Below are 55,426 nucleotides of genomic sequence, written 5' to 3' on the forward strand. Positions count from 1 at the left end.
GTGTAGGCGTACATGCTGGGCGTCCAGGTGGAGACGACGCCGGGGGAGGCGCCGTGCAGGATCATCGGTTCGGTGAAGAGCTGGAGCGAGCTCCTCGACCACGTCCAGCCGCTCGATCATCCGCTGGGTCTGCCGGGCCTTGGAGGCCTGCTTCTCGGTGGACTCGGCGCGCTGCGCCTTTCCGATCTTGTCGTTGTCGGAGGACTTGCGGCGGGCGTTGCGCACGCCGTGCTCCATCCAGCCGCGCTGCATCCGGGCCCGGGCCTCCAGCCCGGCCTTGGTGTCGGCGTACTCGTCGTACTCCTCGCGGGCGTGCCGGCGGGCCACCGCGCGCTCCTCCAGGTACGCCTCGTAGCCGCCGCCGTACAGGTTGACCTGCTGCTGGTGCAGGTCCAGCTCCAGCACCTTGGTGACGGTGCGGGCCAGGAACTCGCGGTCGTGGCTGATCAGCACGGTGCCCGCGCGCAGGCCCTTGACGAAGGCCTCCAGCCGCTCCAGGCCGTCGAGGTCGAGGTCGTTGGTGGGCTCGTCGAGCAGGAAGACGTCGTAGCGGGAGAGCAGCAGCGAGGCGAGGCCGGCCCGGGCGGCCTGGCCGCCGGACAGCGCCGTCATCGGCAGGTCGAGCGAGACCTTCAGACCGAGCGAGTCGGCGACCTCCTCGGCGCGCTCCTCCAGGTCGGCGCCGCCCAGCTCCAGCCAGCGGTCCAGGCTCGCCGCGTACGCGTCGTCGGCGCCCGGGCGGCCCTCGACCAGGCCCTCGGTGGCCTCGTCCAGCGCGGTCTGCGCGGCCGCCACGCCGGTGCGGCGGGCCAGGAAGTCGCGCACCGACTCGCCCTCGCGCCGCTCCGGCTCCTGTGGCAGGTGGCCGATGTTGGCGGTCGCCGGGCTGAGCCGCAGCGAACCGCCCTCGGGGGTGTCCAGCCCGGCCAGCAGCCGCAGCAGCGTCGACTTGCCGGCGCCGTTCACGCCGACCAGGCCGATCACGTCACCGGGGGCGACGACCAGGTCCAGGCCGGAGAAGAGGGTGCGTTCGCCGTGACCGGCGGCGAGGTCCTTGACTACGAGTGTGGCGCTCATGATGAGCCCGATTGTAGGAGGAGCGGGCCGGGTGGCGGAAAAGCCCGGGGCCGCGGCGCGGCTGCCGCGGCCCCGGGGACCGGCCACGCGGGCCGGTCAGGACCTACCGGACCCGGGAGGCCACCCGGACCTCGGCGGTGCTCCGGGCCTCGGTGGTGCCCCTGGCCTCGGTGGTCACTTCGACTTCTTCGAGAAGTAGTCGAACATCCGGGCCGCCACGTCGTCCAGGTACGGGCCGGCCTCCCAGGTGCTGGCGCCGTTGCCGATCGAGGTGTCGCTGACCAGGGCCGGCTTGCCGTCCTTGGTCGCGACCCAGCCGCCGCCGCTGCTGCCGCCGGTCATGTTGCAGCCGATCATCAGCATCGCCGGGCGGCTCGGGTCGCCGGTCTTCTTCGCCGGCTTCCCGCTGTCGCAGTGGTCCAGCTCGACGCCGTCGAACGGCTTGCCGGCCGGGTAGCCGTAGGCGCTGACGCTGTTGAACTGCTCACGCGGGGCGTTGAACCAGATTGGCACGGAGCCGCCGACGGTCTCCTCCAGCGACTTGCCGTTGCCGCCCGGGTTGGCGACCTTGATGATCCCGAAGTCGTACTGGCTCCACGGGCCGCCGTGCTCCGGGTCGGCCTCGGCCGACCACTGCGGCGAGACCATGCCGGCGGTCGCGCCCCACTCGCCGTACGGCTCGGCGTCGGTCTCGTTGGCCTGCTTGCCGCCGCTCAGCAGGCCGTTGCTGTTGTAGGCCGGGGCGAAGGAGATGTTGGTGTAGTACTGGCCGCCCTTGCCGCCGTTCAGGCAGTGGCTGGCGGTCCAGACCAGGTTGCTCTTGCCGGGGTTGGCCGGGTCGGAGACGACGGTGCCGGAGCACACGTAGTCCTCGTTCCCGTCCTTGAAGAAGAGCTTGCCGTTGACGTGCAGGTTCTTCGCGAACGGGTGCTGGGTCGGCTTGGCCTCGATGACGGTGGGCAGCGCGTCGCCGGTGCTCGGGGGCTGGGCGGTGGTGGGCTGCGCCGGGGCCGGGGTGGCCGGCTTCGAGGTCGGCTGGGCCGGGGCCGCGCCGGTCGGCTGGGCCGGCGGCTGCGTCGGGTCGGGCTGCGGCTGCGGCATCGGCTTGGGCTTGGCGTTCAGGATCCGCTGCAGGGTCCAGTAGCCCTTGACCGCCGGAGCGATCACGTTCTGCTGGGCCCACTTGTCCCAGTCCTCGAACTTCCAGGTCTTCAGCTCTTCGGCGGTCGGCAGCTTGATCGGTGCTGCGCCCGGCTTGCCGGTGGCGCCGGCCGCGACCGTCGGAGCCGTGGTCCGGGCCACGACCGGGTCGCTGTTGTCCGGGCCGCACGCGGTCGCGGCCAGCACGGTCAGCGCGGCGACGGAGGCGCCCAGGACGGCACGGCTCGGCCGGTACATCGGTGACATGAGTTCAAATCCCCCTGTGAATAACCGCCATGCGACCCCTTCCTCGGGTACGGCTCCGGGGAGCCGCAGGCATGGCAGGGGAGGAGTCTGCCATGCGGATAAAGGCCTCCTTACGCACACCCCCGGACTGGGGAGGGGCCGTCACCGGATGGGCACCGGACCGGCACCCGCCCTCCTCCGGGCGCCCGGAATCCGGTCGGGCGGCCGCTTCCCGGTGCGTGTCCAGGGTGCTTCCCGGTGCGCCGAAATTCGGTTGCCCGCGTCCGGCGCCGTGCGTAGCGTGGACGGAGTCACCAGCCAGACAAGGAGAAGGCCGTTGCTCTACTGAGGTCCTGAGACACCGCCCCCGCCGCGCAGGCCCTTCGCCGCGCGGTGTGCGAGTGTGCGACCTCAGTCACGGCCCCGTGGCGAGCCCGATCCGGCTGATCCGGATCCGCCCCGCCCTCCCCCCGGCCGTACCGGTCCGTACCCGCGGTGTCTCCCCGTGTTGCTCATCGTTCCCTTCGGCAACCACCCGGGAGGCCCTCCATGGCACAACCCACCACCGCCGTCCTCTGCACCGATCTCACCTTCGAGTGGCCCGACGGCAAGCCCGTCCTGGACGGCTTCCACCTCGCCGTCGGCCCCGGCCGCACCGGCCTGATCGGGCTCAACGGCGCCGGCAAGTCCACCCTGCTGCGGCTGATCGCCGGCGAGCTGACCCCGACCGGCGGCACCGTCCGGGTCGACGGCGAACTCGGCTACCTGCCCCAGGGGTCGACGCTGGACACCACCGTGCGGGTGGACGAGGCGCTCGGCATCCGGGCCACCCGCGAGGCTCTGCACGCCATCGAGTCGGGGGACTCCGACCAGCGCCACTTCGACGCCGTCGGCGACGACTGGGACGTCGAGGAGCGCGCCCGCGCCACCCTCGACCGGCTCGGCCTGCACCGCCTCGGCCTCGACCGCACCACCGGGGAGCTCTCCGGCGGCGAGGCCGTCCTGCTGCGCCTCGCCGCCCTGCTGCTGCGCCGCCCCGACGTCCTGCTGCTCGACGAGCCCACCAACAACCTGGACCGGACGGCCCGGGAGCGGCTCTACGAGACGGTCGCCGGCTGGCACGGCGTCATGCTGATCGTCAGCCACGACCGCGAACTGCTCCAGCACGTCGACCAGATCGCCGACCTGCGGGACGGCGTGGTCACCTGGTACGGCGGCAACTTCGCCGAGTACGAGCGCACCCTCGCCGCCCAGCAGGAGACCGCCGAGCGGCTGCTGCGCAACGCCGAGGCCGACGTCGAGCGCCAGAAACGGGACTTGACCGAGGCCCGCACCCGGCTGGACCGCAGCGCCAGCTACGGCAAGAAGCGCGCGGTCACCCGCAACGACCCGCACATCTTCGCGGGCAAGCTCAAACGCCAGGGCCAGGAGACGGCCGGGCGGCTCCAGGGCATGCACACCGAGCGGCTGGAGGAGGCCCGGCAGCGGCTCACCGCCGCCGAGGAGGCGGTGCGCGACGACGCCGAGATCCGGATCGACCTGCCGCGCACGGCCGTCCCGGTCGGGCGCACCGTGCTCACCCTGCAGAAGGTCCGGCTGCCCTACGGCACCACCGCCGACCTCGACCTGCGCGGCCCTGAGCGGATCGCCCTGGTCGGCCGCAACGGCTCCGGCAAGACCACCCTGCTGCGCACCATCGCGGGCGAACTCGCCCCGCTGGAGGGCGAGGTCAGTACCCCGGTGCCGTTGCGCCACCTGCCGCAGCGGCTCGACCTGCTGGACGACAAGCTGACCGTGGCGGAGAACGTCAAGCTGTTCGCCCCCGCCGCCGGGGACAACGCGATCCGTGCCCGGCTGGCCCGCTTCCTGTTCCGCGGCGGCCGGGCCGACCAGCCCGCCGCGACCCTCTCCGGCGGCGAGCGGTTCCGGGCCACCCTGGCCGCGCTGCTGCTGGCCGACCCGCCGCCGCAGCTGCTGCTGCTCGACGAGCCGACCAACAATCTGGACCTCGCCAGCGTCCGCCAGCTCACCCAGGCGCTCGCCGCCTACCAGGGCGCGCTGATCGTGGCCAGCCACGACGTGCCGTTCCTGCGCGGCCTGGGCCTCACCCGGTGGCTGGAGCTGGACGGCGAACTGCGGGGGGTGGATCCGATGTAGCCGGCACGGCACGGCGCGGGCGGCCGCCGCCGGGGTGGCCGGTACGGCGCGGGCTGCCTCGCCCGCGATGCGGCCGCTACTGCTCGCCGAGGACGCGGCGGGCCGTGCTCAGGGCGGAGTCCTTGAGCCCGGCCGGCTCGTCATCGGTGAACACCGGCGTGCGGATGTCCGGCGGGATGCCGGGGCCGTCGAAGGTGCTGCCGTCGGGCGTGAGGTACTTCTCGTTCGGCAGCACCACCATGAAGTCCGGCGAGAGGGTCTTGATCAGCACGTCGGAGAAGACGCCCTGGGTGTTCTCGCCGATCCGGACGACGTGCGGGGAACGGCCCATCAGGGTCTGGGTGAAGGTCTCGGCGGCGCTGATCGACAGCGAGGAGGTGAGCAGGGCGACGGGGCCGGTGAAGTGCTCGGTGTGCGCGGGCCGCACCACGACCGGCTGCGGCCGGGTGAACTTCGTGGGGTCGGCCGGGTCGTCGCGGGCCACCTTGCGGTAGGCGACGTACGGGCGGTCGGTGAGCCGGGCGGCGATCTGCTGCCCGAGCGCGTCCGAGCCGCCGCCGTTCAGCCGGACGTCGATCACCAGGCCGTTGAGCCGGTCGGGGTCGGCGAGCAGGGCGTCCAGCGCCCGGTCGAGCTCCTTGGCCTGGGCGGCGAACCCGCCGGTCGCGTAGCCGTCGAAGCCGCTCACCCGCAGGTAGCCGACGCCGCCCGGGAGCCGGCCCACGCCCAGCCGGCTCACCCCCTGCTCGTTGACGGCGAACTCCTGTTCAGGGCCGGTCAGTTGTGCGTCGACGGCCTTGCGGGCCGCGTCCCGTAGGGCGGGCGTCGACTTCAACGAGCCGTCGCGCCGGCCGGAGTAGACGCCGGTCGGGCCGGTACTGGTCACCCGGGCCAGACCGGTGTGCGCGTCCTTGAGCGGGGTCAGCAGGTCGATGAAGATCTGCTGGAGCTGGTCGGTGGTGGTCGCCGGAGTGATCTTCGCGCGCTGCTCGTCGCGGGCCGCGTGCCAGTCGATCCCCTTGGCGGCGAAGAAGGGGTAGTTCTCCTCGAAGGTCTCCCAGAACCGGTCGAAGACCGCGAGCGGGTCGTTGGGGGCGGGCCGGGTGCACAGCGCCGGCAGCGCGTCCAGGCGGCGCAGCGTCTTGCTGCCCGTCCCGCCCTCCTCGACGTCGATCGCCCGGCGCCCGCCCGGCTGCGGGGTGAGGGTGAGGGCGTTGTCGCCCAGGACGTACCGGACGGTGCCGTCCCGGCCGGGGGCGCCGTCCTGCGTCCCGGTGACCCACCCCGGCACGCAGCTGTGCGTCGTCACGTCGTAGGTGACCAGGCTGCTCCCGGAGACCACGGCCACCAGGCCGTACCCGTCCATCTGCCAGACCCCCTGGAGGGACCTGCCCCGCCTGTCCTGGCCGTCGGCCTGCGTCGCGGCCACCCCCGGCGCCGCCACCGCGACCGTCGTCGCGAGCGCCACCGCCGTGGCCGCCACCGTCCTGCCCACTGCCGCTCTGCCCATTGCCGCCCCGCTCGCCGCAGTCCTGCTCGCCGCGGCCCTGCCCACTGCCCTGCGCGTCATCTCCGGCCTCCGCCGAACCGCCCGGCCTCCCCCGCGGAACCGTTCCGCCGCCTTGCCTCCGACGCTACGGCGGCCCCCACCGACCCGGCGTCATCCCGCGCGCCCGACCCCCGCCCGACTTGGGGGCTACCCGCGGCTGCGCCGAAACCACTCCGCGGGGGTATCGACAGCAAACCCTTTTGACGGCGGGTGAAAATCCTCCGTTGATGGTCCCAACTCCGGTGCGCTCCAGTACCATCGGCGCCATGCCTGCGCTCAACATCGAGTACACGGAGCACGAGCTCGCCGCGATCCGCGAGGCCGCCGCCGCGGACGGTAAGAGCATCAAGGCGTACATCCACGACCTGAGCGTGCGGGAGCAGCAGCGGCGGGTGTTCGTGGACCACGCGGTGGCGTTCTGGAAGTCGCACCGGGCGGAGTTCGACGCCGCGTTCCCGGAGGACGCGCCGGCGGCGTGAACGGCGCGGCGGGGGTGCGGGGATGATGCTGTTCCACGTCGACCTGCGCTGGCTGCTCGACGTGCAGGAGCTGGCCTCGCCGGAGGACCTCAGCGTGCGGGACTACTCCGCGCTCCAGGCCGCCGTCGCCCGGCACCGGGTGAACACCGCGCAACTCGGCCACGACGCCGACGCCGCCTGGTGCGCGGCCACCCTGATGCACACCATCGTGCTGCTGCGCCCCTTGCCGGTGCGCAACAACCTGTACGCCTGCATGACGACGGCCGCGTACATGCACGCGGCCAAGGAGGGCGCAGACCCGCCGTACGGGGCGCTGGTCGAGCTGGCCCGCGACATCGCGGCGGGCGGGGCGGACGTGTTCGCGGCGGCCGACCGGATCCGCTCCTGGCGGATCTGAGGCCGGCCGCCGCGCGGACGGTCACCCGGGAAAGGGCGTCCCCGGAAAGCGCCTCTGTGAAAGGGCGCCCTGGGGAAGAGGCGCCCCCGGGGAGGCCGTCATCCGTGCCCGGGCATTCAGGACTTGGCGGACCTCAGCTTGCCCGCGACCAGCGTTCCCAGCCGGTCCAGCCCGACCACGGCGGCGGCCAGCACCACGAACTCGACCGTCAGCAGGGCTATCTGGCCCCAGACGTAGCCGTAGCCCTTGGTGGTGGGGTCGAAGAAGAAGTAGGGGTAGGGCGTCGGGTAGTCGTCGAACAGCGCGTTCCGGGCGAGCACGATCGCCGCGTAGCCGAGCGGGAAGGCCAGCCAGAGCGGGATGTCCTTCCAGGCCGCCGCGTTGCGCGGCTTCAGCACCAGCCAGTCGGCGATCACCATCACCGGCGTCACGTAGTGCAGGAAGAACGACGACCAGTGCGCGAGCTTGTCCGGCCCGCTGACCAGCCCGGGCAGCGGGTTGGCGCCGTGCTGGAGCAGGACGTGCGAGACCAGACCGGTGATCAGGATGTACAGGGTGGCGGCGCCGCGCAGCCGGGGTGCGGGCGCGTCCACGGTGTCGCGCTTGAGCATCCAGTACACGGCGCCGATGAAGTAGCCGAGCACGATGACGTTGCTCTGCACGGTGAAGAACACCAGCGGCGCGGTTCCGAGGGTCAGGCCGAGGCCCGCCGAGAGCACGATGCCCATGCGCCACCACAGCGCGGGGTGGGTCCGGACTGTCATGCGGCCACCAGTTCGTTTCAGGCGATACGGGAGGTATCGGACGGCTAAGGGGGAACGCCGCACTCTACTCGCAGGTAGCAGCGGGACGGAAGAAACGGTCCTGCTCAGGGCGGTGGCCAGGTCGGCCGCTCGGCTCAGGCCATCCGGTGGATCAGCCGGTCCTCGTCGTCGGTGCGGCCGTCAGGGTCCGGCAGCAGCCCGAGCCGCTCGGCGAGCCGGCGGGACGGCACGTTGTCCGGGTGGATCAGGGCGACCACCGGCACGCCGGGGAAGCGCGGCAGCGCCTCCGCCATCGCCGCCCGGGCCGCCTCGGCGGCGTAGCCCAGGCCCCAGGCGGACGGCCGGAAGCGGTAGTAGAGGTTGAACACCCGCTCGCCGTCCAGCGTGTGCAGGTAGAGCCCGGAGAACCCGATGACCGCCTCCGGCTCCTCCCGGGTGGACACGGTGCAGTACCCCACCCCGTCCCGCGCCCAGTCGGCGACGAAGCCGTCCAGCATCTCCCGGCTCGCCGCCAGGTCGCGGTGGGGCCCGTTGGGGTTGTACCGGTTGGTCTCCGGATCCCCGTGGATCGCGAACACCGCCTCCACGTCCCCCTCCTGGGGCCGGCCGAGCACCAGCCGCTCGGAGGCGGTGACGATCGTGCGGATGGCGTGTCCGGTGGCGTGTCCGGTGGCGTGTCCGGTGGTGGTCATGGCGTTTCCCCCGTGTCGTTCGTAATAGGTCTACCGCACCATAGGCCATTACCCCGACAGTCGCCCGACCATTTCCGCTCACCCGCCCCGGCTACGGGATCGGCTCACGCCCGGTCGCCTTGCCCCCGGCGGTGAGGAACCGGCGCAGTCGCTCGGGCGGCAGGCGGCGGCGAAGTCCTCGGCGGCGGTGTTCATGGTGGGGGAGGAGGTCTTGTTACCGGCGGGTCGCTTCTCTATCATCGCGGGTGTTACAGCTTTACTGTCAAACCCAGAAGGGTTCTGCAGCCAGTGCGTGACACGAGCAGTCCGCCGGGCGCCACGGCCACCGGCCCCGGCCCGTTGGCGGGGGTGCGGGTGGTCGAGCTCGCGGGGATCGGGCCGGGGCCGTTCGCGGCGATGCTGCTGGCCGACCTGGGCGCCGACGTGGTGCGGGTGGACCGGCCGGATCCGTCGCCGCTGGGCATCGATCCGGCGTACGACGTGACCAACCGGAACAAGCGGTCGGTGCTGGTCGACCTCAAGTCCCCGGCGGGGCCCGGCCTGGTGCTGGACCTGGTCGAGCGGGCGGACCTGCTGATCGAGGGCTACCGGCCCGGGGTCGCGGAGCGGCTCGGGGTCGGGCCGCAGGACTGCCTGGCCCGCAACCCGGCGCTGGTGTACGGGCGGATGACCGGGTGGGGGCAGCAGGGGCCGCGCGCCGCCAGTGCCGGGCACGACCTCGGGTACGCGGCGGTGGCCGGGGTGCTCGGCCTGGTCGCGGGGCCGGGCGGGCCCGAGGAGGCGCCCGGCATCCCGGCCAACCTGCTGGGCGACTACGCGGGCGGCTCGCTCTACCTGGTCGTCGGTCTGCTCGCCGGGCTGCACCACGCCAGGAGCACCGGCGCCGGCCAGGTCGTCGACGCCGCGATCGTGGACGGCGCGGCGCACCTGTCCAGCATGCTGTGGGGGCTGCTCGCGGCCGGCCACTGGCAGGACCGCCGGGGCGCCAACCTGCTGGACGGCGGCGCGCCGTTCTACGCGGTCTACCGGGCGGCCGACGGCGGACACCTGGCCGTGGGGGCGCTGGAGCCGCAGTTCTACGCCGAGTTCGCCCGGCTGCTGGAACTCGGCCCGCAGGCGCCCGGGCAGTACGACCTGGCCCGCTGGCCCGAACTGCGGGCCCTGATCGCCGACCGCTTCGCCACCCGGACCAGGGCCGAGTGGGAGGCCGTCTTCGCCGGTTCCGACGCCTGCGTGGAGCCCGTGCTGACGATGCGTCAGGCAACCCGGGAGGAGCACCTGTTGGCGCGCGGCACCTACGTCGAGGCGGGCGGTGTCACCCAGCCCGCCCCCGCCCCGCGCTTCTCCGCCACCCCCGGTGCGCTGCGCCGCCCGCCGGCCCGGCCGGGTGCGGACACCGCCGAGGTGGCCCGCGACTGGGCCGTCCCGTCCCTCAACTCCGATGCAGGACAAGGAGCGTAGCGTTGCAGCGCGAGATCTTCACCGAGCAGCACGAGGACTTCCGGGCCGCCGTGCGGGCCTTCCTCGCCAAGGAGGTGCTGCCGCACTACGACCGCTGGGAGAAGGCCGGCATCGTCGACCGCTCCGCCTGGCTGGCGGCCGGCCGCCAGGGCCTGCTCGGGATGGCCGTCCCCGAGGAGTACGGCGGCGGGGGCGCCCCGGACTTCCGCTACGCCGCCGTGCTGGCCGAGGAGTTCGCCCGGGCCGGCGCCTCCGGGCTGGCGATCGGCCTGCACAACGACATCATCGGCCCCTACCTCACCTCGCTCGCCACCGAGGAGCAGAAGCGCCGCTGGCTGCCCGGCTTCTGCAGCGGCGAGCTGATCACCGCGATCGCGATGACCGAGCCCGGCACCGGCTCCGACCTCCAGGGCATCCGCACCCAGGCCGTCGACCGGGGCGACCACTACCTGCTCAACGGCGCCAAGACCTTCATCTCCAACGGCATCCTTGCCGACCTGGTGGTCGTGGTCGCCCGCACCACCCCCGAGGGCGGCGCGCACGGGCTGAGCCTGCTGGTCGTCGAGCGCGGCACGCCCGGCTTCGAGCGCGGCCGCAACCTGGACAAGATCGGCCAGAAGTCCCAGGACACTGCCGAGTTGTTCTTCGAGGACGTCCGGGTGCCGAAGGAGAACCTGCTCGGCGAGCTCAACGGCGGCTTCGTCCACCTGATGCAGAACCTCGCCCAGGAGCGGCTGACCATCGCGGCCGCGGCGATCGCCGGCGCCGAGTACCTGGTCGAGATCACCACCGACTACGTCAAGCAGCGCGAGGCCTTCGGCCGCCCGCTGGCCAAGCTCCAGCACGTGCGCTTCGAGATCGCCGAACTCGCCACCGAGTGCGCCGTCACCCGGGCCTTCGTCGACCGCTGCATCACCGAGCACAACCGCTACGCGCTCACCCCGGCGGACGCCTCGATGGCCAAGTGGTGGGCCACCGAACTGCAGAAGCGCACCGCCGATCGCTGCCTCCAACTGCACGGCGGCTACGGGTACATGAGCGAGTTCCCGGTCGCCCGGGCGTTCACCGACGGCCGGATCCAGACCATCTACGGCGGCACCACCGAGATCATGAAGGAGATCGTCGGCCGGTCCATCCTCGGCTGAGGCCTCCCGCGAACCCCCCTGCCCCGAAAGGCGTTTGACCGTGACCACCGAAGCGTACGTCTACGACGCGATCCGCACCCCGCGCGGCCGGGGCAAGGCCACCGGCTCGCTGCACGGCACCAAGCCGATCGACCTCGTCGTCGGCCTGATCCACGAACTGCGCAATCGGCACCCCGAGCTGGACCCGGCGGCGATCGACGACATCGTGCTCGGCGTGGTCAGCCCGGTCGGCGACCAGGGCTCCGACATCGCCCGGATCGCGGCCATCGCGGCCGGCCTGCCCGACACGGTGGCCGGCGTCCAGGAGAACCGCTTCTGCGCCTCCGGGCTGGAGGCCGTCAACCTGGCCGCCGCCAAGGTCCGTTCGGGCTGGGAGGACCTCATCCTGGCCGGCGGCGTCGAGTCGATGTCCCGGGTCAAGATGGCCTCCGACGGCGGCGCCTGGTTCGCGGACCCGATGACCGCGTACGAGACCAACTTCGTCCCGCAGGGCATCGGCGCCGACCTGATCGCCACCATCGAGGGCCTCTCCCGCACCGACGTGGACGCCTTCGCCGCCGAATCCCAGGCCCGCGCCGCCAAGGCGCAGGCGGACGGCCTGTTCGACCGCTCGGTGGTCCCGGTCCGCGACCGCAACGGCCTGGTCGTGCTGGAGCGCGACGAGTTCATCCGCCCCGGCACCACCGTCGAGACCCTGGCCGGCCTCAAGCCCTCCTTCGCCGGCATCGGCGAGGCCGGTGGCTTCGACGCCGTCGCCCTGCAGAAGTACCACTGGGTCGAGGCCATCGACCACGTCCACCACGCCGGCAACTCCTCCGGCATCGTCGACGGCGCCGCGCTCGTCGCCATCGGCAGCCGGGAGATCGGCGAGCGGTACGGGCTGCGCCCGCGCGCCCGGATCGTCTCCGCCGCCGTCTCCGGCTCCGAGCCCACCATCATGCTCACCGGCCCCGCCCCGGCCACCCGCAAGGCGCTCGCCAAGGCCGGGCTCACCGCCGCCGACATCGACCTGGTCGAGATCAACGAGGCCTTCGCGGCGGTCGCCCTGCGCTTCATCCGCGAACTGGGCTTCCGGCCGGATCAGGTCAACGTCAACGGCGGCGCGATCGCCCTCGGCCACCCGCTCGGCGCCACCGGCGCGATGCTGCTCGGCACCGTGATCGACGAGTTGGAGCGGCGCGACCTGCGCTACGGCCTGATCACCCTGTGCGTGGGCGGCGGCATGGGCGTCGCCACCATCGTCGAGCGCATCTGACCCACTGTCCCTCGGATCCCCTCGGAGACCCTGAACTCATGAGCGACACCACCACCATCCGCTGGGAGCAGGACCAGGACGGCGTGGTCACCCTCGTCCTCGACGACCCGACCCAGTCCGTCAACACCATGAACGAGGCCTTCACCACCGACCTCGACGCCGTCGTCGACCGGCTGGCCGGCCTCGCCGCCGCCGACGGGCTGCGCGGCGTGATCGTCACCTCCGGGAAGAAGACCTTCTTCGCCGGGGGAGACCTCCGGCTGCTCTCCGCCGCCCGCCCCGAGGACGCCGCCGCCGTCTTCGAGAAGTCCCAGCGGATCAAGCGCGCGCTGCGCAGGCTGGAGACCCTCGGCAAGCCGGTCGTCGCCGCCGTCAACGGCAGCGCGCTCGGCGGCGGCCTGGAGATCGCCCTCGCCTGCCACCACCGGATCGCCCTGGACAACCCCGCCAGCCGGCTCGGCCTGCCCGAGGTCACCCTCGGCCTGCTGCCGGGCGGCGGCGGAGTGGTCCGCACCGTACGGCTGTTCGGCATCACCGACGCCCTGCTGAAGTTCCTCCTGGAGGGCCGCCAGTACCGTCCGGCGCAGGCCCTGGGACACGGACTCGTCCACGAACTCGTCGCCACCCCGGAGGAGTTGACCGCCCGGGCGCGGTCCTGGATCGAGGCCAACCCGACCGCCGTCCAGCCCTGGGACGTCAAGGGCCACAAGATCCCCGGCGGCACCCCCGCGACCCCGGCGTTCGCCGCCAACCTGCCCGCCTTCCCGGCCAACCTGCGTAAGCAGCTGAACGGCGCGCCCTACCCGGCCCCGCGCAACATCCTGGCCGCCGCCGTGGAGAGCGCCCAGGTCGACATCGACACCGCGATGGCGATCGAGGCCCGCTACTTCACCGAGCTCGCCTGCGGACAGACCAGCAAGAACATGATCCAGGCGCTGTTCTTCGACCTCCAGGCGGTCAACTCCGGCGCCGGCCGCCCCCAGGGCGTCGAGAAGCGGCTCGTCCGCAAGGTCGCCGTGCTCGGCGCCGGGATGATGGGCGCGGGCATCGCCTACACCTGCGCCAAGGCCGGCATCGAGGTCGTGCTCAAGGACGTGAGCATGGCCGCCGCCGAACGCGGCAAGGCCTACTCCGCCGGGCTGCTGGACAAGGCGATCGCCCGCGGCCGCTCCACCGAGGCCAAGCGGGACGCGCTGCTCGCCCGGATCACCCCCACCGCCGAGGCCGCGGACCTGGCCGGCTGCGACGCGGTGATCGAGGCCGTCTTCGAGAACACCGAGCTCAAGCACAAGGTGTTCCAGGAGGTCGAGGGCGTCCTCGCCCCCGACGCGCTGCTCTGCTCCAACACCTCCACCCTGCCGATCGGGCTGCTCGCCGAAGGCGTCGAGCGCACCGCGGACTTCATCGGACTGCACTTCTTCTCCCCGGTCGACAAGATGCGCCTGGTCGAGATCATCCGCGGCCCGCAGACCGGCGACGAGGCCCTCGCCCGCGCCTTCGACCTGGTCCGGCAGATCGACCGGACCCCGATCGTGGTCAACGACTCGCGCGGCTTCTTCACCTCGCGGGTCATCGGCCAGTTCCTCAACGAGGGCGTCGCCATGGTCGGCGAGGGCGTCCCCCCGGCCAGCATCGAGCAGGCCGCCGCCCAGGCCGGCTACCCCGCCAAGGTGCTCTCGCTGATGGACGAGCTCACCCTCACCCTGCCGCGCAAGATCCGCGACGAGTACCGGCGCGCGGTCGAGGCCGCCGGCGGCAGCTGGACGCCCCACCCGGCCGACGCGGTGGTCGACCGGATGGTCGACGAGTTCGGCCGCCCCGGGCGCAGCGGCGGCGCCGGCTTCTACGAGTACGGCGAGGACGGCAAGCGCGGGCGGCTCTGGCCGGGGCTGCGCGAGCACTTCGGCGAGCCGGCCGCGGACCTCCCCTTCGCGGACCTCCCCTTCGCGGACCTCCCCTCCGAGGGCCTCCCCTTCGAGGACCTCAAGGAGCGGATGCTGTTCAGCGAGGCGCTGGACTCGGTGCGCTGCCTGGAGGAGGGCGTGCTGACCTCGGTCGCCGACGCCAACGTGGGCTCCATCCTCGGCATCGGCTTCCCGGCCTGGACGGGCGGCGTGTTCCAGTACATCAACGGGTACGAGGGCGGCCCGGCCGGCTTCGCGGCCCGGGCCCGCGAACTCGCCGCCGCCTACGGCGAACGGTTCGCGCCGCCGGCGCTGCTGGAGCGGATCGCGGCGGAGGGGCGCACCTTCACCGACTGACCGTCAGTCCTGAGCGGGTGGGGGCCGGGTGTCGGACGGCCCCCACCCGGCTCCTCCTGCGGTTCCCTGCCCAGGTCCCTGCCCAGGTCCTCGCCGAGCTCCTTGCTCAGCTCCCTGCTGAGTTCCCCGCCGAGCTCCCCGTTCAGCTCCCCGCCGAGTCCTCCCGCAGTTCCTCGCCGAGTTCCTCCCGCAGCGAGCGCTGGAACGCCGTGACCAGTGCCTGCGCCACCATCGGCTGGATGTGGTCCGTCAGCGCCCTCATCAGGGCCAGCTCGTCCGGCGCCGGCTCGCTCTCCCGGTAGGGCCGCCACACCGTCTCCCGGAACAGCCGCTGCAACTCCCGGGCCGTCGCCCGGCTGTGCTCCAACACCACCGCCCGCGCGGCCAGCAGCGTCTCCAACGGGATCGGCACGTCCAGGATCCGCACCCCCAGCGGCAGCAGGCCCGGATCCACCCGGAACAGCTCCGGATCGGCCGTCCGCTCCAACGCCCCCATCGCGACCAGGCGTTCCACCTGCTCCTCCGACAGCCCCCGCCCGGCCCGCCGCTCCAACTGCGCCCGGCCCAGTTCCTCCGCCGCCTCGGGCGTCCAGGACGCCACCAGCGCCCGGTGGATCGCCAGGTCCAGCGGCGTGCTGTCCTCCGGCAGCCGGGCCAGGTACCGCTCGATCGCGGCCAACGTCAACCCCTGACGCTGCAACTCCTCGATCAGCTCCAGCCGGTCCAGGTGCGCCGCCCCGTACAGCCCGACCCGGCGCGGCCCCAACTCCGGTGGTGGCAGCAGGCCCTTCGTTCCGTAGAACCGCACCGTCCGGACCGTCACCCCGGCCCGCGCCGCCAGTTCGTCGACCGTCAGCCGCACCCCGCCCCCGTCTCCCACGGCCCCGAGCTCCCCCATCTGCCGCCTCCTGCACTGGCACACTTCCACTGTGACAGCAGCAGTGTGACAGTGCCCGTCCCCCTGGTCTACCGGATGCTCCACCGGCTGCTCCACCGGCGACGGTGGCCCGCCGCACACGTGAGTCCGCCCCCGCCGCTGGGGAGCGGCGGGGGCGGACTCGGGGTGCTGGTGCCTCTGGCCGGAGCCTGTTCTGGCCGGTGCTGCTTCTGGCCCGCGCTGCTTCTGGCCGGGGCCGGCTCTGGCCGGTGCTGCTTCTGTGCTGCGGCGCGACCGGTCTCGGCCTCCGGGGTGTGGGGCTACCGGGAGGCGGCGTCGGCCAGGTCGGCGTGGTGGCGGCGGGTGACCTCGGGGTGGGCCCGGGTGTAGCCCTTCCACTCGTTGAGACCGAACTCGGCGAACAGCGGGTTGTCCGGATCCGCGGTGGCGCCGGGGGCGTGCCGGGCGAACGGGAAGTCCAGCGGCTCGATGTGGGCGTCGAGGCGGGGGTTGTAGAAGAACGGGACGGAGAAGCGCTCGCGGGCGCCGACCGGGCTGACCACGCGGTGGTTGGTGGCCTTGAGGTAGCCGTCGGTGGCCACCTCCAGCAGTTCGCCGAGGTTGACGACGAAGGCGCCCGGCATCGGCGGGACCTCCAGGAAGGTGCCGTCCGGGCGCTCGACCTGGAGGCCGCCGACGGTGTCCTGGAGCAGCAGTGTGATGAAGCCGTAGTCCTTGTGGGCGCCGACGCCCTGGCCGGCGCCGTCCGGAGCGGTGCCGGGGTAGCGGACCAGCTTGAGCCGCAGGTGGGGGTGGCCGGCGAAGGCCTCGTCGTAGAAGTCGGGGCGGGCGCCGATCGCGGTGAGGAGCTCGTGCAGCAGCCGGCGGGCGGTGTCGCTGAGGTGGTCGATCCAGCCGAGCGCGGCGGTGCGCAGCTCGGGGAGCGCCGCGGGCCACTGGTTGGGGCCCTCCAGCCACCAGTACGGGGGCTCGCCGGTGCCGGGCACGTGCGGGGGCAGCTCGGCGCCGATGTCCAGCTGGTCGCGCCAGTCCTGGCTGCCGCCGGTGCGCTCGTCGCCGGTGCGGGTGTAGCCGCGGTAGTGGGGGGAGTTGAGGTTGCTCACGGCGAGCCGGTCGGCCTCGGGGAGGTCGAAGAAGGCGCGCATCGCGTCGGTGAGCGCGGCCGTCTCCTCCGGGGTGATGCCGTGGCCGACGAGCTGGAAGAACCCGACGTCGGTGGCTGCGGCACGGAGTTCGTCGTGCAGTCGGCGGCGGTCGTCCGGGCCGCCGTCGGCGAGCGAGAGGTCGATCACCGGGAGGGAGTCGGATATGGGGGTGTACTGCTGCGACATGTGTGACATCCGCTGGTCTCGTCCCGGCCTGTCCCGGTGATCGACCGGGGGATGGCCGGAGTGGCCGCCTGGTGCGGCGGGTGCTCCGGGAGCCGGGAGGTGGAGGCGGCCGGGTGGAGGCTGCCCTTGAGGGTGGGTGGCGCGAGGTTCAGCTGGAGCGTCGACAGGACATGCTTGTCACGCGGAGCAGGTCCACGTGGCGACGGCGAACAAGGATGAGCACGTCACCAGCGTAGATGACCTTGACCGGAGCGGGCGAGCCCCCTGCAGCGGAGGGCGGTCTCTCACTTGGCGGTGGCCCTTCAAGGGGTGGGAGGGGTGGAAAGCCTTGGTGCGTCGCCCCTCTCAGCCGTTGTTGAGGTAGGCCAGCACGGCCAGGACGCGGCGGTTGTCGTCGTCGGAGGGCTGGAGGTCGAGTCGGACGAAGATCGACGCGGTGTGCTTGGCGACGGCCCGCTCGGTGATCACCAACTGCTGGGCGATCGCCGCGTTGGAGCGCCCCTCGGCCATCAGCGCCAGCACCTGCCGCTCGCGCGGGGAGAGGGTGGAGACCGGGCCGGCCGAGGAGTTGTGGGTGAGCAGCCGGCTGATCACCTCCGGGTCCATCACGGTGCCGCCCCGGGAGACCCGCTGCACCGCGTCGATGAACTGGGCGCCGTCCAGCACCCGGTCCTTCAGCAGGTAGCCGATCCCGCCGGTGCTGCCGGCCAGCAGCTCGCGCGCGTACAACTGCTCCACGAACTGCGACAGCACCAGGACGGGCAGCCCTGGGTGCGCCTGGCGGGCGGCCAGCGCCGCCCGCAGCCCCTCGTCGGTGAAGCCGGGAGGCAGTCGGACGTCGACCACGGCGATGTCCGGCCGGTCGGCGGCCACCGCGGCGAGCAGTTCGTCGCCGGTCTCGACCGCCGCGGTGACCTCCATGCCGCTGGCCTCCAGCAGCCGGGTCAGGCCGTCCCGGAGGAGGAAGAGGTCTTCGGCGATGACAACGCGCACGGGATCTCCAGGTTCACAATGGTCGGGCCACCGGAGGGGCTGCTGATCGCGAGCACCCCGTCGAAGGCGGCCAGTCGGCGTTCGGTTCCGCTGAGGCCGGTCCCCCGGGACGGGTTGGCGCCACCGCGCCCGTCATCGGTGACCGATATCCGCAGCAGCCCGTCACTGTGCCCTATCTCGATCCACACGTGCGAGGCGCCGGCGTGTTTCACCACGTTGGCCAGCAGCTCGCTCACCGCGAAGTAGACGGCGGACTCCACCGGGGCGGGCGCCCGGCCGGGCAGCCCGCCGGTGAAGGTGACCGGCAGCGGGAGGTCCAGCGCGGTCGCCTCGACCGCGTCGGCCAGGCCGCGGTCGGCGAGCACCGGAGGATGGATGCCCCGGACCAGGTCGCGCAGCTCGCTCAGGGCCTTGACCGAGGACATCCGGGCCTCGACCAGCAGGGGTTGCAGGGCCTTCGGGTCGTCCTTCACCTGCTCGGCCACGGTCAGCAGCATGCCCAGGGCGACCAGCCGGGCCTGCGCCCCGTCGTGCAGGTCCCGCTCGATCCGGCGCAGCTCGGCCGCCCCGGCGTCGATGGTGTCCGCCCTGGTCCGGGCCAGATGACTGACCTGGCGGGCGAGTTCGCTCCGTCGGGACGGGCCGAGCAGGGCTCGGGCTGCCCGCTCGTGCACCCGCAGGAGCGGCGGCGCGGCCCACAGGGCGGCCAGCGGGGAGATGTAGAGCCCCATCATGTAGACGGGCCCCAGCGGGAGGAACGGCCCGTTCCGGCCGAGCACCTGGAGGGCGATCGGGGTCAGTACGACGATCACGGCGGTGATCGGGATGACGCAGCCGGAGACGAGCACCCAGAGGAGGTCCCGCCAGGTCGCCGGATCGGCCAACCAGCCGCCGGCGCGCATCCGCTGCCACGGCCCGGCGTCGACGCGGTGGTACGGCACCGGGATCGGCCGGCCGCTCCACCGGCCGACGATCCGCCGGTTCTCCGTCGCGATCCAGCGCGTGCCGAGCAGGCCGAGCACCAGCATCGCCGGTCCCAGGCAGAGCGATCCGGACCGACCGCCGGGCGGGGCGCCGCCGTAGAGATCGGTGGCCATCAGCGCGAGCGCGCCCGGCGCGAACAGGACGGCCCCGGCCGCCCGGCCGCCGCCCCCGGTGGCCCAGCAGAGCGCCCAGAGGGCGACCGGCGTCAGCGGCACCAGCAGGATCAGCGGCCCGCCCGGACCGTGGGCGAACGGCTCGGCGTCGTCGGGGCCGAGCAGGGCGGCGGCCAGCAGGACCGGCCCGGCCAGCAGCGCCATCAGCCCCGTGACGGCCAACGTGACCATGTAGAGCGCCCGCACGCCGGCCACGACGGCACCCTCCAGCTGCGCGACGGCCCTGGACACTGCGCTCGTCCTCATCCCGCGCCTCCCCTCCGGTCGGTGGCCCCGCGGCCCCGGTTGATCATCCGGCGTCAGTCTGCCGCGCCGTGACGTGCAGCGCTCTAGGTCTGCGCCCCCAATCCGGGGTGTACCTGGATACACCCCCGAGAGGCCGTCCAGACGGCTGTCCGTGCCCCGCCCCGAATTCGTAGCGTCATGTCCCGTCAGCCGGGCCGGACTTCCGGTGCCGGATCTCGAATCGTGGAGGGCCCGTGAACGCGCCGATCATCCGGATCCGCGGCGTCAGCAAGACGTACGACCGATCCGACGCCGCCCACCCCGCGCTGGCCGGGCTCGACCTGGAGGTCCGGGCCGGCGAGGCGCTGGCCGTGCTCGGCCGCTCGGGCAGCGGCAAGTCCACCCTGCTGAACCTGGTCGCCGGCCTCGACCGCCCGAGCGAGGGCACCGTCGAGGTGGACGGCGTGGCCGTCCACGAGCTCGGCGAGGCCGCCCTGGCCGAGTACCGGCGGAAGCGGATCGGCATGGTGTTCCAGTTCTTCAACCTGCTGGACGACCTGAACGTCGAGGACAACGTGCTGCTCCCGGCCCAGCTCGCCGGGATGCGGCGGGAGCAGGCCCGGGCCCGGGCCGGCGAGCTGCTGGAGCGGCTCGGGGTGGCCCGGCACGCCAAGGCCTTCCCCGGTCGGCTCTCCGGCGGCGAGCGCCAACGCGTCGCGGTGGCGAGGGCCTTGATGAACCGCCCGCCGCTGCTGCTCGCCGACGAGCCGACCGGGGCGCTGGACACCGCCTCGGCCGCCGACGTCCGCGACCTGCTCCGGGGGCTCAACGCGGAGGGCCAGACGATCCTGCTGGTCACCCACGACACCGCGCTCGCCGAGGCCTGCGCCGACCGGACCATCGAGCTGCTCGACGGCCGGCTGGTCCGGGACACCGCGGCCGTGCCGGCCCCCGGCGGTGTGCGATGAGCGAGCGCTGTGCGATGAGCGAGTGGTGGGGGTGCCCCCGGCCGGAGGCCGGGGGCGAGCGGATCACAGGAGGGCGCGTGCGGGCGAACGCCCCCGCCGGGCGAAGGGAGGCGGGCGCATGAGCGTACTGGGCAAGGTGGTTCGCGCCGGGGTCGGCCGCAAGCGGGTGCAGACCCTGGTCATGGTGCTCACCACGATGGCGGCCGTGACGGCGTGCATCCTCGCCACGGGCCTGCTGGTCGCCTCCCAGGGCCCGTACCAGCGCACCTTCGCCGACCAGCGCGGCGCGCACCTCAACGTGCTGTACGACCCGGCCAGGGCGAGCCCCGCCCAACTCGCCGCGACCGCGCACGCCCCCGGCGTGACGGCCTCGGCCGGCCCCTACCCGGCGCTCACCGTCCAGCCGCGCGCCGGCGACGAGCTCCGGATCCCGCCGGCCGGCAGCCTGCTCCCGCCGGTGACGCTGGTCGGCCGGGCGAAGGACGGCCCGCTGGACGGCCTGCGGATCACCATGGGCCGCTGGCTCGCCGGCCCCGGCGAGGTGGTGTTCCTGGACGGCCACTCGCCGCTGGGCGTCGGCGACAGCATGCAGTTCCCCGGTCTCCCCGGGCACCCGACCCTCAAGGTCGTCGGCCTGGCCGCCTCCCCCTCCTGGAGCGCGGACGGCTGGATCGCCCCCGAACAGGTCGCCGGGCTCACCGCGCCCGGTGCGGCGCCCGCCGCCCAGTACCTCTACCGCTTCGCCCACGCCGACACCGACGCCGAGGTGGAGGCCGACCGCGCGGCGCTCGCCGCCGCGGTGCCGGGCGGCGCCCTCGCCAGGGCCACCTCGTACCGGCCGGCCCAGACGGAGGCCAACCGGACGGCCGCGACCTTCGTCCCGTTCGTGACGGCCTTCGGGGTGCTCGGCCTGGCCATGTCGGTGCTGATCATCGGCGTCGTGGTCAGTGGCGCCGTCAGCGCTGCCACCCGGCGGATCGGCATCCTCAAATCGCTCGGCTTCACCCCGTCCCAGGTGGCGCGCGCCTACGTCGGCCAGGCACTGATCCCGGCCGGGGTCGGCACGGCGCTCGGCGTGCTCGGCGGGAACCTGCTGTCCGTACCCGTCCTCGGGGTGGCGCACAAGGCCCTGCGCGGCGGCCTGCTCGGCATCCCGCTCTGGGTGGACGTCGCCGTTTCGGCGGTGGCCCTGGCAGCCGTGGCGGGCACCGCCCTGGTGCCCGCGCTGCGGGCCGGCCGGCTGCGCACGGTGGAGGCGCTCGCGGTCGGCCGGACGGCGCCGGGCGCCCGGCGGGCAGCCTCCCGCGGCGGCCCGGGCCGGGCGAGGGCTTCCGGTCAGGCCGGCGCGTCGGGTCGGGTCGACACGTCGGGCCCGGCCGGGGCGTCGGGCCCGGTCGCCAGGGTCCAGCAGTTCATCGGCCGCCTACCGGTGCCGCGCGCCCTGAGCCTCGGGCTGGCGACCCCGCTCACCCGGCCGGGCCGCTCGGCGACCACGGCCGCCGCGGTGGTGCTCGGCACGGCCGGAGTCACCCTGTGCGTCGGCCTGACGCTCTCGCTCGGCTCCTTCCAGGACGGCCTCCAGGCCGGGCGCTCCGGAAAGGTCGTGGTCCAGACCCCGATCGAGAGCTCGACGAAGGCCCCCGACCACGTGGACGAGGCCGCCGCGGCCAGGGCGATCGCCGACCGCCCCGGCACCCGGGCCTGGTACAGCACCGCTCCGACGCCGGTCGCCGTGGCCGGGAACACCGGGCGCACCGCGGTGATCGCCTTCACCGGGGACGCCTCCTGGGGCGGCTACCAGCTGATCTCCGGCCGGTGGTTCCAGGGCCCCGGTGAGGTGGTCGTCGCCACCGCCTTCCTGCGCGCCAACCAGGTGCGCGTCGGCGACACCGTCACCCTCACCGACCACGGGCGCAGCACCCCGGTGCGGATCAGCGGCGAGGTCCTGACCACCAACGACCAGGTGTTCGTCGACCGGGCCGCACTGGCCCCGCTCGGCACCGCCGTCCAGGCCGACACGGTCGCCTTCCAGATCGACCTCACCCCGGGCACGGACGCGCAGGCGTACGCGGACGGGCTCGACGACGCCGTCCGGCCGCTGGGCCTGAGCGCCGAAGCGGGCCGGCAGCAGATCAGCATCGTGATGCTGGCCATGAACACCCTCGCCGGGACGCTCACCCTGCTGCTGGCCGTGGTGGCCGGCCTGGGCGTGCTCAACACGGTGCTGCTGGACACCCGGGAGCGGGTGCACGACCTCGGGGTGCTCAAGGCGCTGGGCATGTCGCCCCGGCAGACGGTCGGCATGGTGCTCACCTCGGTCTGCGGCAGCGGGCTGGTGGCCGGGCTGATCGGGGTCCCGATCGGGATCCTGCTACACCACCAGGTGATGCCGGCGATGGCCCGCGCCGCCGGGGTCGGGGTGCCGGAGGCGGACCTCACCGTGTTCCACCCCTCGGTGGTGGGGCCGCTGATACTCGGCGGCCTGGTGCTGGCGCTGCTCGGCGCCCTCCTCCCCGCCGCCTGGACCGCCCGCACCCGGACGGTCACGGCGCTGCGCACCGAGTGACGGCGGGGCGAGGCGGGGCGGGCCCTCCCTGCCACCCCGACCGGGGCGGCAGAGAGGCCGGGCCCTGCCGCCCCGCCCCGCCGGTGGCTCAGGCCAGCCGCGCCTCCGCGTACGCCTCCATGGCGGCCCGCTGGTACGCGGCCAGGCCCGGGGTGATGGCCTCGTACGCGGCGCTCCACTGGGCGTTCTCCGTGCAGGAGCGCGCGATCGCGCGGAACTCCTCGACGGAGACCGTCCGGAGGGCGGTGAGCGCCAGGTACTCGGCGTCGATGTGGCTCTGCACGGGCTCGGCGTCCGCCGGGTGGCCGGCCGCCAGCAGTTCCGCCAGGCGGATCATCCGCGCCGTCCGCTCGCGCTGTCCGGCCTCGACGTCGGCCTGGCTCATCGCGGCGGTGGCGCGCCGCGCCGCCTCGGCGTGCTCGGGGAAGTCCCGCAGGCTCTCCTCGACGTCGCCGGGCTCGATGCCCTCGAACAGGTTCTCCGGGCGGTTGATGCTGGTCATGGATGTGCCGTCCTTTCGGGAACGTTCCAGGTCGGCGATCGTGCGGGAGACGGTGGCGGCCAGGGTGTCCAGCCGGTCGCGCTCGGCGAGCAGCCGGTGCCGGTGGTCCCGCAGGGCCTCCAGCTCGTCCACCTGGTCGCCCAGGATCCGGGCGATCCCGGTCAGCCCGACCCCCAGCGCCCGTAGCACGAGGATCTGTTGCAGCTGGAGCAACTGCCGCTCCTCGTAGTAGCGGTGGCCGTTCGAGCCGATCCAGGCCGGGGGCAGCAGGCCGATCTCGTCGTAGTGCCGCAGGGTCCGGGCGGTCACGCCCGACATCCGGACGACTTCCGCGATCGGCCAAGCCGTTGCCATGCGCCGTCTCCCTCGTTCACGTTCGCTTGGACCAGGGCCGGTTCCTCCGGCCCTGGTCACGACGGTAGAAGCTGCCGCTGCGGCAGCTTCAAGCCCCGAGACCGTCCCGGGACCGGAACCAGTGGAGGGACTGCCCGTGCGGTCCGGTGAAGGCCACCGGCCGCTCGTCCAGGGCGAGCGCGAACAGCCCGGATCCGGCGGGCGCCGGGCGGGGGAGGCGCCGCTCGACGGCCGGCAGCACCGAGACGGCCTCGTTGGAGATCCAGTGCCCGGGCAGGCCGCGCATGGTCACCGCGAACTCCTCGCGCGCCTCCGGGGACAGGTAGGCGAGCACCGCGCTGTGGAACACCACCGGCGTGGCACCGGCAGGCACCTGCGCCACCAACTCCCGTACCGTCGCGTTGAGATCGCCGCGCACCAGGTGCGGCGGCTCGGTCCGGGCGACCTGGACGGCGCCGCGCAGCCGCTCCAGCCGGTGGGCCTGCTCGGGCCAGACCAGCGACTCCAGCCAGCGCACGTCCCCCTCGTCCCGGACGTCCAGCGGGTTGAGGTCGATCCCGGCGCGCCACACCACCTCGGGCAGCCGCTCCCGCAGCGACGCCGGCAGCGGTACCGGCCCGCGCACCGCGCACTCCAGCGTCACCGGGCTCTCCTGGGCACCGAACTCGACTGCCGGGTCGCCCGCTTCGCGCACTTCGCCCACGTCGCGCACTTCGCCCACGTCGCGCACTTCGCCCACGTCGCGCACTTCGCCCACGTCAACCGTGTACCGGTACCGGTACCGGTCGGGGTAGAGGCAGAGCCCCGCCGAGGCCCCCACCTCGATCAGCGCGAGCGGCTGCGGCAGCGCCGACAGCAGCGGCAGCAGGGTGGCGCACCGGCCGGCCTCGTTGGTCTGCGTCCGCCGTCGCAGCATCGTCGCCGCGACCTCGTCCCAGTGCGCCGATACCCAGGTGCGGAAGGCCGGATAGCCGGCCGTCACCGGTCCGCCGAGGTGGCGGACCGAACCGAACAGCAGATTCGGCTGCCGCTTCGCGACCGGCAGCCCGTCCAGCAGGGCGCACAACTCCTCGTCCCCGGCGACGCGTTCGGCGAGGTCCTGGTAGCTCGCCGAGTTGCCGCGGGCCTCCCGCTCCGCGAAGGCCCGGTAGAGGTCCCCGGTAGCACTGTCCACGTTCCGTACTTCCTTTCTCTTCAGCTCTCTTCGACTCTCTTCAGCGAATTGGCGCAGCCTTGTCCGTGCCTTGTCCGTGTCCTGTCCGTGCCTTTGCCGTCCGCTGTACGGGCGCTAACCCGGCCCCCGCGAGAGTGAGATCGCACCGCCACCGCCCGGAGGCGGCCGGGCCGGTGGTACTACGGCTGCGCCGCCGCCCGCAGCGCGGAGACCAGCGCGCCGAGCACCGGCTGCCCCCAGGCGCCCTCGCGTACTGCGGCGTGCAGTGCACGGACCGGCTCCGGGCCGCGGAGCCGACGCACGGTGACGCCCGGGTGGCGCTGGGCGAGTCCCAGGGCGGGGACCAGGGCGACGCCCAGTCCGGCCGCGACGAAGCCCTGCGCCGTCGCGTAGTCGGCGCTGTCCACCGCGATGGACGGCCCGAACCCGGCCGCGTCGCAGGCCCCCCGGACGACCTCCCGGCACGGGCCGGGCGGCTCGGCCCCCACCCAGGGCTCGTCCGCGAGCTCGGCGAGGTCCAGGACGCGCTTCGCGGCGAGCCGGTGGCCCCTGGGCAGCACCGCCCGGTACGGGTCGTCGCGCAGGTGGACCAGCCGCAGGCCGGGGTGCGCGGCGCCGTCGGACCGGACCACCACCGCGAGGTCGGCCCGGCCGTCCAGCACCTCGGTGAGCGGGTCCTCCGGGTCGGTCATGCCGAGGTCGAGCCGTACGCCCGGGTGTGTTCGGCGGAACGCGGCCACCGCCGGGGCCACCAACGCGGCGCCGGCTGTGGCGAAGTAGCGCACGGTCAGGCTGCCGCTGCGCCCGGCCCGCAGGTCGGCCAGCGCCGCGCCGGCCTCCGCGACCTGCCGCTCGATGACGGCGGCGTGCCCGGCGAGCAGCAGTCCGGCGGCGGTCGGCCGCACGCCGCGCCCGACGCGTTCCAGCAGGGCCGTCCCGGTCTCCCGCTCCAGCACCGCCACCTGCTGGCTGACGGCGGACGGGGTGTAGCCGAGCGCGCCGGCCGCCGCGCTCACCGAGCCGTGGTCGACCACGGCCCGCAGGACCTGCATCCGTCGGACGTCGAGTACCTCAGTCATGTAGCTCAGCTTAAAGGTGGTGAAGAACATTTCGCTTGTGCTACCGGGTCCCGTCGCGGGACCGTCGTCGAACACCCCGACACCCCCCTGGCACCCGACACCGCCCCCGGGCACCCGACCCCGACACACCCGACCCCGACACACCCGACCCCGACACACCCGACACCGTCACCTCGACAGAAGGAGCACCGCCCGTGCTGCGGATGGCCGTTCTCGCCCTGTTCTGGGGCTCGGGCTTCCTCTGGATCCGGCTCGCGCTCCAGCACGGGCTCACCCCCGTGCAGATCACCGTGCTCCGCTCGGTCCTCGGCGCCGCCGTCCTGCTGCTGCTCGCCCGTTCCGCCCGGCAGCGCCTGCCGCGCGGCGCCGCCATCTGGCGCCGGCTCACGTTGGCGGCGCTGCTCTGCAACGCGCTGCCGTTCCTGCTGACCGCGTACGGCGAGCGCGGCGTCGGTTCCGGCCTGGCCGGGGTGCTGCACGCGACCACCCCGCTCTGGTCCCTGCTGGTCGGTCTCGTGCTCGGCACCGAACGGGCCCTCGGCACCGAACGCGCCCGCGGCCCGCTGCGGTTGGGCGGTCTGGTGCTCGGCTTCGCGGGCGTGCTGCTGATCTTCTCCCCGTGGCGGGACGGCGGCGGCCTCCCGGTCCTGCCGGCGCTCGCCCTGCTCGGCGCGGCGGCCAGTTACGCGATCGCCTTCGCCTACATGGCCCGTGCCCTCACCGGCACGGGAACGGGCCCGTTGGCGCTCTCCGCCGCCCAGCTCACGGCCGCGGCCGGGCTGAGCACGCTCGCGCTCCCGGTCAGCGGCTCGCTCGACCCGGTCGCGGGCGCCGATCCGCTGGGACTCGTCGCCGTCGCCGTTCTCGGCGTCGCCTGCACCGGGCTCACCTTCCACCTCAACTACCGTCTCATCGCCACGGAAGGCCCCACGAGTGCGGCGACCGTCGGCTATCTGCTGCCGGTGGTCTCCACGGCGCTCGGCGCGCTCGTCCTCGGCGAGGAGCTGACGATCCGGACCGTCGCCGGAATGATCGTCGTACTCGCCGGTGTTTTTCTGACGAAACATCACCGGGCCCAGGCCCCCGCCCTCATGCCGACCCCCACCGCTTCACGCGACTGAACGGACCATGCACCCCCACTCCCTCTGGCGAACCGCCGACTTCCGCACCCTCTTCGCCGCGACCGCCCTCGCCCAACTCGGCACCAACGTCGGCTACGTCGCCGTCCCGCTGATCGCCGTCAAGGCGCTCGACGCGGGCCCGGGGCAGGTCGGCGTCCTCGCCACCCTGAGCACCCTCGCCTTCCTGCTCATCGGCCTGCCCGCCGGCGCCTGGGTGGACCGGATGCGCCACCGCCGCGTGCTGATCGTCGCCGACCTGGTGAAGGCCGCGTTGTACGCCTCGATCCCGCTCACCTGGTGGCTGGGCGGGCTCACCCTCTGGCAGCTGTACGCGGTCGCGCTGCTCACCGGCTGCGCGACGGTCTTCTTCGACGTCGGCTCGCAGAGCGTGCTGCCCCGGTTGGTCGGCCGCGGGCACCTGGTGCAGGCGAACGCCGCCGTCGTCGGCCTGATGGCGGTCGGCAACGTCGCCGGGCGCGGCGCGGGCGGCCTGCTGGTCCAACTGCTCACCGCGCCGTTCGCGATCGTCGCGACCGCGCTCAGCCACCTCGGCTCGGCGCTTCGCCTGATCGGGCTGCGCCGCACCCCCGCCCCCACCCCCGAGCCGATCGCCGACGAGGGCGGGGGCGGGGGCGGCGGCGATCGGTCCGGGGGAGGCGGGCTCGGAGCACAGATCGCCGAGGGGCTGCGGCACGTCCTCGGCAACCGGGAACTACGCGCGCTCGCTCTCACCGGGGCCCTCACCAACCTGGGCTTCCAACTCGTCAACACCCTGCTACCGGTGCTGTTCGTGCGGGAACTGGGCCTTCCCGCCGGGGCGTTGGGCCTGTTCTGGGCGGTCGGCGGGGTCGGCACCCTGCTCGGCTCGCGAGGCGCCCGCCCGATCGCCGCCCGACTCGGCTACGGACGCACGCTCGGCCTGGCCGGCGTCTGCGTGGCGCCCGCCGGGCTGCTGGTGCCGCTGATCGGGCACGGCCCCTGGCTGTTCGCGGCGGGGGCGGGCTGGCTGCTGGTCTCGCTCAAGACCGGGATGGACAACGTCCTCGGGGTGAGCCTGCGCCAGCGGATGACCCCGGACGCGCTCCTCGGCCGGATGAACGCCACCTTCCGCTTCCTGCTCACCGGCGCGCTCGCGATCGGCTCCGCGCTGTCCGGGCTGCTCGGCGAACTCGTCGGCCTGCGGGCCACCCTCTGGTTCGGCGGAGCCGTCCTCGCGGTGGCCTTCCTGCCGGTCTTCCTCTCCCCGATCCGCACCCGCCGCCGGCTCCCCGACGCCGAAGCCGACGCCGAAGCCGAAGCCTCCGAAGGCCCCGTCCCCACCCAGCTCCCCGCGCAGCCCCGACAGGCCTGAAGGCCTACCAGCCCGGCCCGTGCCCCGGCTGCCAGTCCAGCCCCAGGTGCGGGCGCGGGCGGTGGATCCGCAGCAGCGCGGTCACCGACCAGACGACCAGGGTCAGCAGGGCGTAGAACAGCAGCAGCGCCCAGAACGGCGTGGTGGACATGCTCCCGTCCTCGAACCGGCACCACGCGTCCGGCGGCAGCCAGGACGCGCCCGTCTCCAGCAGCCGTCCGCCGCCGGGCACGAGGCCCTGCTCGCAGCGCTCGCCGAAGTCCAGTGACCGCACGTACAGCAGCCCGTACAGCGAGCCCGCCGCCGCGAGGGACAGGACGGCGCCGAAGGTGAGCAGCACCGCCCGCCGTCGCCCGGTCGCCGTACGGATGTTCGTCACCGGGGCAGCGTACCGGCGCACTGTCCGGGGCGCCGCCGGGATCACCCGAGCAGGCCGCCCATGTGCGCGTCCTCGGCGAGCAGCCGCCACGAGCACCCGGGCGAGGCGAACGCCTCCGGGTCGACGGCCTCCACGAGCCGGTCCACCACGGTGCTCAGCAGCGACTGCGGGTCGAACACCGCCCAGGTGTCCCGGCCCCGCCCGCAGTCCCAGCGTTCCCACTCGGCGCGCAGCCGCTCGTACGTCCACAGCGCGTACAGCAGGGCGGACAGGTCGCGGTTGAGGTAGGCCTCCGGCTGGCCGTCGTCGTACCAGTCCGGCAGTTCCAGGCGGCCGGTGACGCCGTCCAGGGCGATCGTCAGATCGGTCGGCCAGTCCCCGAGCGCCAGGAACTCCCGCTGGTACGGGCGCTCCTCCTCGCCGTCGAAGTACTCCGGGTACGCCTCCGCCATCGTGACCAGCGGCTCCTCGCAGACCCCGAACATCGCCCCGCCCAGCGGCAGTCCGATCTCGGTCAGCAGCCGCCGGGTCGGCTCGTGCACCAGCCCGGCGGGCAGCTCCTGCGCCCGGTAGCGGTGCACCAGGCCCGCGCCGCCCTCCTCGCCCGTCAGCGCGGCGAGCTCCGCCACCAGCTCCGGGCCGACCTCGTACGCCGGACCGCCCGGACCGCCGGGCAGCGCGCCCCAGCCCAGCGTCCGCACGAGCAGTGCCGTGCCCCAGTGCGCGGGCGGCGTCGCGGACCGTTCGAACAGCCCGGGGTCGATCTCCCGCATCCGCCGTTCGGCCCCGGCCGTCACCTCGGCGACCACCGCGGGGCCGCGCCGCCCGTTCAGCGCGTCCGCCCGCCGGGCCGCCTCGGCGACCGCCTCCACCTCCCGCACCAATCCGGCCAGCGTGGGCAGACCGGAGGCCAGCAGGTCCCGCCGCGGGCCCGGTTCGCCGAGGAACACCTCGCCGGTCGTTCCGTCGAGCAGCACCAGGCCGCCGGCCGCGGCGAACGGCGCGCAGTACTCCGTCTCGCCCAGGACGAACAGCCGCTTCGCCTCCGGCAGTGCCGCCAACGCCCCGTCGCCGAGCACCCCGAAGTCCAGGAACGCCCCCGAGAGCGGCAGCCCCTCCCGGATCAGGAACTCCCGGCTCCCCGGGTGCACCACCCCACTCGGCAATCCGTCCGCCGCGACCCGCGCACACCCCACGTCCCCCACGTCCCCCGCCTTCCACCGCCCCGACCCTTGACCCCCAGACCCTAGCCGCCTCATCCGACACCAGCGCGGACAAGCCACCGCAAGCCACTGCAAGCCACCGCAGGGCTCCAGCCTGTACCGGGCGGGTCAGACGAGCCCGCCGGCCTCCCGGGCGGCCCGCTCCACGCGGGCGTGGTGGGCCTGCCACCAGGCCGCGTCGCCGGGGGCGGTGTTGATCCCGTCGGGGCGCTGGCCGGTGGTGCCGTCGACGATTTCGCGGAGGAGGTCGGCGTGGCCGGCGTGGCGGTGGGTCTCGGCGATCATGTGGACGAGGATCCGGTGCAGGGTCTGCTCGGCCCGCCGGCCGAACGGTATCCGGCCGATCGCGTCCAGCGGCAGCGCCTTGATGGTGGCGTCGGTGTGCGCCCAGACCCGGCGGTAGCGCCCGGTGATCTCTTCCGTCGTCTCGTCCGCCCGTGCCCACAGGTCGGCGTTCGGCTCGGTGTCGCCGGTGAACCACAGCGGCGTCGGTTCGGGGAACGGCCGCCCGAAGGTGTCGCCGAAGTACATCGCCTCGGCCCCGGTGACGTGCTTGACCAGCCCCAGCAGGTTGGTTCCGGTCGGGGTCAGCGGGCGCCGGAGGTCGTACTCGGAGAGGCCGTCGAGCTTCCACAGCAGGACGTCGCGGGCGTCCTGGAGGTAGATCCGGAGGTCGGTCTTGGGGTCGGTTGCCGTCATGGCATCAGTCTGTTGATCGCGTCGGACCTGTCCATCGATTTCCGTGCACCCAGGGGCCGGCAAGGGGGAGCTGCGGAGTGTGACGGGCGGGGCGGGGAGGGTGTGGACTTGAATCTTTACGAACGAATGTTCGATCCTGGGGTTGTGTCCGTTTTCGAACCTGCTTTCGATTCCATCGCCGAGCGACCGACGCTCCGGCCGGTGGCGCCGGCCGCCGTGCCGGCGGACGGGCAGGCCGGGCAGGACAAGCAGGACGGGCAGGCCGGGCGGGGCGTGCTGCCGGTGGTGCCGGCGCTGCGGGAGGTGCTGCCGGACGGCGGGCTGCGGCGGGGGACGGCGGTGTCGGTGGCGGGCGGGGACACCGGGCTACTGCTGGCGCTGGCGGCCGGGGTGAAGGAGACCGAGGGCGGCTGGGCGGCGGCCGTCGGGCTGCCGGATCTGGGGCTGGCCGCGGCCGAGGGGTACGGGCTGGACCTGCGGCGGCTGCTGGTCGCGGACGACCCGGGGCCGCACTGGGCCGAGGTGGTGTCGGTGCTGGCCGGCGCGGTCGAACTGGTCATGCTGCGCCCGGACGGCCCGGTGCCGCCGAAGCTGGCCACCCGGCTGGCGGCGGTGCTGCGGCGCAGCGGCTGCGTGCTGCTGGTGGCCGGGCCGTGGCCGGGGGCGGCCCTGCGGCTGGGGGTGCGGTCCGGGCGCTGGTTCGGACTGGGGGACGGTTACGGGCAGCTCGCCGGGCGGCAGGTGGAGGTGGTGGCCGAGGGGCGCGGTTCGGCGGTGCGCGGGCGGACCGCCCGGCTCTGGCTGCCGGACGAGCACGGCGCGGTACGGCCGGTCCTGGACCGGCCGGCCCTGGCGCGCCCCGTCCTGGAGCGTCCCGTTCCGGGGCGGCCCGGGGTCGTCGAGCAGCCGCTCGAACGGGTAGCGGTGGTGTGAGCGATGGCGGACGACAGGACACCGCGGGTGCTGGTGGTCTGGTGCCCGGACTGGCCGGTGGCGGCCGTCACCGGCGACGACCCGGTGGCGGTGACCGAGGGCGGGCGGATCCTCGCCTGCTCGGCGGGTGCCCGGGCGGCCGGGGTGCGGCAGGGGCAGCGGCTCAAGCTGGCCCAGCGGCTCTGCCCGGCGCTGGAGCTGCGCGACCGCGACCCGGAGGCGGAGACCGGCCGCTTCGAGCCGGTGGTCGCGGCGGTGGAGGCGTTCACGCCCCGGGTGGAGGTGGTCCGCCCGGGCCTGTGCGCGATCCCGGTGAAGGGGCCGGGCCGCTACTTCGGCGGCGAGGAGGCGCTGGCGGCCAAGGTCCGGACGGCGGTGGCGGACGCGTTGGCCCGGGAGCCGGTCCCGGACGCCGCCCCCGGCGCGGTCGCCGTGCCCGCCACGCCCACCACCCCCACCGCGACGGAGCACCCCCCGCCCCCGCCCGCCCAGGTCGGCGTCGCCGACGGCCTGTTCGCCGCCGTGCTCGCCGCCCGCGCCGGAGTGCTGGTTCCGGCCGGGCGGACGGCGGAGTTCCTCGCGCCGTACCCGGTGGGCGTGCTCGGCGACGAGGCGCTGGCGGAGGTGCTGGGGCGGCTCGGCCTGCCGACCGTCGGGGCGTTCGCCGCGCTGCCGCCCGAGGCGGTCGCGGACCGCTTCGGCCCGGCGGGGGCGGTGGCGCACCGGCTGGCCCGGGGCTTGCAGCCGCGCCCGCTGGTGCCGCGCGACCAGGAGCCGGACCTCGCCGTCGAGCAGCGCTTCGACCCGCCCGAGCCGCTGGCGGAGCCGTTGGTGTTCGTCGCCCGCACGCTGGCCGAGCAGCTGCACCAGCGGCTGGCCGGGGCCGGGCTGACCTGCCGCCGGGTGGCCGTCGAGGTGGCCTGCGCGGACGGGCGGACGGCCTCGCGGCTGTGGCGGCACGAGGGCGGGCTGTCGGCGACGGCGCTGGCCGAGCGGGTCCGCTGGCAACTCCAGGCCTGGCAGGGCGCGGGCACGTTCGCCGCGTCCGGGGAGGCGTCCGGGGAGGCGCCCGACGTCGGGTTCGCCCTGCTCCGGTTGGCCCCCGACGGCCTCTCCCCGGACCAGGGGCGCCAGTTGGCGCTGTGGGGCCAGGCGGTCGCGGACGACCGGGTGGAGCGCGCGGTGGCCCGGGTGCAGGCGGTGCTCGGGCATGCCGGGCTGCGCCGGATCGAGCCGGCCGGCGGGCGCGGTCCGGGCGAGCAGGCGGTCAAGGTGCCGTGGGGCGAACCGTACGAGGCGGCGGGGCCGGCCGGCGCGCCCTGGCCCGGGCGGCTGCCGGACGTGTGGCCGGCGGTGGTGCTGCGGGAGCCGGTGCCGGTGCGGGTGCTGGACGAGGCCGGGCTGCCGGTCACGGTGGACGGCCGGGTGGGGGTGTCGGCCCGCCCGGCCCTGGTGGTGTTCCACGATGGCCCGTCGGGCAGGGAGGGGCAGGGGCGACAGGAGCGGGTGGACGGCTGGACCGGCCCCTGGCCGGCGGTCGAGTACTGGTGGGACCAGTCGCTCGCCCGCCGCCGGGCCCGGTTCCAGGTCGTGCTGGGCGGTGGCCGGGCGCTGCTGCTCACGGTGGAGGGGGGTGCGTGGTACCTGGAGGCCGGCTACGACTGACGGCCACCGGCCCGAGGGGGGATCCGAGGGGGGGAGAGGTGACGAACCGCGAGAACGAAGGCGACCCCCGATGGGCTTCACCAGCCACCCCACCCTCCCCTGGAGCGAGCTGCACCGCCGCCTGACCGGCGCCGCGCCGGACCGTACGGTCGTCCCCCTGCGCCGCCCCGCCCAGGAGGAGCCCGCCCCCGGAGCCCCCGGAGTCCCCGGAGCCCCCGGCGACGGCAGCGAGCCCTGGGCCGAACTGCACGTCCACTCCGCCTTCAGCTTCCTGGACGGCGCCAGCGACCCGGAGGACCTGGTCGCCGAGGCGGCCCGGCTGGGCGTGGAGACGCTGGCGATCACCGACCACGACGGCCTGTACGGCGCGGTCCGGCTGGCCGAGGCGGCCCGGGGGACGGGCGTGGCCACCGCGTTCGGCGCCGAACTGACGATCCGTCACGACAGCTCAGAGGTGGAACACTTGCTGGTCCTGGCCCGCGACCCGGCCGGCTACCGCAGGCTGTCCGCCGCGATCGCCGCCGCCCAGCTGGCCGGCGGCGCGAAGGGCCGCCCGGCGTACGACCTTGCGGCGCTGGCCGGGGCGCACGGCGGCCACTGGGCGGTGCTCACCGGCTGCCGCCTCGGCCGCGTCCCGGCAAAGCTGGATGACGGCACGGCCGGGCACCAACTCCACACCCTGACCGAGGCGTTCGGCCGCGACAACGTCCACGTGGAGCTGATCGACCAGTGGCTTCCCGGCGACGACCGGCGCAATGACGCCCTCGCCGCGCTCGCCGCCGAGCAGGGCCTCCCGGTGGTCGCCTCCACCAACGCCCACCACGCCGGCCCGGCCCAGGGCCGGCTGGCGCAGAGCCTGGCCGCGCTGCACGGGCGCCGCACCCTCCAGGACGCGGTCGGCTGGACGCGGGCCGCGGGCACCGCGCACCTGCGCTCCGGCCGGGAGATGGCCGCCCGGCTGGCCCGCTTCCCGGGGGTGCGGCGGGCGACCGCCGAACTCGGCCGTTCCTGCGCCTTCGACTTCACCAGGCTGGACCCGGAGCTCCCGGGCTTCCCCGTCCCGGAGGGCGAGAGCGAGATCAGCCACCTGCGCGCCCTGGTCGCCACCGGGGGCCCGGCCCGCTTCGGGCCCGGCAACGCGGCCGCCCGGCGCCAGCTCGCCCTGGAGCTGGACGTCATCGAGGACCTCGACCTGGCCGGTTACTTCCTGATCGTGCACGACATCGTCGACTTCTGCCGGAGCCAGGACATCTGGTGCCAGGGCCGCGGCTCGGCCGCCAACTCGGCGGTCTGCTACGCCCTGGGGATCACCGCCGTCGACCCGGTCCACTACAAGCTGCTGTTCGAACGCTTTCTGTCCACCGCCCGGGCCGGGCCGCCCGACATCGACCTGGACATCGAGAACCGCCGCCGCGAGGAGGTCATCCAGTACGTCTACCGCCGCTACGGCCGCGAGCACGCCGCGCAGGTCGCCAACGTGATCACCTACCGGCCGCGGCTGGCGATCCGCGACGCGGCCAGGGTGCTCGGCTATCCGCAGGGCCAGGTGGACGCGTTCAGCCGGCAGACCGACTTCCGCTCCGCACCCGGTGCGGACGCCGTGATCCCCGCCGACGTGCTCTCGCTCGCCGCCCAACTCCACGGCCTGCCGCGCCACCTGGGCATCCACTCGGGCGGCATGGTGCTCACCAGGGAGCCGATCGGCGAGATCTGCCCGACCGAGTGGGCCCGGATGCCCGGGCGTTCGGTGCTGCAGTGGGACAAGGAGTCCACCGCCGGCGCCGGGCTGGTGAAGATCGACCTGCTCGGCCTCGGCATGCTCGCCGCGCTGCACGACGCCTGCGACCTGGTCGCCGAGCACCACGGCCTGCGCTACGACCTGGCCACCATCCCGGACGGCGACGCGGGCGTGTACGCGATGCTGCGCCGGGCGGACACCGTCGGCGTGTTCCAGGTCGAGTCGCGGGCCCAGATGGCGACGCTGCCCCGGCTCAAGCCGGACCACTTCTACGACCTGGTGGTCGAGGTCGCGCTGATCCGGCCCGGCCCGATCCAGGGCGGCTCCGTCCACCCGTACCTGCGCCGCCGGGCGGGCGCCGAACCGGCCGGCTGCCCGCACCCGCTGATGGAGAACGCGCTCGGCAAGACCCTCGGGGTGCCGCTGTTCCAGGAGCAGATGATGCAACTCGCCATCGACTGCGCCGGGTTCACGCCCGCCGAGGCGGACCGGCTGCGGCAGGCGATGGGCGCCAAGCGCTCGCACGAGCGGGTCGCCCGGCTGCGCGAGCGGCTGCTCGGCGGGATGGCCGAGCGCGGCATCCCCGAGGAGGTCGCCGAGGACGTCTACGGCAAGATCGAGGCGTTCTCCAACTACGGCTTCCCGGAGAGCCATGCGATCAGCTTCGCCTACCTGGTGTACGCCAGCGCCTGGCTCAAGTACCACTTCCCGGCGGCCTTCACCTGCGCCCTGCTGGCCAACCAGCCGATGGGCTTCTACTCGCCGCTGAGCCTGGTCGCGGACGCCCGGCGGCACGGCGTGCGGGTGCGCGGGGTGGACGTCAACGCCAGCGCGCCGCGCCCCACCCTGGAGCCGCACCGGGGGGCGACGCCGGAGCCGCCGCTGACCGCGGGCCGCCCGCAGCCGGCGATCCGGCTGGGCCTGGAGACGGTGCGCGGCATCGGCGCCCCGCAGGCCGCGGCGATCGCGGCCGGGCAACCGTACGCCGACCTGGAGGACTTCGCGCGCCGCACCGGTCTGCCCGCGCCGGCGCTGGAGGCGCTGGCGACGGCGGGCGCCTTCGACTGCTTCGAATTGACGAGGCGTCAGGCGCTGTGGACGGCAGGGGCGTTCGCCGGGATCTCGGCCGCACTGATCCCGGGGACCACGCCCGGGACGGAGGCGCCGCCGCTGCCCGGCATGAGCCCGGTCGAGGAGACCATCGCCGACCTGTGGGCCACCGGAACCTCCGCCACCAGCCACCCGCTCCAGCACCTGCGCGCCCGCCTGGAGCGCGGCGGCGCCCTGTCCGCCGCCGAACTCCCCGACGCGGCGCCGGGATCGGAGGTGGTGGTCGGCGGCCTGGTCACCCACCGGCAGCGGCCGCCGACGGCCGGCGGGGTGCTCTTCCTCAGCCTGGAGGACGAGACCGGCCTGATCAACGTGGTCTGCAACCGCCCGGTCTGGGAGTCCCGGCGCCGCACCGCCCTCGACCGGGCCGGCCTGCTGGTCCACGGCCGCATCGAGCGCGACCGCGGCGCCACCAACCTGATCGCCACCCGGCTCACCCCGCTGCGGATCGGACTCTGAGCGGGGTGAGCCGAGGGCGGGACCCTGGACCGCCCTCCACCCCAGGGGATGTGACGATCAGTCAGCTCGGGCGGGCGTCCGCCCCTTGCCCGGGGCGCCGGCGAAGACCTGGGCGATGGGGAGCCAGGCGGTCGCGGTGGGGCCGGTGGCGGTGAGGGCGAGGTCGTCGCGGTGGCGGCGCTGCGTCACCAGGAGGCAGAAGTCCAGGGCCGGGCCGGTCACCCGGTCCGTGGCGCCGTCCGGTCCGAAGGTCCACAGGCCGCCGTCGGGCGCGGTCAGTTCGAGCCGGACGGGCGATTCGGGGGCGGGCAGCCCGTGCAGGGTGAACGCGAAGCCGAGGGTGCGCAGCCCCAGGTGGGCGATGTGCCGCAGCCGGGCGGTGGGCTCGCGGGCGGCGCCGAGCGCGTCGGCGACGTCCTGGCCGTGCGCCCAGGTCTCCATCAGTCGGGCGGTGGCCATCGAGGCGGGCTTCATCGGCGGGCCGAACCACGGCAGCCGGGTGCCGGCCGGGGTGGCGGCCAGTGCGGCCGACACCTCCTCCCGGCCGGCGCGCCAGCGGGCGAGCAGGTCCGCGGGTGCGGCGGCCGCGCCGCTCGCCGCGCCCTCGTTCACCGGGTCGACGCCGGCGGCCGGCAGCGTGCCGAAGCGCTCGTCGAGGGTGGCGGCGAAGCCGTCCGCGTCGCGCGCGGCCAGCGCCGTCCAGTCGTCGGTCCAGGCCAGGTGGGCGATCTGGTGCGCGATCGTCCAGCCCTCGGCGGGCGTCGGGCGCGCCCAGCCGGCCGGGTCCAGTCCGGCCACCAGGGCGTCCAGCGCCGCGCTCTCGGCCCGCAGGTCGTCCAGCAGCGCGGCCAGGACGTCCGCCGCGGGCGTCGTCGGGGTGTTCGGGTCCGTCATCGGTTTCCCTCCTTCCGGGTCCGGCGCACTACCCGCCGGTACGTCACGGCCGCACCCTACGCCCGGCCCGGCCGCCGTGCCCGCCACTGCGTCGAAGACGCGGGGAGCACCCATGTCAGCACTCTCGCCAGCGGCCGTGCCGCGTGTGACAATCTCGCGATGACAAGGGCGAAGACGGGCCCCGGGGCCGCGGACACCCTCACCACCCCGGCGCACTCGGACGATCCCGGGCTCGCCGCCCGCGCCGCCGAGTTGGTGCGGGACGCCGTGCTCGGCGACCTCGCGCGGCGGGTGGTGGCCGAGTGCGGGGCCGACGTCGGACTGGTCGGCGTGCCGCAGCCGCCGGCCGGGCCCCGGGGGCGCGACGCGGGCATGGTGCTGCGCCACTGGGCCGGCACCCGGGCCGACCTGCTGCACGACCGGGCCGTCCCGACCGGCACCGGCCTGGGCGGGCGGGCGCTGGCCGAGCGGGCGCCCAGCTGGGTGCCCGACTACCGTGCCGCCACCACGATCTCGCACGACCACGACGCCGCCGTCAGCGCCGAGGACCTGTACGCGATGCTCACCGTGCCGCTGCTGCACGGCGACACCGTGTACGGCGTGGTGTACGCGTCGCTGCGTGCCGTCGTCCCGTTCGGGGACGTGCGGATCGCCGCCGTCGGCGAACTGGCCGCGACGGCGACCCGGGCCCTGGCCGGGGCGGCCGCCTGGCGGTCCGCGCCGCCCCGACGGGCCGCCCCCGTACGGCCGTTGACCCCGCGCGAGCACGAGGTGCTGCGCTGGGCGGCGACCGGCCGGACCAATCCGGAGATCGCCGCCCGGCTGGGCCTCACCTGCAACACCGTGACGGGCTACCTGAAGTCCGCGATGCACAAGCTCGGCGTCCGCAACCGGACCGAACTCGCCCTGGCGGCACGCGAGTCCGGCCTGATCGACCGGTGAACATGCCTGGTCGACCGGTGAACGTGCCTGGTCGGGGCCAGTGGGTGCGCCTCAGCCGACCTGCCGCTCCCGCCCCGTCCAGTACGGCTCGCGCAGCCGGAACTTCTGCAGCTTCCCGGTGGCGGTCCGCGGCAGGGCCGCCCGGAACTCCACCGAGGTGGGCGACTTGTAGCCGGCCAGCCGCTGCTTGCAGTGAGCGATCAACTCGGCCTCGGTGACGGGCCCCTGGCCCTCCCGGAGGACCACCAGCGCCTTGACGGTCTCGCCCCACTTCTCGTGCGGCACTCCGATCACCGCGGCTTCGGCGACCGCCGGGTGGCCGTACAGGCAGTCCTCCACCTCGATCGAGGAGACGTTCTCCCCGCCGCTGATGATGACGTCCTTCTTCCGGTCCGAGATGGTCAGTTGGCCGTCCTGGCCGAGGACGCCGCCGTCGCCGGTGTGGAACCAGCCGTCCCGCAGGGCGTCCGCGGTGGCCGCGGGCTGCTGCCAGTAGCCGTCCAGCACGGTGTTGGAGCGCACCAGGATCTCGCCGGAGGCGTCGACCCGCAGCCGGGTGCCGAGCGCCGGGGCGCCCGCCTGCACCAGCTTCTCGGCCCGTTCGGCGGCGGGCAGGGCGTCCCACTCGGCGCGCGAGCGGTTGACCGTGACCACCGGGGAGGTCTCGGTCAGGCCGTAGAGCTGCATGAACTCCCAGCCCAGCTCGGACTCGACCTGCTGCACCACCGAGGTCGGCGGCGGCGCGCCGGCCACCACGATCCGCACCCGGTCCCGGCCTGGCACCGGGCCGTCCCACTCGGCGGCCGCGTCCAGCACCATCTGGACCACGGCGGGCGCGCCGCTGAGAAAGGTCACCCCGTGCCGCTCGACCCGGCGCAGGATCTCCGCGCCGTCGACCTTGCGCAGCACGATGTGCCGGGCGCCGAGCCCGGTGAGGGCGAACGGCAGGCCCCAGCCGTTGGCGTGGAACATCGGCAGGGTGTGCAGGTAGACGTCCCGGTCGCCGGCGCCGTAGTGCAGGCCCATCAGTACCGCGTTCAGCCAGATGTTGCGGTGGGTGAGCTGAACGCCCTTGGGGCGGGCGGTGGTTCCGCTGGTGTAGTTGATCGTGGCGGTGTCGTTCTCGGCGATCTCGTACCGCCGGGGGGAGTTGTCGAAGTCGTGGAGCAGCGCGTCGCTGTCCGCGCCGAGCACGAACTTGTGCTTGGCCGTCACCCCGCCCAGCGCGTCGGCGAGTTCGGGGTCGACCAGCAGGACGGACGCGCCGCTCTGCTCGACGATGTACGCCACCTCCTCGGCCTTCAGCCGGAAGTTCACCGGGACCAGCACCCGCCCGTACCCGCTCACCCCGAACAGGGAGGTCAGCAGCCGGGCCGAGTTGTGCGACACGACGGCGACCCGCTCGCCCGGCCCGACGCCCAGCCGGTCCAGCCCGGCCGCTTGCGCCCGGGCCAGTTCGGCGACCCGGCGGTAGCTCAGCTCGCCCCAGGATTCGGCCGGCTGCACCGGCTCGTCGACGATGCCGACCCGGTCGCCGTAGACCAGCTCGGCCCGGTCGAGGAAGTCCATCACGGAGAGTGGAATCTGCATGCGCCCACTGTCCTCTCCCACCCGCCCGCCGGACACCCCCGATCGGGGGTGTCGCCTGTGGGAGCAGAGTGGAAGGAGCGGATTCCGTTTGCTGAGCCCGTCGCGAACAGACGGGCGACCGATGCGGCGGGCCGGCCGGCCACCTGCTAGGAAGATCGCAGCGAACGGCCATGCACCCACGGGGAGAAGCACCATGAGCGACCGACGACCAGGCACCCGCTACGAGGCCGGGGGACTGCGGTGACCGCCCCCGTCACCGCGCACCCGAGGGCCGCGGGCCTGCTGCTGCGCCCCTTCGAGGACGCGGACGCGCCGGCCCTGATCGAGGCGTACCGGGACGAGACGCTGCGCCGCTTCACCCGCACCCCGGTGGGGAACGCCGAGGAGGCCGCGCACTGGCTCGGGCTGCAGTACCGGGGCCGGGCGGAGGGCCGCCGGTACAGCTTCGCGGTGCTGGAGCCCGGCACGGGCGAACTGCTCGGCAACGTCGCGCTCAAGCGCGGCACCCCGGGCGGGGAGGCGGCCGAGGTGGGCTACTGGACGGCGGCCGCGGCCCGCGGCCGGGGGGTGGCCCCGCGCGCGGTGGTGGCGCTCACCGCCTGGGCCTTCGAGGTGCTCGCCGACGACGGCCTGGTCCGGATCGACCTGCTGCACCAGGTGGACAACGTGGCCTCCTGCCGGGTCGCGGAGAAGAGCGGCTACGCCTTCCAGGAGGTGCTGACGGCCTTGCCGCCGGAGTTCCCGTTGGACGGTCACCGGCACTCCAGGAAACGGCTGGACGGGGCCGAACGCGGCAGGTCAGAGTAGCCGGATGGGATCTCTGGTACGACATGTGACGATCGACTGCGCCGACCCGCACGGCCTCGCGCAGTTCTGGGCCCAGGCGCTGGACGGCACCCTGGGCGACCCCGAGGGTAACGAATTGTGCGTCGAGCGCAGCCAGGCCGAGCGCATCGCCACCGGCAACGCCTGAGCCAACGTTTGGGCCACCGCCTGGGCCACCGCCTGGGCCACCGCCTGAACGACCGGCCGCCGAGTCCACGAGGACTTGGCGGCCGGTCGGTTCGCCCCGCCTGGCGCACCCGTCACACGACAGGCCGACGTCTCGGGCCGTCGCAGTGGAACCGTCCGATAATCGAACCTGGCTGATGCCACGTCGCGGCGAGCTTCCCCGACCCCACCACCCGAGAGACAGGCAGGTACCCCATGGCCAGAATCGCCGTGATCGGCGCCAACGGCACCATCGGCAGTGCCATCGTCGCGGAGGCGGCCGCGCGCGGGCACGAAGTCACCGCGGTGGTCCGCGACCCGGACCGCTACCAGGGTGAGGCGGCCTTCGTCGAACGCGCGGACGTCCTGGACCCGGCCCAGGTGGCCCGGGTGGCGGCCGGCCAGGACGTCCTGGTCAGCGCGGTCGGCGGCGGCGACGGCCCGGGCCACCTGGCGCTGATCGGGCCGGCCGCCCGTTCGCTGGTGGAGGGCCTGCGCTCGCTCGGCGATGCCGCGCCCCGGCTGATCGCGGTCGGCGGCGCGGGCAGCCTGGAGACCGCGCCGGGGGTGCGGGTCTGGGACGCGCCGGGGCTGCCGGAGCCGGTGCTGGAGATCATGCACGCGCACGGCGCGGCGCTGGACTTCTACCGGGCGGTCTCCGACGTCCGCTGGACGGTGCTCAGCCCGGCCGCCGAGATCGGCCCGGGGGAGCGGACCGGCCGCTACCGGACGGGCCTGGAGCAGCTGCTCACGGATGCTGCCGGGCGCAGCCGGATCTCGGTGCCGGACTACGCGGTCGCCCTGGTCGACGAGGCCGAGCAGCCCGAGCACATCGGCGAGCGCTTCACCTGCTGCGCGCTGTAACCCTCAGTTACGGTGCGCCCGGTCAGCCGAGCTGGATCGACCGCTTGGCGAGCCCCATCCAGAACCCGTCGATGACGCTGCGCTGGCTGCCGAGGTCGGCCTCGCCGGCGCCGAGGGTGACGAACAGCGGGGCGAAGTGCTCGGTGCGCGGGTGGGCGAGCCGCCCGGCGGGGGCCTTGCGCTCGAAGTCGAGCAGCGCGTCCAGGTCGTGGGCGTCCAGGGCGCGCCGGCCCCAGTCGTCGAACTCGGCCATCACCGAGCTGATCCGGCCGTCGTTGCTGAGCGCCCGCAGGTTGTGGGTGAAGAAGCCGCTGCCGACGATCAGCACGCCCTCGTCGCGCAGCGGGGCGAGCCGGCGGCCGATCTCCAGCAGCCGCTGCGGGTCGAGCGTGGGCATGGAGATCTGGAGGACGGGGATGTCGGCCTCCGGGAACATCTCCACCAGCGGGACGTACGCGCCGTGGTCGAGGCCGCGGTCGGGGATGTCCTGCACGGGCGTGCCGGGGGCGCGCAGCAGCTTGCGGACGCGGTCGGCGAGCGCCGGTGCGCCGGGGGCGGCGTACTGGACCCGGTAGTAGTGCTCGGGGAAGCCCCAGAAGTCGTACACCAGCGGCACGGTGGTGACGGCGCCGAGGGCGAGCGGTGCCTCCTCCCAGTGGGCGGAGACCATCAGGACGGCCTTGGGCCGGGGCAGGTCGGCGGACCAGGCGGCCAGTTCACCGGGCCAGACCGGGTCGTCGGCGAGCGGCGGCGCGCCGTGCGAGAGGTACAGGGCGGGCATACGCTCGGGGGCCGCGGTGCTCATGGCGTCCTCCTCCTGGGTCGAACGGGACTGGTGGCTCGACAGAGTAGTTCAAATTTGAACCTCTACTCGCTGACCGTACACCTTCGTTCGAATTTGAACAACAGGAGTAGGCTTCACTGCATGTCCACACTGAACGAACCCCGCTGGCTGGACCAGGACGAGATGGCTGCCTGGCGGGGCTTCGTCGTCGCGAGCAACCTGCTCAACCGCCGACTGGAGCGCCAGCTCAAGGAGGACTCCGGCCTCTCGCACCAGCAGTACGAGATCCTGGTCCACCTGTCCGCCGCCCCGGCCCACGCGCTGCGGATGACCGAACTCGCCGACAAGCTGGTCACCTCCAAGAGCGGCCTCACCTACCAGGTCACCCAGCTGGAGCGGATGGGCCTGGTCGCCCGCCGCTCCTGCCCCAGCGACGTGCGCGGCGTCATCGCCGAACTCACCGACCAGGGGCGGGAGTCACTGCGGCAGGCCGCACCCGGGCACGTCGCCCTGGTCCGCGAGCTGCTGATCGACGTGCTCACCCGCGAGCAGCTGGCCGTGCTCGCCGAAAGCCTCGGCGAGGTCAGCGCCCGGCTGCGCCTCGACGACACACCCTGAAGTCCCTCAGTCAGTTCCCCTGCGCTGCCCCCCCGCAGCAGCCGCCGCTCCCGTTCGGCGGTCTACCGAGCCTGAGCCGGGGCCTGAGCCCGGACCGGCTGCGGGGCGCAGAGCAGGGCGGTCCGCAGGTCGAGCCGGTCCCGCAGTCGGGCCAGGCTGCGGCCGGTCAGCTCCTCGATCCGGCGGATCCGGTAGTGCACGGTGTTGACGTGGATGCACAGCGCCTCGGCCGTCCGCGCCCACGAGCCGTCGTGGTCCAGGAAGACCGCCAGGGTGCCCAGCAGCGAGACGCTGTTCTCCCGGTCGTGGGCGGCCAGCGGGGCCAGCAGCCGGGCGTGGAAGGCGGCCGCCACCTCCGGCGGGATGCCGCGAAGCAGTCCGTCCAGCGAGTCCAGTTCGGCGGCGCTGCCGACCGGGCCGGCCGAGCCCTCCAGTACGTAGCGGGCCTGCACCAGCGCCGCCCGCAGTGCGGCGGGGGCGGGCGGGGCGGCCGGGCCGACGCCCACCCGCAGGGTGCACCGGCCGGTCAGCCGGCTCTGCAGCGCGGGCCGGGCCCGGCGCAGCCGTTCGGCGACCTGCTCGACCGGCGCGGCCACCAGCGCGGCGGACCGCCCGCCGCGGTCGGTCCCGGCGGCGTACGGCGCGCCGAGCGGGTGCAGCGCCTCGGCCAGCGCGTACGCCGCCCAGGCGACGGGCGGGCCGTCGCCCGGCGCGGCACCCGCCTCGCCCGCCCGGCCGCCGTCGATCCGCGCGGTGACCGCCACCAGCGACTCGGCCCCGCCCAGCCCGCAGGCCGCGAGCGGCTCGGCGAGCCCGGCCTCCCCGGCGAGCGCGTCCAGTAGCCGCCCGGCGGCCCGGCGCCGCGCGCCCGCGTCGGCGTGGGCGCGGGCGGCGAGCGGGGCGAGCAGTTCGGCCAGGGCCTGGAGCGCCGGTTCGGCCGCCGCCGAGCGCAGGTGCGGGCGCAGCCGCCAGCCGTCGAACGGCGAGCCGTCCTGGGGCCCGACGGGCAGCCCGGTGTCGCCGCGCCCGGCGGGCGGGACGGGTGCGGCAGTGGCGGGTGCGGCGGTGGCGGCAGCGGCGGTGGCGGCGACGGCCCGGCCGCCGGCGGTGGTGATCGAGCAGTCCGGCACCCCGAGCCGGCCGACCGCGTGGGCCAGCACCTCGCCGGCCCCGGCGTCCGCGTGCAGCAGGTCGAGCAGTTCGTGCCGGACGGTCTCCGGGATCGCCGCGGTGTCCTGGGCGCCGGCCCGCAGGTCCCCCCAGAGCCGCAGGTAGACGCGGTCGGTGACGGCACGGAAGCTGACTCCGGCGGGCACCGCCAGCAGCGGGATGCCGTGGGTGCGGCAGGCGTCGGCGAGGCTGTCCGGGACGCTGCCGTGGGTGCCCTCGCCGGCCAGCAGCGCCGCCACGCCCGCGCTGCGCAGGGCGGTGGCGAAGCGCAGCGCGCCGGAGGCGTCGGCGGGCTGCCACCAGACCAGGCCGGTGAGGACGAGTTCGCCGGGCTGGAGGTAGCGGGCCGGGTCCTGGAGGTCGGTGGAGCTGAGCCCGGTGACCGGGCGGTCGAGCAGGTCCGGGGTGCCCCAGGCCAGGCGGATGTCCAGGTCGTCGAGGTGCAGCAGGTCGCCGACGATCATCTCTCGCTCATCTCGCTCTCGCTCTCGCCTTTGTGCGCCGCGCAAGGCTATGCCTCGCAAGTGCAAGGTTCAGGTGCGTATGGGCATCGTAAATGCAAGTCATGCGGCGGTGATTCTTCTTGTCGGATCATCCAGTGCGGGCCCCTCGGCGGGTGTGCGGAACCAGTCGTCCGCCCGATTGCGGTGCCGCTTCCATCGGCTTTCGCGGCTTCCGCCGGCTTCCACCGGTGCGGGGCGCGCCGAGCCGCCTCCTCGGACATGCCCGCCCCTGTCTCCGCAGTTGCCAGCCGAAAGCGCTTCATCCCGTCGCAGATGCAGCTGAAATCATCCTTTCGGCGCCGCAGCTGCGAATGCCCGAGCCCTTCCTCGGGTAACCCCCTCCCGGGTCGCAGCGGCGCGGCCCGGGAGGAGGGAGCACCATGACCCCGCCGAGCCCCACCGTCCGGCTGCACGGCCACTTCGACCGGCCCGCCGAGCTGTCGGTCGACCAGCTGCGCGCCCTCCCCGCGCACCGCGTCGAGGTCAGCTTCGACTGCCTGGCCGAGGGCGAGCAGCGGCACGACTACGAGGGGCCCGCGCTCTGGGACGTGCTGTGCGCGGCCCGGCCCCGGATCGACTTCTCCGGCCGCAAGCAGCGGCTGCGCTTCCTGCTGTCGGTCAGCGGCGCGGACGGCCACCGGGCCGTCGTCTCCTGGGCCGAGATCGACCCCGACTTCGGCGGCCAGCGGATCCTGCTGGCCACCAGCATGGACGGCGCCCCGCTGGACGCCGCCGGCCCGCAGCTCGTCGTCCCCGACGACCACTGCGGCGCCCGCTACGTCAGCGGGGTCACCGCCGTGTGGCTCGGCCCGCTGGGTGAACCGGCGGCCTGAGCCCCGGCCGCGCGTAGCCGGGCCTTGTGTCGCTGGGCCTTGTGCCGCCGGGTCGGCCGAGCCGCGGCCCCGGTCCGGGCCCCGGTCCGAGTCTTGTGCCGCCAACGGGAGCGTGGGGAGGATGGGCGCATGACGATCGATCTCGCCTTCGCCGAGCGCTTCGCCGAGGTCTGGGCCGCCGACTGGAACTCCCGCGACCTGGAGCGCATCCTCGCCCACTACACCGAGGACGTGGTCTTCGCCTCGCCCCGGATCCGGGTGCTCACCGGTGAGCGGCTGGACGAGGTGCGCGGCAAGGAGGCCCTGCGCGCGTACTGGGCGCAGGGCCTCGACCGCCTGCCCGACCTGCACTTCACCGTCGAGGACGTCCGCGCCTCCGTGGACACCGTCGTCATCAACTACCGCAACGAGCGGGGCCAGGCCGTCGCCGAGGTGCTGACCTTCCGCGACGGCCTGGTCTGCCGGGGCCTCGGCGCCTACGGGCCGGAGGCCTGACGCGGGCCCCCGTCGGATCCTCGCCGGGGCCGTAGGCCCTGCTCGGAGGGGGTGTGGGCCCGATCGCAGCCGAGACCGAAAAGAGCTCGCCGGATGCCTGTTTCCGTGCCAACATGCCCCATATGGGGACGATTCTGCACGGCACCCTGGTGACCCTCCGTACCGCCGGCACCGACGACATCCCGGCGCTCGCGGCCATCCGCGGCACGCCCGAGGTGTTCGCCCGCTGGCGGGGCGGTGACGACCTCGCCGACGCCGTCGCCAGCGACCTGGAGGAGCCCGACACCGAGACCCTCGCCGTCGAGGTGGGCGGGAAGATCGTCGGCGCCATCCAGTGGTACGCCAACAACGACGACGAGTACCGGCACGCTGGCATCGACATCTACCTCGACCCGGAGGTCCACGGCGTCGGCCTCGGCGCGGACGCCGTCCGTACGCTGGCCCGCCACCTCGTCGACCACCACCACTACCACCGGCTGATCATCGACCCGGCGGCCGACAACACGGCCGCGATCCGCTGCTACGCGAAGGTCGGCTTCCGCTCCGTCGGCACCATGCGCCAGTACGAGCGCGGCCCGGACGGCACCTGGCACGACAACCTGCTGATGGACCTCCTCGCGGACGAGCTCCGCTGACCGGCGCGCGAACTCCGCTGACCGGCGCGCCCGTGCGGCGGTAGGCGGCCCGGCAGCGGCCCGACCGGTCCGGAGCGCGCGTGGCGCGGAGTCAGATCGCGGCTGCGCCTGCGGTCGCCCGCTCCGGCGCCGGGCAGCCGCAGGTGCGCCGCAGCACCAGCCGGGCCGGGAAGGTCCGCGCGCCGGTGGAGCGCCGCTCGGCCCCGCCGAGGACCAGGTCGACCGCGGCGCGGGCCATCTCGTCCTGCGCGGTCGCGACGGTGGTCAGCGCCGGGCCGGCGATCACCGCCTCGGCGATGTCGTCGAATCCGGCCACCGCGAGCTGCTCCGGCACCCGGATGCCCAGGTCGTCGGCGGCCCGCAGCAGGCCGATCGCCTGGTCGTCGGTCGTGCAGAACACGGCGGACGGCCGGTCGGGCCGGGCCAGCAGGGCGAGCGCCTCGGCGTGCGCCCGGACGCGGTCGAACGGCGCCGGCACCAGCCGCCCCTCGGTCGCCAGCCCGGCCTCGGCCAGCGCGGCGGCCCAGCCGGCCGTCCGCCCGGTGACCGGGTCGTGCGGGCTGAGCGCGAGGGTGCCGCCGAAGCAGTGCACCTCGGCGTGGCCGTGCCCGAGCAGGTGCCGGACCACCTCGCGGGCGCCGCCCTCGTCGTCCGCCACCACCGCGACGCCGTCGGCGGTCTCCGCCCGGTGGTGCAGCAGCACGACCGAGGTGCCGTCGCCCACGTCGAAGCCGGTGAGCCCGGGGGTGGCCGGGTCCTGGGTGACGAGGATCAGCCCGTCGACCTGCATGCCGAGGAACGCGCGGATGTAGTGCGCCTCGCGCTCGTCCACGTAGTCGGAGTTGCCGATCAGCAGGAGCCGGCCGTGGTCGGCGGCGGCCTGCTCGACGGCGTGCGCGAGCCCGGCGAAGAACGGCTGGCGGGCGTCCGGCACGACCATGCCGAGCAGGTTGGTCCGCCGCCGTGCCATCGCCTGGGCGACCCGGTTGGGGCGGTAGCCGAGCTCCTCGACCGCCGCGAGCACCCGCGCCCGGGTCGCGGGCGCCACCGGCCGCGGCCCGTCGTTGATCACATAACTCACGACCGCCGTGGACGTCCCCGCCACCCGCGCCACATCGTCCCGTGTCACCCTCGCCATGCCCGCGAGCCTACACAGCGCCTCCGACAGCTCCGGGCTGCCGTCGCCGCCGGGCGCCCGCCGTGGTCAGTACGTGTGGTCCGCGGTGATGTCCGCCGAGAGGCCGAGGGCCTGTTCGGCGGGTCGCCCGCGCAGCGCCAGCAGGGTCTGGGCGAGCGCGTCGACGGCGGCCAGGTGGGCGAGCCGGCTGGCCGTGGTCTCCAGGCCGAAGACCAGGTCCTGCCCGCCCGCGACCAGGGTGTGGGTGGCCGTCTCGGTGAGCGGCGAGCGGGCGTAGCTGGTGAGCGCGACCACGGCCGCCCCGGCTGCCCGGGCCCGGCGCGCGGCGTCGATCACCAGCGGGGTGGCGCCGCCGTGGCTGACCGCGAAGCAGACGCCGTCGGGCGGGAGCTGGGCGGCGGCCAGCTGGGCGGTGAGCGGGTCGGCGGGGGCGTCGACGCGCAGGCCGAGCGCGCGCAGCCGGTAGGCGAGGTCGAGCACCACCGCGCCGGACAGCCCGGAGCCGACCAGCACCACCTGGCCGGCGCCGGCCAGCACGTCGGCGGCCGCCCGCAGGTCGTCGGCGGTGAGTGTGGCGGTGATCCCGTCCAGGGCTGCGCGGGCGGCCCGCAGGGTGTCGGCGAGGGCCCGGGCGGCCGGGTCGCGTGCGTCGTCGTCGGCGGGGGCCGGGGCCGTGGCGGGGGAGTGCCGGGCGGCGGCGATCTTCAGCTCCTGGTAGCCGCGGAAGCCGAGCCGCTGGCAGGCCCGGACCACGGAGGAGGGGGCGGTGCCGGCCAGTGCGGCGACGTCGCTGACGCTCAGGTGCACCAGGCCGGCACCCCGGTCGAGCACCACCTCGGCCACCCGCGCCTCGGCACCGCGCAGGTCGCCGAGCCGGGCCCGGATCCGCGCGGCGAGCTGGGACTCCAGGGGCGTCATGTCGGAATGTCCTTCCATGGCGCTAGGGTAGCGTGGAATTTGGTTCCAGGCCGTGCCGGGTCGCCGGAAGGCCGTCGGAGGGGAGCTTCGCCATGCCCGAGATCGTGCCGGCCGTGCCGGTGGCCGTGCTCGCCGCGGCCGTGCTGCACGCCGTCTGGAACGGCCTGGCGCACCGAATAGCGGACAAGCTGGTCGGCTTCGCGCTGATCAACCTGACCTACACCGCGTGCGCGCTGGTCCTGGTGCTGCTCAACCCGCTGCCGGCGGCCTCGGCCTGGCCGTACCTGCTGGCCTCGGTCGCCGTCCAGACGACGTCGACGGTCCTGCTGCTACGCGCCTACCAGCTGGGCGACTTCGGGCAGATGTACCCGATCGCGCGCGGCTCGGCGCCGCTGCTGGTGGCCCTGCTGTCGGCCACCGTGCTCGGCCAGCGCCCGGGCGCGGGCGAGCTGTTGGGCGTCGTGGTGATCTCCTGCGGCCTGATCGGGCTGGCCTTCGCCAAGGGCGTCCCGGGGCGGGCGCAACTGCCCGCGCTCGGGGCCGCCGCCGGGACGGGCGTGATGATCGCCGTCTACACGGTGCTGGACGGCAGCGGCGTCCGGCACGCCGGGACGGTCGGCGGCTACGTGGCCTGGCTGTTCCTGTTGCAGGGGCCGACGCTCGCGCTGATCGCCTGGGCCCGGCGCGGCCGTTCGCTGCTGACCGGGGTCGGCAAGGTGGTGCCGGTGGGGATCGCGGGAGGCGTGCTCTCGTTGACGGCCTACGGCCTGGTGGTGTGGGCGCAGTCCCGGGGGGACTTGGCGACGATCGCGGCGCTGCGCGAGACGAGCATCGTGATCGCCGCCCTGATCGCCACCGTGGTGTTCCGGGAGCGGCTCGGCCGTCTGCGGCTGAGCGCCAGCCTCATCGTGCTGGCCGGGATAGCCGTCCTGGAGCTGGCCCGGCCGTAGCGCTGTCTGGCCGATCGCGGGCTGATCCACCGAGACCGGCCGGACAGGATTCGGTGGCCGTCAGCCCTTTTCCGGCACGATCACGGTCAGCGAGGTGCTCAGCACCTCGAAGCCCAGGGACTCGTAGAGCCGACGGGCCGGGTTGCTGTCGGTGACGGCCAACTGCACCTCGACGAGCCCGCGTTCGGCGGCGTCGGCGACGGCGCGGCGCAGCAGGTCCGCGCCGAGGCCCCGGTAGCCGAGCTCCGGGTGCCGGAAGACGTCGGCGATCCACGGCAGGCCGCCGCGGTCGGTGAGGACGAGCCCGGCCACCACCCGGTCCTGCGCGTCCACGGCGAGCAGGCTGGACGGCAGCACCGGCCCGATGACCTCGCCGGCGAGCAGCGGGGCGATCCGCTCCGCCAGGGCCTGCCGGTCGTCGCCCGCGAAGTGGTCCGGGTGCCCCGGGGCAAACGCGGCCCGCCAGGCCTCGAACAGGTCCTCGGGCGCGCGGTCGCAGGGCACGGCCCGCAGGCCGCCGCGCAGCGGGGCCCCGGCCCAGTCGGCGGGCGGCGGGTCGGCGACCAGGTCGCGCCGCATGGCGTGGGAGTGTCGGAGCACGGTGGCGCCGTGCTCCAGCAGGGCGAGGCCGAACTCGGGGGCCCCGGAGACCACCCACCCGGCCAGCTCGGTGCGGACGAATTCCACCGGGTCGGTGCCGTCGTTTCCGTCCACCACCTCCAGCAGGTCGGCCCAGGGCCGCCCCTCCCGCTCGCCGAGGAGGTAGCGCACCACCGGTACGCCCTCGCCGTTCCGCCCGATCACCCAGTCAGTCTCGGTCACACCCAGCCCCATTCGTACGGTCGTTCGTCCGCCGTCATGGTCGACGAGAGTGCGTCCGGGGGCAACCGAATTGTCAGGCCACCACCGCGGCGCGGACGCAGAGCACGTCCGGCAGGTGGGAGATCAGCGGTGACCAGCTCTCGCCCTCGTCGTGGCTGCCGTAGACGTCGCCGGTCCGGTTGCCGAAGTAGATCCCGGCCGGTTCGGCGTCGTCGGTGCGCAGCGCGTCGCGCAGCACGACGCCGTAGTGGTCCTCGCCGGGCAGGCCGTCGGCGAGCGGCTGCCAGCTGGCGCCGCCGTCGGTGGTGCGGAAGACCCGGCACCGGAGGCCGGGCGGGATGCGGTCGTCCCCGCCGCCGAGCGGGAACAGGTAGGCGGTGTCGCCCCGGCGCGGGTGGGCGGCGACGGCGAAGCCGAACGCGGCGGGCAGCCCGTCGGCGACGGAGCGCCAGCTCGCGCCCCAGTCGTCGCTGCGGTAGACGCCGCCGTGGTTCTGCAGGTACAGCCGGTCGGGGTCGACGGGGTCGGGGGCGATCTTGTGCACGCACTGGCCGAACTCGGGGTACTGGCCCTCCTCCGGGAGGAACTCGGCGCGCAGGCCGGTGTTGGCGGGCTCCCAGCTGTCGCCGCCGTCCTTGCTGCGGTAGACGCCGCCGGTGGAGACGGCGACCAGCAGCCGCTGCGGGTCGCGCGGGTCGGTGACGACGGTGTGCAGGCCCTGGCCGCCGTAGCCGGCGCCCCAGTCGGTCCGGTGCGGGTGGTTCCAGAGCGACTCGACCAGGCGGAAGGTCTCGCCGCCGTCCTCGGAGCGGAACAGCGCCGCGGGCTCGGTGCCGGCGTAGACGACGCCGGGGGCCTCCGGGCCGGCCGGCTGGAGCTGCCAGACCCGGGTGAGCGAGGCGCCGGTGGCTTCGGGGAAGCGGATCGCCGGCTGCGGCGGCTCGTACCAGGTGGCGCCGAGGTCGTCGGAGCGCCAGACGGACGGCCCCCAGTGGCTGCTGTCGGCGCCGACCAGCAGCCGGGTGCGGCCGTCGCGGCGGTCGATGGAGACGGAGTAGACCGCGTTCATCCGGAAGTGCGGCCCGCTGAACTCCCAGTCCAGCCGGTCGCGGCTGCGGCCGAGAAAGAGGCCCTTCTCGGTTCCGACGGCCAACAGCACTTCGGTCATGCCCACACCACCTGGTGACGAGTACGGCCCCCCGGGACGGCTCCCGCCGCCCAGTGTCCCGCCGTTCACCGGCGGCCACATCTCGCCGCGCCCACTCACCCGGAAGGCTCTCTCGTCAGGAAGGCTCACCCGCCCGGCTCACCCCCGGCAGCCCTCCAGCAGCCGCAGCCACACCTCGCTGATCGTCGGGTAGGAGGGCACGGCGTGCCAGAGCCGGTCGATCGGCACCTCGCCGACCACGGCGACGGTCGCCGAGTGCAGCAGTTCGGCGACCCCGGGGCCGACCAGGCAGGCGCCGACCAGCACCTCGCGGTCCAGGTCGAAGACCACCCTGGCCCGGCCGCGGTAGTGGTCGCCGTACAGCGAGGCCCCGGCGACGGCGCCGAAGTCGTGGTCGACGGCCTTGACCCGCAGCCCGGCCCCTTCGGCCGCCGCCAGGGTCAGTCCGACGGCGGCGACCTCCGGATGGGTGAACACGACCTGCGGCGCGCCCGCGCTGTCGGCCGACGCGGCGTGCGCGCCCCAGCGGGAGGTGTCCAGCGCACGCCCCTGGGCGCGGGCCACGATCGCCGAGCCCGTGATCCGGGCCTGGTACTTGCCCTGGTGGGTGAGCAGCGCCCGGTGGTTGACGTCCCCGGCGGCGTACAGCCACTCGCCGTCGACGCCGAGCACGGTGCAGCTGTCGTCCACCTCCAGCCAGCCGCCCGGCTTCAGCCCGACCTGCTCCAGCCCGACGTCGGCGGTGCGCGGGGCCCGTCCGGTCGCGTACAGCACCTCGTCCACGGTCAGCCGCTCGCCGCCACCGAGCGTCAGGACCACCGGCCCGGCGCCGTCCGCCCGCTCCAGCGCGGTGGCCTCCGTCCCGAACCGGAGGTCCACCCCGGCCTCGCGCAGGCCCTCCGCGACCAGCTCGCCTGCGAACGGCTCCATCCGCGGCAGCAGGTGGTCGCCGCGCACCAGCAGCACCACCTCGGAGCCGAGCGCCCGCCAGGCGGTCGCGAGCTCCACCCCGACCACGCCGCCGCCGACCACCGCCAGCCGCCCGGGCACGGCCGGAGCGGCGGTCGCCTCCCGGTTGGTCCACGGGTGGGCCTCCGCCAGCCCCGGCACGCCCGTGGGCAGCACCGGGCGGCTGCCGGTGCACACGGCGACGGCGTGCCGGGCGGTGAGCACCCGCTCGGTGCCGTCCTCGGCCTCCACGGTGACGGTCCGCACGCCCGCCAGCCGGCCGTGGCCGCGCACCAGCTCGATGCCGGCGTTCCGCAGCCACTGCACCTGGCCGTCGTCGTTCCAGTGCGAGGTGAAGGAGTCCCGCCGGGCCAGCACCGCGGCCGGGTCCAGCCGCCGGTCGCCGACCGCCTCCCGGGAGCCGGCCACCGCGCGGGCGTCGGCCAGCGCGGCCACCGGGCGCAGCAGCGCCTTGCTCGGCATGCAGGCCCAGTACGAGCACTCGCCGCCGACCAGTTCGGCCTCCACGACCACCGTGCGCAGGCCGGCGGCGGCCGTCCGGTCGGCGACGTTCTCGCCGGTCGGGCCGCCCCCCAGGACGATGACGTCGTACTCCTCGGCGGTGCTGGTCATACCCGGTCCTCCGTGCTGTCGATGGCCACCCCGGCCCGCAGGGCGAGGGTGATGGGCGTGTGGTCGCGGACGTCGAGCAGCCGGGCGTGCCGGGCGCGCCGGGCGTCGTCCAGCGCGTCGGTGAGGGCGCCGGTGAGGGCGGCCTTCCGGGAGGTCGGCCCGTGGCTGCCGTTCGTCTCGTACCCGAGCCTGACCCGAACGGCCTCCAGCGGCCACTTCTCGCGCTCCGCGTGCATCCGCAGGGGCTCGCTTTCCTATGGGATCCGGCCCCCGGCCGGACGGGCGCCGGGCCGTGTGCCCGGCGCCGTGCCCATCCTGCGACGTCGACGGGGCTTCGCGCAGACGAACCCGCAGATGAACGCGCCGACGAACCCGCCGACGGGTCCGAGCCGAGGGAGGGTCAGAGCGCCGCGAGCTCGGCCAGTACCGCCGCCGTGTCGGCCGGGCGGGAAAACATCGGCCAGTGCCCGGTGGGCAGTTCGCGCAGCTCCCAGTTCGGCCCGTCGAGCCCGGCGAACCACGGGTGGCCGGCCGTGATCATCGCCTGCACCTGGGCGAGCGGGAAGGAACAGGTCACCAGTGCCTGCGGCAGCGCGGCCGAGGCGCCCGTCAGCCGCAGCCGGTCCCGGTACGCCCCGGCCGGGTGCGGGGTGGCTCGCTCGCGGATCCGGGCGAGCGCGGCCTCGTCCAGGCCCTCCACACTGGCGCCGTCGGCGGCGAGGTCGGCCCAGGAGGGCATCGGGAGGCGGCCGTCGACCACCGAGGCGTCGGCCGCCGCGCGGTGGTCGGGCTGCCAGAGGTCGTACAGCGAACCGCCGTCGATCATCGGGCCGCTGTCCAGGTAGACCACCCGGCGGATCCGCTCCGGCATCCGGTCCGCGATCCCGCCGGCCGGGGCGCAGGCGCCGCTGTGCGCGACCAGCACCACCTCCCACAGGTCCTCGCGGACCAGCAGGTCGGCCAGCGCGGCGATGTGCTCCGCCAGCCCGATCGGCTCGGCCTCGCCCGCGCGCTCCGCCAGCCCGGGCAGCGTCACGGGATGGACGGTGTGCCCGTCGGCGCGCAGCGGCCCGGCGACCTCCTCCCAGGCCCAGGCGCCGAGCCAGAAACCGGGGACCAGTACGAACGTGCTCATGGTGGATCGCTCCTCGCGGTCGGGCGGGATCTCCGTCGCCGACGACCCTAGGGCGTGTCGTCAAACCCCCGCCTGCGCGCCGGCGCCGGGGCACGCACCTCGCCGCGTTGTCGTCGGTCGCCGATGCTCCGCATGGACTCCCTCCTCCGCCTTGCGATGCACGCACCCCAGCGCCGCCACGCCCGCCCTCCGGGCGGACGACGGGGGTTTGACGACACGCCCTGGGACCGACCCCGGCCGGACTTCGCCCGGATTTTCGCCCGGATTACAGAACGACCGGGCCCGGGGAGTCGCACTCCCCGGGCCCTCGGACAAGCGGACGTCCGGACGCCCCGGACACCCGGACGGGTCAGGCCTGGCCCTCGGCCGCCTGCTCCTGCGCCACCTTGCGCTTCACCTCGGCCATGTCCAGCTTCCTGGCCTGGCCGATCAGGTCCTCGAACACCGACTCCGGCAGCGCACCGGCCTGCGAGAAGACGAGCACGCCCTCACGGATGATCGCCAGCGTGGGGATCGACTGGATCCCGAACGCGGAGGCCAGCTCCACCTGCGCCTCGGTGTCCACCTTGGCGAAGACGAGGTCCGCGTGGCGCTCGGCCGCCTTCTCGTACACCGGGGCGAACTGGCGGCACGGCCCGCACCACCCGGCCCAGAAGTCGATGAGGACGAAGTCCTGGCCCTCCGGGCCCGGGACGATGTCGTCGAAGTTCTCCTTGGTCAGCTCGACCGTGCTGCTCATCTCGCGATTCCTTCCCTTCCGGAGGCGGCGCTACCGATCACGTGCTCGCGACAACCGTGCGCCCCGACGGGGTATTCCGGAGCCGTCCGCGCCGGGTAGCCGCCCGGGC

Annotated in this window: 49 protein-coding genes and 1 pseudogene; 23 read left to right on the top strand and 27 right to left on the bottom strand. The window is 74.5% G+C overall.

Annotation, left to right across the window (positions count from 1 at the left end; all coding sequences use genetic code 11):
- Together ACFVHI_RS19585 and ACFVHI_RS19590 are read right to left on the bottom strand one after the other, a co-directional pair.
- Positions 1-1,077 (bottom strand): ATP-binding cassette domain-containing protein (locus ACFVHI_RS19585; RefSeq protein WP_380341035.1); only part of this gene is annotated, 1,077 nt, incomplete at its 3' end.
- Positions 1,078-1,251: 174 nt separating this feature from the next.
- Positions 1,252-2,484, bottom strand: a complete 1,233-nt coding sequence (locus ACFVHI_RS19590; RefSeq protein ID WP_380341037.1) for a trypsin-like serine peptidase — start codon at positions 2,482-2,484, stop codon at positions 1,252-1,254.
- 528 nt (positions 2,485-3,012) lie between these two features.
- On the opposite strand from ACFVHI_RS19590, the gene ACFVHI_RS19595 reads away from it, so the two are divergent.
- Positions 3,013-4,620 (top strand): ABC-F family ATP-binding cassette domain-containing protein, encoded by a 1,608-nt coding sequence (locus ACFVHI_RS19595; RefSeq protein WP_380341040.1) that lies wholly within the window; start codon positions 3,013-3,015, stop codon positions 4,618-4,620.
- A gap of 76 nt (positions 4,621-4,696) precedes the next feature.
- Here ACFVHI_RS19595 and ACFVHI_RS19600 read toward each other — a convergent pair whose 3' ends face one another.
- On the bottom strand, positions 4,697-6,130 hold the full coding sequence (locus ACFVHI_RS19600; protein ID WP_063347009.1) for a S41 family peptidase: 1,434 nt from the start codon (positions 6,128-6,130) through the stop codon (positions 4,697-4,699).
- A 305-nt stretch (positions 6,131-6,435) separates the two neighbouring features.
- On the opposite strand from ACFVHI_RS19600, the gene ACFVHI_RS19605 reads away from it, so the two are divergent.
- Both ACFVHI_RS19605 and ACFVHI_RS19610 read left to right on the top strand, forming a co-directional pair.
- Positions 6,436-6,648: a hypothetical protein gene (locus ACFVHI_RS19605; protein WP_063351004.1), complete on the top strand. Its 213-nt coding sequence runs from the start codon at positions 6,436-6,438 to the stop codon at positions 6,646-6,648.
- Between the two features lie 25 nt (positions 6,649-6,673).
- Positions 6,674-7,045, top strand: coding sequence for a toxin Doc (locus ACFVHI_RS19610; RefSeq protein ID WP_380341152.1), 372 nt, complete (start codon positions 6,674-6,676; stop codon positions 7,043-7,045).
- Between the two features lie 116 nt (positions 7,046-7,161).
- Here the strand turns inward: ACFVHI_RS19610 and ACFVHI_RS19615 are convergent, their stop codons facing one another.
- Positions 7,162-7,809: a Pr6Pr family membrane protein gene (locus ACFVHI_RS19615; RefSeq protein ID WP_380341044.1), complete on the bottom strand. Its 648-nt coding sequence runs from the start codon at positions 7,807-7,809 to the stop codon at positions 7,162-7,164.
- 134 nt (positions 7,810-7,943) lie between these two features.
- A complete protein-coding gene (locus tag ACFVHI_RS19620; RefSeq protein ID WP_380341047.1) occupies positions 7,944-8,501 on the bottom strand; it encodes a GNAT family N-acetyltransferase in 558 nt (185 codons plus the stop codon).
- Positions 8,502-8,789: 288 nt separating this feature from the next.
- Here ACFVHI_RS19620 and ACFVHI_RS19625 point away from each other — a divergent pair, with 288 nt between their 5' ends.
- The 4 genes from ACFVHI_RS19625 to ACFVHI_RS19640 are packed head-to-tail and all read left to right on the top strand — an operon-like array spanning position 8,790 to position 14,623.
- Positions 8,790-9,962, top strand: coding sequence for a CaiB/BaiF CoA transferase family protein (locus tag ACFVHI_RS19625; protein ID WP_380341050.1), 1,173 nt, complete (start codon positions 8,790-8,792; stop codon positions 9,960-9,962).
- A gap of 2 nt (positions 9,963-9,964) precedes the next feature.
- Positions 9,965-11,107, top strand: a complete 1,143-nt coding sequence (locus tag ACFVHI_RS19630; RefSeq protein ID WP_363371204.1) for an acyl-CoA dehydrogenase family protein — start codon at positions 9,965-9,967, stop codon at positions 11,105-11,107.
- Positions 11,108-11,147: 40 nt separating this feature from the next.
- Positions 11,148-12,362, top strand: coding sequence for an acetyl-CoA C-acetyltransferase (locus ACFVHI_RS19635; protein WP_380341053.1), 1,215 nt, complete (start codon positions 11,148-11,150; stop codon positions 12,360-12,362).
- Positions 12,363-12,400: 38 nt separating this feature from the next.
- A complete protein-coding gene (locus tag ACFVHI_RS19640) occupies positions 12,401-14,623 on the top strand; it encodes a 3-hydroxyacyl-CoA dehydrogenase NAD-binding domain-containing protein (protein WP_380341056.1) in 2,223 nt (740 codons plus the stop codon).
- Positions 14,624-14,765: 142 nt separating this feature from the next.
- Here ACFVHI_RS19640 and ACFVHI_RS19645 read toward each other — a convergent pair whose 3' ends face one another.
- The 4 genes from ACFVHI_RS19645 to ACFVHI_RS19660 form a co-directional block, all read right to left on the bottom strand.
- The gene (locus ACFVHI_RS19645) at positions 14,766-15,521 is read right to left on the bottom strand and encodes a MerR family transcriptional regulator (RefSeq protein ID WP_063347004.1); all 756 of its coding nucleotides are present in this window, start codon (positions 15,519-15,521) and stop codon (positions 14,766-14,768) included.
- A gap of 299 nt (positions 15,522-15,820) precedes the next feature.
- Entirely contained in the window at positions 15,821-16,852 is a 1,032-nt protein-coding gene (locus ACFVHI_RS19650; RefSeq protein WP_380341059.1) for an isopenicillin N synthase family dioxygenase, read from the bottom strand.
- A 345-nt stretch (positions 16,853-17,197) separates the two neighbouring features.
- A complete protein-coding gene (locus tag ACFVHI_RS19655) occupies positions 17,198-17,845 on the bottom strand; it encodes a response regulator transcription factor (protein WP_063347002.1) in 648 nt (215 codons plus the stop codon).
- Positions 17,797-19,248 (bottom strand): sensor domain-containing protein, encoded by a 1,452-nt coding sequence (locus ACFVHI_RS19660; protein ID WP_380341063.1) that lies wholly within the window; start codon positions 19,246-19,248, stop codon positions 17,797-17,799. Before ACFVHI_RS19660 ends, ACFVHI_RS19655 begins: the two co-directional genes overlap by 49 nt.
- Positions 19,249-19,481: 233 nt before the next feature.
- On the opposite strand from ACFVHI_RS19660, the gene ACFVHI_RS19665 reads away from it, so the two are divergent.
- Both ACFVHI_RS19665 and ACFVHI_RS19670 read left to right on the top strand, forming a co-directional pair.
- Entirely contained in the window at positions 19,482-20,195 is a 714-nt protein-coding gene (locus ACFVHI_RS19665) for an ABC transporter ATP-binding protein (protein WP_244293320.1), read from the top strand.
- Between the two features lie 118 nt (positions 20,196-20,313).
- Positions 20,314-22,761: an ABC transporter permease gene (locus ACFVHI_RS19670; protein ID WP_380341067.1), complete on the top strand. Its 2,448-nt coding sequence runs from the start codon at positions 20,314-20,316 to the stop codon at positions 22,759-22,761.
- An 88-nt stretch (positions 22,762-22,849) separates the two neighbouring features.
- On the opposite strand, the gene ACFVHI_RS19675 is transcribed toward ACFVHI_RS19670, so the two are convergent.
- The 3 genes from ACFVHI_RS19675 to ACFVHI_RS19685 form a co-directional block, all read right to left on the bottom strand.
- The gene (locus ACFVHI_RS19675; protein ID WP_063346998.1) at positions 22,850-23,617 is read right to left on the bottom strand and encodes a MerR family transcriptional regulator; all 768 of its coding nucleotides are present in this window, start codon (positions 23,615-23,617) and stop codon (positions 22,850-22,852) included.
- A gap of 88 nt (positions 23,618-23,705) precedes the next feature.
- Positions 23,706-24,791 (bottom strand): DUF2332 domain-containing protein, encoded by a 1,086-nt coding sequence (locus ACFVHI_RS19680; protein ID WP_380341071.1) that lies wholly within the window; start codon positions 24,789-24,791, stop codon positions 23,706-23,708.
- A gap of 179 nt (positions 24,792-24,970) precedes the next feature.
- On the bottom strand, positions 24,971-25,843 hold the full coding sequence (locus ACFVHI_RS19685; RefSeq protein WP_063351000.1) for a LysR family transcriptional regulator: 873 nt from the start codon (positions 25,841-25,843) through the stop codon (positions 24,971-24,973).
- Positions 25,844-26,073: 230 nt separating this feature from the next.
- Here ACFVHI_RS19685 and ACFVHI_RS19690 point away from each other — a divergent pair, with 230 nt between their 5' ends.
- Together ACFVHI_RS19690 and ACFVHI_RS19695 are read left to right on the top strand one after the other, a co-directional pair.
- Positions 26,074-26,991: a DMT family transporter gene (locus ACFVHI_RS19690; RefSeq protein WP_380341155.1), complete on the top strand. Its 918-nt coding sequence runs from the start codon at positions 26,074-26,076 to the stop codon at positions 26,989-26,991.
- Between the two features lie 7 nt (positions 26,992-26,998).
- Positions 26,999-28,342 carry an MFS transporter gene (locus ACFVHI_RS19695; RefSeq protein WP_380341074.1) on the top strand — a complete coding sequence of 448 codons (1,344 nt, stop codon included), beginning with the start codon at positions 26,999-27,001 and terminating at the stop codon, positions 28,340-28,342.
- A gap of 4 nt (positions 28,343-28,346) precedes the next feature.
- On the opposite strand, the gene ACFVHI_RS19700 is transcribed toward ACFVHI_RS19695, so the two are convergent.
- The 3 genes from ACFVHI_RS19700 to ACFVHI_RS19710 all read right to left on the bottom strand — a co-directional run bounded on the left by ACFVHI_RS19700 (position 28,347) and on the right by ACFVHI_RS19710 (position 30,643).
- Complete coding sequence (locus ACFVHI_RS19700; RefSeq protein ID WP_159398386.1) at positions 28,347-28,721, bottom strand: hypothetical protein; 375 nt, start codon at positions 28,719-28,721, stop codon at positions 28,347-28,349.
- Positions 28,722-28,762: 41 nt separating this feature from the next.
- On the bottom strand, positions 28,763-29,980 hold the full coding sequence (locus tag ACFVHI_RS19705; protein WP_380341077.1) for an SUKH-4 family immunity protein: 1,218 nt from the start codon (positions 29,978-29,980) through the stop codon (positions 28,763-28,765).
- 72 nt (positions 29,981-30,052) lie between these two features.
- Positions 30,053-30,643, bottom strand: a complete 591-nt coding sequence (locus tag ACFVHI_RS19710) for a DinB family protein (protein ID WP_380341079.1) — start codon at positions 30,641-30,643, stop codon at positions 30,053-30,055.
- Between the two features lie 201 nt (positions 30,644-30,844).
- Here ACFVHI_RS19710 and ACFVHI_RS19715 point away from each other — a divergent pair, with 201 nt between their 5' ends.
- From ACFVHI_RS19715 to ACFVHI_RS19725, 3 genes are all read left to right on the top strand, one after another.
- Positions 30,845-31,576 (top strand): hypothetical protein, encoded by a 732-nt coding sequence (locus ACFVHI_RS19715; RefSeq protein WP_380341080.1) that lies wholly within the window; start codon positions 30,845-30,847, stop codon positions 31,574-31,576.
- 3 nt (positions 31,577-31,579) lie between these two features.
- Complete coding sequence (locus ACFVHI_RS19720) at positions 31,580-33,241, top strand: DNA polymerase Y family protein (protein ID WP_380341082.1); 1,662 nt, start codon at positions 31,580-31,582, stop codon at positions 33,239-33,241.
- A 70-nt stretch (positions 33,242-33,311) separates the two neighbouring features.
- Positions 33,312-36,548 carry an error-prone DNA polymerase gene (locus ACFVHI_RS19725; protein WP_380341085.1) on the top strand — a complete coding sequence of 1,079 codons (3,237 nt, stop codon included), beginning with the start codon at positions 33,312-33,314 and terminating at the stop codon, positions 36,546-36,548.
- Positions 36,549-36,605: 57 nt separating this feature from the next.
- On the opposite strand, the gene ACFVHI_RS19730 is transcribed toward ACFVHI_RS19725, so the two are convergent.
- On the bottom strand, positions 36,606-37,442 hold the full coding sequence (locus ACFVHI_RS19730; protein WP_380341087.1) for a TIGR03084 family metal-binding protein: 837 nt from the start codon (positions 37,440-37,442) through the stop codon (positions 36,606-36,608).
- Between the two features lie 159 nt (positions 37,443-37,601).
- Between ACFVHI_RS19730 and ACFVHI_RS19735 the strand changes: the two genes are divergently transcribed.
- Positions 37,602-38,384, top strand: a complete 783-nt coding sequence (locus ACFVHI_RS19735) for a LuxR C-terminal-related transcriptional regulator (protein WP_380341090.1) — start codon at positions 37,602-37,604, stop codon at positions 38,382-38,384.
- A 51-nt stretch (positions 38,385-38,435) separates the two neighbouring features.
- Here the strand turns inward: ACFVHI_RS19735 and ACFVHI_RS19740 are convergent, their stop codons facing one another.
- Positions 38,436-39,974, bottom strand: a complete 1,539-nt coding sequence (locus tag ACFVHI_RS19740; protein ID WP_380341093.1) for an AMP-binding protein — start codon at positions 39,972-39,974, stop codon at positions 38,436-38,438.
- 240 nt (positions 39,975-40,214) lie between these two features.
- Between ACFVHI_RS19740 and ACFVHI_RS19745 the strand changes: the two genes are divergently transcribed.
- From ACFVHI_RS19745 to ACFVHI_RS19755, 3 genes are all read left to right on the top strand, one after another.
- Positions 40,215-40,781: a GNAT family N-acetyltransferase gene (locus ACFVHI_RS19745; RefSeq protein ID WP_380341096.1), complete on the top strand. Its 567-nt coding sequence runs from the start codon at positions 40,215-40,217 to the stop codon at positions 40,779-40,781.
- A gap of 25 nt (positions 40,782-40,806) precedes the next feature.
- Positions 40,807-40,947, top strand: coding sequence for a hypothetical protein (locus tag ACFVHI_RS19750; protein ID WP_380341099.1), 141 nt, complete (start codon positions 40,807-40,809; stop codon positions 40,945-40,947).
- 233 nt (positions 40,948-41,180) lie between these two features.
- Positions 41,181-41,828 carry an NAD(P)-dependent oxidoreductase gene (locus tag ACFVHI_RS19755; protein ID WP_380341102.1) on the top strand — a complete coding sequence of 216 codons (648 nt, stop codon included), beginning with the start codon at positions 41,181-41,183 and terminating at the stop codon, positions 41,826-41,828.
- 22 nt (positions 41,829-41,850) lie between these two features.
- Here the strand turns inward: ACFVHI_RS19755 and ACFVHI_RS19760 are convergent, their stop codons facing one another.
- Positions 41,851-42,633 (bottom strand): dioxygenase, encoded by a 783-nt coding sequence (locus ACFVHI_RS19760; protein ID WP_063346984.1) that lies wholly within the window; start codon positions 42,631-42,633, stop codon positions 41,851-41,853.
- A gap of 129 nt (positions 42,634-42,762) precedes the next feature.
- Between ACFVHI_RS19760 and ACFVHI_RS19765 the strand changes: the two genes are divergently transcribed.
- Positions 42,763-43,230, top strand: coding sequence for a MarR family winged helix-turn-helix transcriptional regulator (locus ACFVHI_RS19765; protein ID WP_063350998.1), 468 nt, complete (start codon positions 42,763-42,765; stop codon positions 43,228-43,230).
- A gap of 62 nt (positions 43,231-43,292) precedes the next feature.
- On the opposite strand, the gene ACFVHI_RS19770 is transcribed toward ACFVHI_RS19765, so the two are convergent.
- A complete protein-coding gene (locus ACFVHI_RS19770; protein ID WP_380341105.1) occupies positions 43,293-44,864 on the bottom strand; it encodes a PucR family transcriptional regulator in 1,572 nt (523 codons plus the stop codon).
- 419 nt (positions 44,865-45,283) lie between these two features.
- On the opposite strand from ACFVHI_RS19770, the gene ACFVHI_RS19775 reads away from it, so the two are divergent.
- The 3 genes from ACFVHI_RS19775 (at position 45,284) to ACFVHI_RS19785 (ending at position 46,866) form a co-directional block, all read left to right on the top strand.
- Positions 45,284-45,736, top strand: coding sequence for a molybdopterin-dependent oxidoreductase (locus ACFVHI_RS19775; protein WP_380341108.1), 453 nt, complete (start codon positions 45,284-45,286; stop codon positions 45,734-45,736).
- Between the two features lie 129 nt (positions 45,737-45,865).
- A complete protein-coding gene (locus ACFVHI_RS19780; RefSeq protein WP_063346981.1) occupies positions 45,866-46,231 on the top strand; it encodes a nuclear transport factor 2 family protein in 366 nt (121 codons plus the stop codon).
- Positions 46,232-46,353: 122 nt separating this feature from the next.
- Positions 46,354-46,866, top strand: coding sequence for a GNAT family N-acetyltransferase (locus ACFVHI_RS19785; protein WP_079135490.1), 513 nt, complete (start codon positions 46,354-46,356; stop codon positions 46,864-46,866).
- A 91-nt stretch (positions 46,867-46,957) separates the two neighbouring features.
- On the opposite strand, the gene ACFVHI_RS19790 is transcribed toward ACFVHI_RS19785, so the two are convergent.
- Together ACFVHI_RS19790 and ACFVHI_RS19795 are read right to left on the bottom strand one after the other, a co-directional pair.
- Complete coding sequence (locus ACFVHI_RS19790; RefSeq protein WP_063346980.1) at positions 46,958-48,004, bottom strand: LacI family DNA-binding transcriptional regulator; 1,047 nt, start codon at positions 48,002-48,004, stop codon at positions 46,958-46,960.
- 66 nt (positions 48,005-48,070) lie between these two features.
- On the bottom strand, positions 48,071-48,940 hold the full coding sequence (locus tag ACFVHI_RS19795) for a MurR/RpiR family transcriptional regulator (RefSeq protein ID WP_063346979.1): 870 nt from the start codon (positions 48,938-48,940) through the stop codon (positions 48,071-48,073).
- A gap of 74 nt (positions 48,941-49,014) precedes the next feature.
- On the opposite strand from ACFVHI_RS19795, the gene ACFVHI_RS19800 reads away from it, so the two are divergent.
- Complete coding sequence (locus ACFVHI_RS19800; protein ID WP_380341113.1) at positions 49,015-49,872, top strand: EamA family transporter; 858 nt, start codon at positions 49,015-49,017, stop codon at positions 49,870-49,872.
- Between the two features lie 60 nt (positions 49,873-49,932).
- Here ACFVHI_RS19800 and ACFVHI_RS19805 read toward each other — a convergent pair whose 3' ends face one another.
- The 6 genes and pseudogenes from ACFVHI_RS19805 to ACFVHI_RS19830 form a co-directional block, all read right to left on the bottom strand.
- Positions 49,933-50,694, bottom strand: coding sequence for a GNAT family N-acetyltransferase (locus ACFVHI_RS19805; protein WP_380341116.1), 762 nt, complete (start codon positions 50,692-50,694; stop codon positions 49,933-49,935).
- A 73-nt stretch (positions 50,695-50,767) separates the two neighbouring features.
- Positions 50,768-51,862, bottom strand: a complete 1,095-nt coding sequence (locus tag ACFVHI_RS19810; protein WP_380341119.1) for a WD40/YVTN/BNR-like repeat-containing protein — start codon at positions 51,860-51,862, stop codon at positions 50,768-50,770.
- A 138-nt stretch (positions 51,863-52,000) separates the two neighbouring features.
- Positions 52,001-53,443 carry a dihydrolipoyl dehydrogenase family protein gene (locus tag ACFVHI_RS19815; protein ID WP_380341122.1) on the bottom strand — a complete coding sequence of 481 codons (1,443 nt, stop codon included), beginning with the start codon at positions 53,441-53,443 and terminating at the stop codon, positions 52,001-52,003.
- On the bottom strand, positions 53,440-53,679 hold the full coding sequence (locus tag ACFVHI_RS19820; RefSeq protein WP_380341123.1) for a hypothetical protein: 240 nt from the start codon (positions 53,677-53,679) through the stop codon (positions 53,440-53,442). Before ACFVHI_RS19820 ends, ACFVHI_RS19815 begins: the two co-directional genes overlap by 4 nt.
- Positions 53,680-53,843: 164 nt before the next feature.
- Complete coding sequence (locus ACFVHI_RS19825) at positions 53,844-54,578, bottom strand: alpha/beta fold hydrolase (RefSeq protein WP_380341125.1); 735 nt, start codon at positions 54,576-54,578, stop codon at positions 53,844-53,846.
- 349 nt (positions 54,579-54,927) lie between these two features.
- Positions 54,928-55,329 (bottom strand): annotated as a pseudogene (locus tag ACFVHI_RS19830) (thioredoxin family protein); the annotation flags it as partial.
- Between the last annotated feature and the right edge of the window lie 97 nt (positions 55,330-55,426).

Origin of the sequence: Kitasatospora sp. NPDC127121 (genome assembly GCF_042677305.1) — a bacterium.
Taxonomy (GTDB): domain Bacteria; phylum Actinomycetota; class Actinomycetes; order Streptomycetales; family Streptomycetaceae; genus Kitasatospora.

What these genes read in the sequence shown, in the direction of transcription:
- ACFVHI_RS19610 (WP_380341152.1), top strand. Translation starts at nt 6,674, where the DNA reads ATGCTGTTCCACGTCGACCTGCGCTGGCTGCTCGACGTGCAGGAGCTG.
- ACFVHI_RS19615 (WP_380341044.1), bottom strand. Translation starts at nt 7,809, where the DNA reads ATGACAGTCCGGACCCACCCCGCGCTGTGGTGGCGCATGGGCATCGTG.
- ACFVHI_RS19670 (WP_380341067.1), top strand. Translation starts at nt 20,314, where the DNA reads ATGAGCGTACTGGGCAAGGTGGTTCGCGCCGGGGTCGGCCGCAAGCGG.
- ACFVHI_RS19755 (WP_380341102.1), top strand. Translation starts at nt 41,181, where the DNA reads ATGGCCAGAATCGCCGTGATCGGCGCCAACGGCACCATCGGCAGTGCC.
- ACFVHI_RS19780 (WP_063346981.1), top strand. Translation starts at nt 45,866, where the DNA reads ATGACGATCGATCTCGCCTTCGCCGAGCGCTTCGCCGAGGTCTGGGCC.
- ACFVHI_RS19705 (WP_380341077.1), bottom strand. Translation starts at nt 29,980, where the DNA reads ATGAGGCGGCTAGGGTCTGGGGGTCAAGGGTCGGGGCGGTGGAAGGCG.
- ACFVHI_RS19675 (WP_063346998.1), bottom strand. Translation starts at nt 23,617, where the DNA reads ATGGCAACGGCTTGGCCGATCGCGGAAGTCGTCCGGATGTCGGGCGTG.
- ACFVHI_RS19785 (WP_079135490.1), top strand. Translation starts at nt 46,354, where the DNA reads ATGGGGACGATTCTGCACGGCACCCTGGTGACCCTCCGTACCGCCGGC.
- ACFVHI_RS19820 (WP_380341123.1), bottom strand. Translation starts at nt 53,679, where the DNA reads ATGCACGCGGAGCGCGAGAAGTGGCCGCTGGAGGCCGTTCGGGTCAGG.
- ACFVHI_RS19800 (WP_380341113.1), top strand. Translation starts at nt 49,015, where the DNA reads ATGCCCGAGATCGTGCCGGCCGTGCCGGTGGCCGTGCTCGCCGCGGCC.
- ACFVHI_RS19660 (WP_380341063.1), bottom strand. Translation starts at nt 19,248, where the DNA reads ATGAGGACGAGCGCAGTGTCCAGGGCCGTCGCGCAGCTGGAGGGTGCC.
- ACFVHI_RS19720 (WP_380341082.1), top strand. Translation starts at nt 31,580, where the DNA reads ATGGCGGACGACAGGACACCGCGGGTGCTGGTGGTCTGGTGCCCGGAC.
- ACFVHI_RS19620 (WP_380341047.1), bottom strand. Translation starts at nt 8,501, where the DNA reads ATGACCACCACCGGACACGCCACCGGACACGCCACCGGACACGCCATC.
- ACFVHI_RS19590 (WP_380341037.1), bottom strand. Translation starts at nt 2,484, where the DNA reads ATGTCACCGATGTACCGGCCGAGCCGTGCCGTCCTGGGCGCCTCCGTC.
- ACFVHI_RS19795 (WP_063346979.1), bottom strand. Translation starts at nt 48,940, where the DNA reads ATGGAAGGACATTCCGACATGACGCCCCTGGAGTCCCAGCTCGCCGCG.
- ACFVHI_RS19725 (WP_380341085.1), top strand. Translation starts at nt 33,312, where the DNA reads ATGGGCTTCACCAGCCACCCCACCCTCCCCTGGAGCGAGCTGCACCGC.
- ACFVHI_RS19760 (WP_063346984.1), bottom strand. Translation starts at nt 42,633, where the DNA reads ATGAGCACCGCGGCCCCCGAGCGTATGCCCGCCCTGTACCTCTCGCAC.
- ACFVHI_RS19730 (WP_380341087.1), bottom strand. Translation starts at nt 37,442, where the DNA reads ATGACGGACCCGAACACCCCGACGACGCCCGCGGCGGACGTCCTGGCC.
- ACFVHI_RS19690 (WP_380341155.1), top strand. Translation starts at nt 26,074, where the DNA reads ATGGCCGTTCTCGCCCTGTTCTGGGGCTCGGGCTTCCTCTGGATCCGG.
- ACFVHI_RS19710 (WP_380341079.1), bottom strand. Translation starts at nt 30,643, where the DNA reads ATGACGGCAACCGACCCCAAGACCGACCTCCGGATCTACCTCCAGGAC.
- ACFVHI_RS19810 (WP_380341119.1), bottom strand. Translation starts at nt 51,862, where the DNA reads ATGACCGAAGTGCTGTTGGCCGTCGGAACCGAGAAGGGCCTCTTTCTC.
- ACFVHI_RS19825 (WP_380341125.1), bottom strand. Translation starts at nt 54,578, where the DNA reads ATGAGCACGTTCGTACTGGTCCCCGGTTTCTGGCTCGGCGCCTGGGCC.
- ACFVHI_RS19595 (WP_380341040.1), top strand. Translation starts at nt 3,013, where the DNA reads ATGGCACAACCCACCACCGCCGTCCTCTGCACCGATCTCACCTTCGAG.
- ACFVHI_RS19740 (WP_380341093.1), bottom strand. Translation starts at nt 39,974, where the DNA reads ATGCAGATTCCACTCTCCGTGATGGACTTCCTCGACCGGGCCGAGCTG.
- ACFVHI_RS19600 (WP_063347009.1), bottom strand. Translation starts at nt 6,130, where the DNA reads ATGGGCAGAGCGGCAGTGGGCAGGACGGTGGCGGCCACGGCGGTGGCG.
- ACFVHI_RS19775 (WP_380341108.1), top strand. Translation starts at nt 45,284, where the DNA reads ATGACCCCGCCGAGCCCCACCGTCCGGCTGCACGGCCACTTCGACCGG.
- ACFVHI_RS19645 (WP_063347004.1), bottom strand. Translation starts at nt 15,521, where the DNA reads ATGGGGGAGCTCGGGGCCGTGGGAGACGGGGGCGGGGTGCGGCTGACG.
- ACFVHI_RS19695 (WP_380341074.1), top strand. Translation starts at nt 26,999, where the DNA reads ATGCACCCCCACTCCCTCTGGCGAACCGCCGACTTCCGCACCCTCTTC.
- ACFVHI_RS19650 (WP_380341059.1), bottom strand. Translation starts at nt 16,852, where the DNA reads ATGTCGCAGCAGTACACCCCCATATCCGACTCCCTCCCGGTGATCGAC.
- ACFVHI_RS19605 (WP_063351004.1), top strand. Translation starts at nt 6,436, where the DNA reads ATGCCTGCGCTCAACATCGAGTACACGGAGCACGAGCTCGCCGCGATC.
- ACFVHI_RS19685 (WP_063351000.1), bottom strand. Translation starts at nt 25,843, where the DNA reads ATGCAGGTCCTGCGGGCCGTGGTCGACCACGGCTCGGTGAGCGCGGCG.
- ACFVHI_RS19790 (WP_063346980.1), bottom strand. Translation starts at nt 48,004, where the DNA reads ATGGCGAGGGTGACACGGGACGATGTGGCGCGGGTGGCGGGGACGTCC.
- ACFVHI_RS19770 (WP_380341105.1), bottom strand. Translation starts at nt 44,864, where the DNA reads ATGATCGTCGGCGACCTGCTGCACCTCGACGACCTGGACATCCGCCTG.
- ACFVHI_RS19640 (WP_380341056.1), top strand. Translation starts at nt 12,401, where the DNA reads ATGAGCGACACCACCACCATCCGCTGGGAGCAGGACCAGGACGGCGTG.
- ACFVHI_RS19815 (WP_380341122.1), bottom strand. Translation starts at nt 53,443, where the DNA reads ATGACCAGCACCGCCGAGGAGTACGACGTCATCGTCCTGGGGGGCGGC.
- ACFVHI_RS19735 (WP_380341090.1), top strand. Translation starts at nt 37,602, where the DNA reads ATGACAAGGGCGAAGACGGGCCCCGGGGCCGCGGACACCCTCACCACC.